44 protein-coding genes and 1 pseudogene (2 of these 45 only partly in view) are annotated in these 57,671 nt (G+C 63.0%); 27 read left to right on the plus strand and 18 right to left on the minus strand.

The annotated features are described in order from the left end of the window. The 4 genes from C3F42_RS19755 to betI all read right to left on the minus strand — a co-directional run. Positions 1 to 475: the 5' end (the start) of a potassium/proton antiporter gene (locus C3F42_RS19755; RefSeq protein WP_104444784.1), read on the minus strand. The gene continues 1,268 nt to the left of window position 1, outside the view; the window shows 475 of its 1,743 coding nt (coding positions 1-475); its start codon is at positions 473 to 475; its stop codon lies off the left edge, out of view. Positions 476 to 715: 240 nt separating this feature from the next. Next, positions 716 to 2,413, minus strand: a complete 1,698-nt coding sequence (gene betA / locus C3F42_RS19760) for a choline dehydrogenase (protein ID WP_023630708.1) — start codon at positions 2,411 to 2,413, stop codon at positions 716 to 718. 75 nt (positions 2,414 to 2,488) lie between these two features. Then, complete coding sequence (gene betB, locus C3F42_RS19765) at positions 2,489 to 3,961, minus strand: betaine-aldehyde dehydrogenase (RefSeq protein WP_038706946.1); 1,473 nt, start codon at positions 3,959 to 3,961, stop codon at positions 2,489 to 2,491. Between the two features lie 38 nt (positions 3,962 to 3,999). Beyond that, complete coding sequence (gene betI, locus C3F42_RS19770; RefSeq protein ID WP_023630707.1) at positions 4,000 to 4,656, minus strand: transcriptional regulator BetI; 657 nt, start codon at positions 4,654 to 4,656, stop codon at positions 4,000 to 4,002. Between the two features lie 557 nt (positions 4,657 to 5,213). On the opposite strand from betI, the gene C3F42_RS19775 reads away from it, so the two are divergent. After that, on the plus strand, positions 5,214 to 7,139 hold the full coding sequence (locus C3F42_RS19775; protein WP_371920597.1) for a BCCT family transporter: 1,926 nt from the start codon (positions 5,214 to 5,216) through the stop codon (positions 7,137 to 7,139). A gap of 106 nt (positions 7,140 to 7,245) precedes the next feature. Here C3F42_RS19775 and C3F42_RS19780 read toward each other — a convergent pair whose 3' ends face one another. The 4 genes from C3F42_RS19780 to gpmI all read right to left on the minus strand — a co-directional run bounded on the left by C3F42_RS19780 (position 7,246) and on the right by gpmI (position 12,431). Then, positions 7,246 to 8,028 carry a divergent polysaccharide deacetylase family protein gene (locus C3F42_RS19780; protein WP_094011039.1) on the minus strand — a complete coding sequence of 261 codons (783 nt, stop codon included), beginning with the start codon at positions 8,026 to 8,028 and terminating at the stop codon, positions 7,246 to 7,248. Positions 8,029 to 8,036: 8 nt separating this feature from the next. After that, positions 8,037 to 9,365 (minus strand): S41 family peptidase, encoded by a 1,329-nt coding sequence (locus C3F42_RS19785; protein ID WP_023628824.1) that lies wholly within the window; start codon positions 9,363 to 9,365, stop codon positions 8,037 to 8,039. 87 nt (positions 9,366 to 9,452) lie between these two features. Next, positions 9,453 to 10,754, minus strand: coding sequence for a murein hydrolase activator EnvC (locus tag C3F42_RS19790; protein ID WP_094011040.1), 1,302 nt, complete (start codon positions 10,752 to 10,754; stop codon positions 9,453 to 9,455). A 141-nt stretch (positions 10,755 to 10,895) separates the two neighbouring features. Further along, entirely contained in the window at positions 10,896 to 12,431 is a 1,536-nt protein-coding gene (gene gpmI, locus C3F42_RS19795; protein ID WP_038706944.1) for a 2,3-bisphosphoglycerate-independent phosphoglycerate mutase, read from the minus strand. A 206-nt stretch (positions 12,432 to 12,637) separates the two neighbouring features. Here gpmI and C3F42_RS19800 point away from each other — a divergent pair, with 206 nt between their 5' ends. Genes C3F42_RS19800 through secB form a run of 3 tightly spaced genes read left to right on the plus strand, consistent with a single transcriptional unit; the run spans position 12,638 to position 13,832 of the window. Beyond that, positions 12,638 to 13,051 (plus strand): rhodanese-like domain-containing protein, encoded by a 414-nt coding sequence (locus C3F42_RS19800; protein WP_023628822.1) that lies wholly within the window; start codon positions 12,638 to 12,640, stop codon positions 13,049 to 13,051. A 1-nt stretch (position 13,052) separates the two neighbouring features. Beyond that, a complete protein-coding gene (gene grxC, locus C3F42_RS19805; RefSeq protein WP_003249204.1) occupies positions 13,053 to 13,307 on the plus strand; it encodes a glutaredoxin 3 in 255 nt (84 codons plus the stop codon). 39 nt (positions 13,308 to 13,346) lie between these two features. Further along, positions 13,347 to 13,832 carry a protein-export chaperone SecB gene (secB, locus tag C3F42_RS19810; RefSeq protein ID WP_023628821.1) on the plus strand — a complete coding sequence of 162 codons (486 nt, stop codon included), beginning with the start codon at positions 13,347 to 13,349 and terminating at the stop codon, positions 13,830 to 13,832. An 82-nt stretch (positions 13,833 to 13,914) separates the two neighbouring features. Here secB and trmL read toward each other — a convergent pair whose 3' ends face one another. Further along, positions 13,915 to 14,376 carry a tRNA (uridine(34)/cytosine(34)/5-carboxymethylaminomethyluridine(34)-2'-O)-methyltransferase TrmL gene (gene trmL, locus C3F42_RS19815; protein ID WP_031314454.1) on the minus strand — a complete coding sequence of 154 codons (462 nt, stop codon included), beginning with the start codon at positions 14,374 to 14,376 and terminating at the stop codon, positions 13,915 to 13,917. Between trmL and C3F42_RS19820 the strand changes: the two genes are divergently transcribed. Next, positions 14,375 to 14,812: a hypothetical protein gene (locus C3F42_RS19820; protein WP_104444785.1), complete on the plus strand. Its 438-nt coding sequence runs from the start codon at positions 14,375 to 14,377 to the stop codon at positions 14,810 to 14,812. The genes trmL and C3F42_RS19820 overlap by 2 nt on opposite strands. A gap of 260 nt (positions 14,813 to 15,072) precedes the next feature. Here the strand turns inward: C3F42_RS19820 and ntrC are convergent, their stop codons facing one another. From ntrC to glnA, 4 genes are all read right to left on the minus strand, one after another. Further along, positions 15,073 to 16,509 (minus strand): nitrogen regulation protein NR(I), encoded by a 1,437-nt coding sequence (gene ntrC / locus C3F42_RS19825; RefSeq protein WP_023628818.1) that lies wholly within the window; start codon positions 16,507 to 16,509, stop codon positions 15,073 to 15,075. After that, complete coding sequence (gene glnL / locus C3F42_RS19830; protein ID WP_023628817.1) at positions 16,506 to 17,591, minus strand: nitrogen regulation protein NR(II); 1,086 nt, start codon at positions 17,589 to 17,591, stop codon at positions 16,506 to 16,508. Before glnL ends, ntrC begins: the two co-directional genes overlap by 4 nt. A gap of 255 nt (positions 17,592 to 17,846) precedes the next feature. Next, positions 17,847 to 18,389, minus strand: coding sequence for a chorismate mutase (locus C3F42_RS19835; protein ID WP_104444786.1), 543 nt, complete (start codon positions 18,387 to 18,389; stop codon positions 17,847 to 17,849). Positions 18,390 to 18,535: 146 nt separating this feature from the next. Continuing rightward, entirely contained in the window at positions 18,536 to 19,942 is a 1,407-nt protein-coding gene (gene glnA / locus C3F42_RS19840; RefSeq protein WP_023628815.1) for a type I glutamate--ammonia ligase, read from the minus strand. A gap of 403 nt (positions 19,943 to 20,345) precedes the next feature. Between glnA and thiI the strand changes: the two genes are divergently transcribed. Both thiI and typA read left to right on the plus strand, forming a co-directional pair. Further along, positions 20,346 to 21,800 carry a tRNA uracil 4-sulfurtransferase ThiI gene (gene thiI / locus C3F42_RS19845; RefSeq protein WP_023628814.1) on the plus strand — a complete coding sequence of 485 codons (1,455 nt, stop codon included), beginning with the start codon at positions 20,346 to 20,348 and terminating at the stop codon, positions 21,798 to 21,800. A 127-nt stretch (positions 21,801 to 21,927) separates the two neighbouring features. Further along, positions 21,928 to 23,748, plus strand: coding sequence for a translational GTPase TypA (typA, locus tag C3F42_RS19850; RefSeq protein WP_023628813.1), 1,821 nt, complete (start codon positions 21,928 to 21,930; stop codon positions 23,746 to 23,748). Positions 23,749 to 23,860: 112 nt separating this feature from the next. On the opposite strand, the gene C3F42_RS19855 is transcribed toward typA, so the two are convergent. Continuing rightward, positions 23,861 to 24,265: a YkgJ family cysteine cluster protein gene (locus C3F42_RS19855; RefSeq protein WP_023628812.1), complete on the minus strand. Its 405-nt coding sequence runs from the start codon at positions 24,263 to 24,265 to the stop codon at positions 23,861 to 23,863. A 198-nt stretch (positions 24,266 to 24,463) separates the two neighbouring features. On the opposite strand from C3F42_RS19855, the gene C3F42_RS19860 reads away from it, so the two are divergent. The 3 genes from C3F42_RS19860 (at position 24,464) to C3F42_RS19870 (ending at position 28,697) form a co-directional block, all read left to right on the plus strand. After that, entirely contained in the window at positions 24,464 to 26,929 is a 2,466-nt protein-coding gene (locus tag C3F42_RS19860) for a glycogen/starch/alpha-glucan phosphorylase (protein ID WP_094011045.1), read from the plus strand. 157 nt (positions 26,930 to 27,086) lie between these two features. Further along, complete coding sequence (locus C3F42_RS19865) at positions 27,087 to 28,097, plus strand: class 1 fructose-bisphosphatase (protein ID WP_038706942.1); 1,011 nt, start codon at positions 27,087 to 27,089, stop codon at positions 28,095 to 28,097. Positions 28,098 to 28,100: 3 nt separating this feature from the next. Beyond that, entirely contained in the window at positions 28,101 to 28,697 is a 597-nt protein-coding gene (locus C3F42_RS19870; RefSeq protein WP_046853890.1) for a DUF924 family protein, read from the plus strand. 33 nt (positions 28,698 to 28,730) lie between these two features. Here C3F42_RS19870 and C3F42_RS30335 read toward each other — a convergent pair whose 3' ends face one another. Beyond that, positions 28,731 to 29,561, minus strand: coding sequence for a methyl-accepting chemotaxis protein (locus tag C3F42_RS30335; RefSeq protein WP_371041497.1), 831 nt, complete (start codon positions 29,559 to 29,561; stop codon positions 28,731 to 28,733). A gap of 72 nt (positions 29,562 to 29,633) precedes the next feature. After that, positions 29,634 to 30,623, minus strand: a pseudogene (locus C3F42_RS30340) (cache domain-containing protein); the annotation flags it as partial. 223 nt (positions 30,624 to 30,846) lie between these two features. Between C3F42_RS30340 and bamE the strand changes: the two are divergent. Next, complete coding sequence (gene bamE / locus C3F42_RS19880) at positions 30,847 to 31,101, plus strand: outer membrane protein assembly factor BamE (RefSeq protein WP_011536093.1); 255 nt, start codon at positions 30,847 to 30,849, stop codon at positions 31,099 to 31,101. Continuing rightward, positions 31,098 to 31,670 (plus strand): lipocalin family protein, encoded by a 573-nt coding sequence (locus tag C3F42_RS19885; RefSeq protein WP_023631132.1) that lies wholly within the window; start codon positions 31,098 to 31,100, stop codon positions 31,668 to 31,670. Before bamE ends, C3F42_RS19885 begins: the two co-directional genes overlap by 4 nt. A 70-nt stretch (positions 31,671 to 31,740) precedes the next feature. Here the strand turns inward: C3F42_RS19885 and C3F42_RS19890 are convergent, their stop codons facing one another. Next, positions 31,741 to 33,105: a formimidoylglutamate deiminase gene (locus tag C3F42_RS19890; protein WP_104444788.1), complete on the minus strand. Its 1,365-nt coding sequence runs from the start codon at positions 33,103 to 33,105 to the stop codon at positions 31,741 to 31,743. A gap of 144 nt (positions 33,106 to 33,249) precedes the next feature. Between C3F42_RS19890 and hutC the strand changes: the two genes are divergently transcribed. The 7 genes from hutC (at position 33,250) to hutG (ending at position 41,645) form a co-directional block, all read left to right on the plus strand. Beyond that, entirely contained in the window at positions 33,250 to 33,960 is a 711-nt protein-coding gene (gene hutC / locus C3F42_RS19895; RefSeq protein ID WP_167335938.1) for a histidine utilization repressor, read from the plus strand. Continuing rightward, complete coding sequence (locus C3F42_RS19900) at positions 33,957 to 34,529, plus strand: HutD family protein (protein WP_094011049.1); 573 nt, start codon at positions 33,957 to 33,959, stop codon at positions 34,527 to 34,529. Before hutC ends, C3F42_RS19900 begins: the two co-directional genes overlap by 4 nt. Before the next feature lie 241 nt (positions 34,530 to 34,770). Beyond that, a complete protein-coding gene (gene hutU, locus C3F42_RS19905; protein ID WP_038706939.1) occupies positions 34,771 to 36,444 on the plus strand; it encodes a urocanate hydratase in 1,674 nt (557 codons plus the stop codon). An 85-nt stretch (positions 36,445 to 36,529) separates the two neighbouring features. Next, the gene (gene hutH / locus C3F42_RS19910; RefSeq protein WP_038706938.1) at positions 36,530 to 38,062 is read left to right on the plus strand and encodes a histidine ammonia-lyase; all 1,533 of its coding nucleotides are present in this window, start codon (positions 36,530 to 36,532) and stop codon (positions 38,060 to 38,062) included. Positions 38,063 to 38,202: 140 nt separating this feature from the next. Beyond that, entirely contained in the window at positions 38,203 to 39,606 is a 1,404-nt protein-coding gene (locus C3F42_RS19915; protein WP_023632099.1) for an amino acid permease, read from the plus strand. 19 nt (positions 39,607 to 39,625) lie between these two features. After that, on the plus strand, positions 39,626 to 40,831 hold the full coding sequence (gene hutI / locus C3F42_RS19920) for an imidazolonepropionase (protein WP_094011050.1): 1,206 nt from the start codon (positions 39,626 to 39,628) through the stop codon (positions 40,829 to 40,831). Between the two features lie 10 nt (positions 40,832 to 40,841). Beyond that, entirely contained in the window at positions 40,842 to 41,645 is an 804-nt protein-coding gene (gene hutG, locus C3F42_RS19925; RefSeq protein ID WP_094011051.1) for an N-formylglutamate deformylase, read from the plus strand. A gap of 36 nt (positions 41,646 to 41,681) precedes the next feature. Here hutG and C3F42_RS19930 read toward each other — a convergent pair whose 3' ends face one another. After that, the gene (locus tag C3F42_RS19930; RefSeq protein WP_232887956.1) at positions 41,682 to 47,195 is read right to left on the minus strand and encodes a dermonecrotic toxin domain-containing protein; all 5,514 of its coding nucleotides are present in this window, start codon (positions 47,193 to 47,195) and stop codon (positions 41,682 to 41,684) included. 220 nt (positions 47,196 to 47,415) lie between these two features. On the opposite strand from C3F42_RS19930, the gene pip reads away from it, so the two are divergent. The 8 genes from pip to C3F42_RS19975 all read left to right on the plus strand — a co-directional run. Continuing rightward, complete coding sequence (pip, locus tag C3F42_RS19935; protein WP_038706936.1) at positions 47,416 to 48,387, plus strand: prolyl aminopeptidase; 972 nt, start codon at positions 47,416 to 47,418, stop codon at positions 48,385 to 48,387. Next, positions 48,384 to 48,821 carry a D-aminoacyl-tRNA deacylase gene (dtd, locus tag C3F42_RS19940; protein ID WP_023629093.1) on the plus strand — a complete coding sequence of 146 codons (438 nt, stop codon included), beginning with the start codon at positions 48,384 to 48,386 and terminating at the stop codon, positions 48,819 to 48,821. Before pip ends, dtd begins: the two co-directional genes overlap by 4 nt. A gap of 262 nt (positions 48,822 to 49,083) precedes the next feature. Then, positions 49,084 to 50,820 (plus strand): glucan biosynthesis protein G, encoded by a 1,737-nt coding sequence (locus C3F42_RS19945; protein ID WP_104444789.1) that lies wholly within the window; start codon positions 49,084 to 49,086, stop codon positions 50,818 to 50,820. Then, complete coding sequence (mdoH, locus tag C3F42_RS19950; protein ID WP_038706934.1) at positions 50,813 to 53,380, plus strand: glucans biosynthesis glucosyltransferase MdoH; 2,568 nt, start codon at positions 50,813 to 50,815, stop codon at positions 53,378 to 53,380. Before C3F42_RS19945 ends, mdoH begins: the two co-directional genes overlap by 8 nt. 267 nt (positions 53,381 to 53,647) lie before the next feature. After that, positions 53,648 to 54,445, plus strand: coding sequence for a transporter substrate-binding domain-containing protein (locus tag C3F42_RS19955; RefSeq protein ID WP_167335937.1), 798 nt, complete (start codon positions 53,648 to 53,650; stop codon positions 54,443 to 54,445). Between the two features lie 78 nt (positions 54,446 to 54,523). Next, the gene (locus tag C3F42_RS19960) at positions 54,524 to 55,486 is read left to right on the plus strand and encodes an amino acid ABC transporter permease (RefSeq protein ID WP_023631233.1); all 963 of its coding nucleotides are present in this window, start codon (positions 54,524 to 54,526) and stop codon (positions 55,484 to 55,486) included. Then, positions 55,479 to 56,213 (plus strand): amino acid ABC transporter ATP-binding protein, encoded by a 735-nt coding sequence (locus C3F42_RS19965; protein WP_094011062.1) that lies wholly within the window; start codon positions 55,479 to 55,481, stop codon positions 56,211 to 56,213. Before C3F42_RS19960 ends, C3F42_RS19965 begins: the two co-directional genes overlap by 8 nt. A gap of 766 nt (positions 56,214 to 56,979) precedes the next feature. Next, on the plus strand, positions 56,980 to 57,671 hold the 5' portion of the coding sequence (locus C3F42_RS19975) for an integrase core domain-containing protein (protein ID WP_104444790.1). The gene runs 487 nt beyond the window's last position; 692 of the gene's 1,179 nt are visible here — the first part of the coding sequence; the start codon lies at positions 56,980 to 56,982; the stop codon falls past the right edge of the window.

Genomic DNA, 57,671 nt, shown 5'->3' on the forward strand with positions numbered 1-57,671 from the left:
TGCCCGATTCGATTTCCAGGGTGGCGGTGACCCGTTCGTTAAGCCCCTTGCCGCCCAGCAGCGAGAACACCGCCGCGGCGTCGGTGGAGCCGACGATGGCGCCGATCAGCAGGCCTTGGATCAGGCTCAGGTCGAACAGCCAGGCGGCGACCATGCCGGTCAGCCCGGTGGTGATCAACACGCCCACCGTGGCCAGCGACAGCGCCGGCCACAGCGCCACGCGGAAGCTCGCCACCCGGGTGCGCAGGCCGCCGTCGAGCAGGATGACCGCAAGCGCCAGGTTGCCCACCAGGTAGGCGGTCGGGTAATTGTTGAAGATGATGCCGCCACCGTCCACGCCCGCGACCATGCCGACGGCGAGGATGATGACCAGGATGGGGATGCCCAGGCGCGAGGACAGCGAGCTGACCAGGATACTTGCGCCCACCAGCAATGCGCCGATCAGGAACAGGCTGTTGATGGTGCTTGCATCCAAAGGCAGGTACTCCGGGACAGCGGGAAAGGAACTTGCAACTGTGAACTAGCAGGTCGCGTGCCAATCGATTCTAACCTGATGAATTGGCAGGCTGTAAAGCGTTTCTGCAGATGTAGAAAAGGCACCTCGAAAGGTGCCTTTTCTTGTGTGGTCAGTGCTGGCCCTTCGCGGATGAATCCGCTCCTACAAGGTGCTACGCGTTTGTAGGAGCGGATTTATCCGCGATTGAGTCGGCGCAGGTCAGGCCTGCTTCACTTCACGCATCGGCTTGCCCTTCACCGGTGCATCACCCGCCACGTAGTACTTGGCGGTGCTGCGCGGCAGCGGCTTGCGGCCACGGATCTTGTCCGAGATCTTCTCGGCGATCATGATCGTGGTCGCGTTGAGGTTGCCGGTGATGATCAGTGGCATGATCGAGGCGTCGACCACTCGCAGGCCCTGCATGCCGTGCACGCGACCCTCGCCGTCGACCACCGCCATCTCGTCGGTGCCCATCTTGCACGAGCAGGACGGGTGGAATGCGGTTTCGGCGTGCTCGCGGATGAATTTGTCCAGCTCTTCATCGGTCTGCACGTGCGCGCCCGGGCTGATCTCGCGGCCGCGGTACGGATCCAGCGCTGGCTGGGCCATGATTTCGCGGGTCAGGCGGATGCCGTCGCGGAATTCCTGCCAGTCCTGCTCGGTGGACATGTAGTTGAACAGGATGCTTGGGTGCTGGCGTGGGTCTTTCGACTTGGCCTGGATCCGACCACGGGCAGGTGAGCGCATGGAGCCCATGTGGGCCTGGAAGCCGTGCTCTTTCACACCGTTCGAGCCGTTGTAGTTAATCGCTACCGGCAGGAAATGGTACTGGATGTTCGGCCACTTGAATTCAGGACGGGTGCGGATGAAGCCGCCGGCCTCGAACTGGTTGCTGGCGCCGATGCCGGTGCCATTGAACAGCCACTCTGCACCGATGGCCGGTTGGTTCCACCACAGCAGCGACGGATACAGCGACACCGGTTGGGTGCAGGCGTACTGCAGGTAAAGTTCAAGGTGGTCCTGCAGGTTCTCGCCGACGCCCGGCAGGTCGTGGACCACCGGGATATCGAGGCTTTCCAGCAGCGCGCGCGGGCCGACGCCGGAACGCTGCAGCAGCTGCGGCGAGGCGATGGCGCCGGAGGATACGATGACTTCCTTGCGCGCGCGGGCTTCGACGCGCTCTTCGCTGTCACCGACCAGGTAGGTCACGCCAATGGCGCGCTTGCCATCGAACAATACACGGTCGCTGAGGGCGTGGGTGACGATGGTCAGGTTCGGACGCTTCTTGGCCTGGTCCAGGTAGCCGCGGGCAGTGCTGGAGCGACGGCCGTTCTTGGTCACCGAACGGTCCATCGGGCCGAAACCTTCCTGCTGGTAGCCGTTGAGGTCTTCGGTGCGCGGGTAGCCGGCCTGCACGCCGGCTTCGACCATGGCGTGGAACAGCGGGTTGTTGCCGGCTTTCGGCGTGGCCACGCTGACCGGGCCTTCGCCGCCGTGGTAGTCGTTCGGGCCGATGTCGCGGGTTTCGGCTTTACGGAAGTACGGCAGGCAGTCCAGGTAGGTCCAGTCCTCGAGGCCCGGCAGTTCAGCCCAGCCGTCGAAGTCCATGGCGTTGCCGCGGATGTAGCACATGCCGTTGATCAGCGAGGAGCCACCCAGGCCCTTGCCGCGGCCACATTCCATGCGGCGGCCGTCCATGTGCGGCTCCGGATCGGTCTCGTAGGCCCAGTTGTAGCGACGGCCCTGCAGGGGGAAGGCCAGGGCGGCTGGCATCTGGGTGCGGAAGTCGAAGCGGTAGTCCGGGCCGCCGGCTTCGAGCAGAAGGACGGTGACGCTGGCGTCTTCGGTCAGGCGGGTGGCCAGGGTGTTACCGGCCGAACCGGCACCGACGATGATGTAATCGAATTCTTGGGACATTGAAGTACCCTCGTTGGCAGTTGTCAGGGAGCGGAAACGCCCGCGCTCAAGGGCGCGGGCGTGGCGGGACCAGGTTTAGAAAACCGAGTTGTAGCCGCCCAGCTCGACCTGAACCGACTTGATGCGAGTGTATTGCGCCAGCGAGCTGACACCGTTTTCACGGCCGACGCCCGACTGCTTGTAACCGCCAACCGGCATTTCGGCCGGCGACTCGCCCCAGGCGTTGATCCAGCAGATACCGGCTTCGAGCTTGTGGATGATGCGGTGGGCGCGGCTGATGTCGTTGGTGCAGACACCGGCGGCCAAGCCGTATTCGGTGTCGTTGGCGCGACGGATGACTTCTTCCTCGGTCTCGTAGCTGAGGATGCTCATCACTGGGCCGAAGATCTCTTCCTTGACGATGGTCATGTCGTCGGTGCAGTCGGTGAACACGGTCGGGGCGACGAACGCGCCCTTGGCGAAGTCGCCGTTCAGTAGGCGCTCACCGCCGCAGAGGACGCGGGCGCCTTCTTCTTTACCCTTGGCGATGTAGGACAGTACGCTTTCCATGTGCTGGAAGCTGACCAGCGGGCCGAAGTTGGTGTTCTCGTCTTCCGGGTTGCCGGCACGGATACGAGCGACGCGCTCGGCGATCTTGGCTTCGAAGGCGGCTTTCATCGCGGCAGGGATGAACACGCGGGTGCCGTTGGTGCAGACCTGACCGGAGCTGTAGAAGTTGGCCATCATGGCGATGTCGGCGGCCTTGTCCAGGTCGGCGTCGTCGCAGATGATCAGCGGCGACTTGCCGCCCAGTTCCATGGTGACTTCCTTGAGCGACGAGCTCGAGGCGCTGGCCATGACTTTCTTGCCGGTGGTGGTGCCACCGGTGAAGGAGACTTTCTCGATGCGCGGGTGCTCGGTCAGCCAGGTGCCGACTTCGCGACCGCTGCCGGTCAGGACGTTGAACACGCCGTTCGGCAGGCCGGCTTCGGTGAAGATCTCGGCCAGTTTCAGGGTGGTCAGCGAGGTGACTTCCGACGGCTTGAAGATCATCGCGTTGCCGGCGGCCAGGGCCGGGGCGGATTTCCACAGGGCGATCTGGATCGGGTAGTTCCAGGCGCCGATACCGACGGTCACGCCCAGCGGCTCGCGGCGGGTGTAGACGAAGGACGATTCGCGCAGGGGGATCTGCTCACCTTCGATGGCCGGTACCAGGCCTGCGTAGTACTCCAGCACGTCGGCGCCGGTGACGATGTCGACGTAGCGGGTTTCGGAGTACGACTTGCCGGTGTCCAGGGTTTCCAGCATGGCCAGCTCGTCGTTGCGCTCGCGCAGGATGTCGACGGCGCGGCGCAGGATGCGCGAACGCTGCATGGCGGTCATGGCGGCCCAGACTTTCTGGCCACGCTCGGCGCTTTCGACGGCCTTCTCGACGTCAGCTTGAGTTGCGCGCTGCACGTGGGCGAGGACTTCGCCGGTAGCTGGGTTGATGGCTTCGAAGGTGGCATCGCTGCCGGCGTCGACGTAAGCGCCATCGATGTAGAGTTTTTGCGTTCCGAAACGGGCCATAGTGTCCTCGCAAGTGCAGTGTGTGGTTGGCTGCCGCGTCACGCTCCTGCCGGCTGGCTGGTCGCTGCGCGCGGCTGTTCAGCGGCCTGGTCGTTCGTGCCCAGGGTCTGCTGCTTAGCCAGTTGTAGATCCATGTATTCGTAAGCGATGCGTATTGCCTGCTCGGTGTCGAATGCGTCACCCGACAGGGCGCCACGCAGCCACAGGCCGTCGATCAACGCTGCCAGGCCGCGGGCAGCCTTGCGCGCATGGTAGAGCGGCAGGGCGCGGCGGAACTGGCAGCACAGGTTGGAATACAGGCGGTGGTCGTTGATCCGCTGCAACCTGTGCAAAGACGGCTGGTGCATGCTGGAGGCCCAGAAGGCCAGCCAGGTTTTCATAGCCGGGCCATTCACCTGGCTCGCATCGAAGTTGCCTTCGATGATCACCTTCAGGTGGGCGCGCGGGCTGTCGTCCGTGAGGGCCTGACGACGCGCGATCACACCCTCGTTGAGCATGTTCATGATGTAGCGCATCGTCGCTGCGATCAGGCCGTTCTTGTCCTGAAAGTAGTGACTGATGATGCCGTTCGACACACCGGCCAAACGGGCAATCAGCGCAATGCTGGCATCTCCCAGTCCGACCTGATCGACCGCCTGCAAGGTGGCTTCGATCAACTGCTGGCGGCGGATGGGTTGCATACCGACCTTGGGCATCTTGCTCTCTCCTCAGGCCTGCGGGCAGACGACAAGCGGCTACCTCGGCGAAGACCAGTCTATTTTGTTTTGATTGAACGTTCAATCAATAAAGAATAAGCTCTGCGACAATTTGTGCCATTGACAGTTTTTCGGACGGTCACAGAAGCACGAATCGACACCCCAGGAAATCGCGTAACCCCCGGAATACAAGGCGTTGCCGGGCATGAGCGATGCGAAAGACAGATTTTGCCGAGCAGTCACGGGCTGCGCGGCCGGCCCTTTGGAGCGGGCCAGGTGGCTGTGGCGAATGCGCGCACCTCCTCAGGGAGAGCAAGATTTGCCACAGGCGACCGGTCTGATTTTTTTGCAACGTTTCTATTCGGGATCACGGTTTCCAGGGTGCTTTTATAACACCTGACGCAGTAGGGCTATTGCACCAATTGCGTGGGAAATAACTGTTTAGCCTCCACTGCCGCACTGCCCGGAGCATTCGTGCAATGAGTTCTGCCTCCCTGACAAAGCCCCCCGCCGAGCGGGTACGGGTCAATCGCGTGGTGTTCTACACCTCGGCGCTGATGATCCTCGTTCTGACTGCCTTGCTGATCGCTGTACCCGAAGCCGCCGGCCAGGTGCTGGGCGTCGCCCAGAAATGGCTGACCCGCACCTTTGGCTGGTACTACATGCTGGTCATCTGTGGTTACCTACTGTTCGTCGTCTACCTGGCCTTCTCCGACTTCGGCAAGCTCAAGCTGGGCGGCAAGGACGACACCCCGGACTTCAGCTACGGCGCCTGGGCCGGCATGCTGTTCTCCTCTGGTATCGGTATCTCGCTGCTGTACTTCGGTGCCTCCGAGCCGCTGGATCACTACTTCAACCCGCCGGAAGGCACGCCTGCCAGCCTCGAGGCCGCGCGCCAAGGCTTGCAACTGACTTTCCTGCACTGGGGCCTGCACGGCTGGGCGATCTACGCCTTGGTCGGCCTTGCCGTGGGTTACTTCGCCTACCGCCATAACCAGCCATTGGCACTGCGCTCGGCGTTGTATCCGCTGGTCGGCGAGCGTTGGGTCAAGGGCGGTGCCGGCCATGCCGTGGACATCTTCGGCATGTTCGTCACCCTGCTGGGCCTCGTGACCAACCTGGGTATCGGCTCGATGCAGGTGGCCTCGGGCCTGGAATACCTGTTCGGCATGGACCACAGCAAGACCAACCTGCTGGTGGTGATCCTGGTCATGGCCGGCGTAGCCACCGTGGCCGCGGTGTCGGGCGTGGAGAATGGCATCCGCCGCCTGTCCAACCTGAACATCCTGCTGTTCAGCGGCCTGCTGATCTTCGTGCTGCTGGCCGGCAATACCCTGCACCTGCTCAACGGCTTCGTGCAGAACATCGGTGACTACCTCAACGGCGTCGTGCTGAAGACCTTCGACCTGTATGTGTATGAAGGCGACAACGACAAGTCCGAGCGCTGGCTGGGCCTGTGGACCGTGTTCTACTGGGCCTGGTGGATCTCCTGGGGCCCGTTCGTCGGCATGTTCATTGCCCGTATCTCCAAGGGCCGGACCGTGCGTCAGCTGGTCAGCGGCGTGCTGCTGATCCCGCTGGGCTTCACCCTGGCCTGGCTGTCGATCTTCGGCAACACCGCGCTGGACCTGGTGATCAACCAAGGCGCGGTGGAACTGGGCAAGACCGCGCTCGAACAGCCATCGATGTCTATCTACCAGCTGCTGGAATTCTTCCCGGCCGCCAAGATCGTCATCGGCCTGGCAGTGTTCGTCGGCTTCGTGCTGTTCCTCACCCCCGCCGACTCCGGCGCGGTGATGATGGCCAACCTGTCGTGCAAAGGCGGCAAGGTCGACGAAGACGCCCCGCACTGGATGGTGGTGTTCTGGTCGGTGGTCATCACCCTGGTCACCATCGGCCTGCTGTTCGCCGGTAACTTCGAAGCCATGCAGACCATGGTGGTACTGGCCGGCCTGCCGTTCTCGGTGGTCCTGGTGCTGTTCATGTTCGGCCTGATGAAGGCGATGAAGCAGGACGTCGCGGTCGAGAGCGAGCGCGCCGAACTGGCCGCCCGTGGTCGCCGCGGTTTCAGCGAGCGTCTCAGCCAGCTGGACCTGCAGCCGACCCAGGCCGTGGTGCAGCGGTTCATGGACAAACAGGTCAGCCCGGCGCTGAAAGAAGCCGCCGAGCAGCTGCGTACCCTGGGCTTCGAGGTCGAGACCCGGGTAGGCCAGTCGCGCAACATGATGGGCCTGCGTGTGATGATGGAAGAGGGCAACCCCTTCGTCTACGAGGCCAGCCTGGATGGCTACCTGGCCGCGCCGAGCGAGGCGCCGGTCGAGGGCGAGCCGGAAGTGCAGCAGCGCTTCTACCGCGCCGAGGTGTACCTGCACGACGGCAGCCAGGAGTACGACCTGATGGGCTTCACCCGCGAGCAGATCGTGCGTGATGTGCTTGATCAGTTCGAAAGCCACCGCCAGTTGCTGGGACGTGTGTACAGCTGATATCGGCTGATATCAGGCAAGGGCCCGGTTCGTGAGAGCCGGGCCCTTTTTGTTTTCGTTGTCAGTGGGTGGCTGCCTCCAGGAGGTTCTCCCGAGGCACAGGGGATCATTGTTTTCTGAGAGGGCTCGCATTCGTGTAGCGGCCTTGCCTGCCGTGGGCGGGCATGGCCTGGTTACCGCGTTCGGCGATCATCTGTCGCAGGCTGATCAACTCGATCCCCTGGCTCTTGAGCCGGGGAATCTCTTGCGCCAGGACGCTCAGTGTCTGCGGATATGGGTGCCCAATCAGTACCGCCGAACCCTGCTTGCGGGCCACCTCGATACCAAGACGCAGTTGCCCGGCAATGGCCTCGTTCGTTCGTACGTCGTCAAGAAAAACATCCCGCGAGAGATGCGCCAACCCTAGCGCCTGGGCCTCTGCCGCCGCCACCGTCGCCGCACTGGTGCGGCTGTCGACGAAGAACAGATGGCGGCGTTGCAGTTCACCCATCAACCACGTCATGGGCTCGCGCTGGGCGGTCATGCGGCTGCCCATGTGGTTGTTGATGCCGGCGGCGTAGGGCACCTTGACCAGGGCGGCATCCAGGCGCCGGGCCAGTTCGTCGAGGGCGATGCCTGGGTGCCAGGCGTAGGGCCCGGTGGCAGGGTCCATGGGCATGTGCAGGATCACCGTGCGCCCAGCCTTGTGGGCCTGGTGGGCGAAGTCGGTGGCGTGCGGGGTGTCGGGCATGATCGCCATGGTCACCGGGCCGGGCAGGGCGAGCGTACGGCTGTCGCGTTCGCTGCTCTGGCCCAGGTCGTCGATGATGATGCTCATGTAGGCCTTGGCCGGGGCCGCTTGTGCAACGCCGGCCAGCAGGCAGAACAGCAGGGACAGCAGATAACGCATGGCGGGTATCAGTCACCCTTGGTGATGTTCAGGCCCTTGAGCAGGCTGAGGGCCTGGCTGAGCTGGAAGTCGTTGTCCTGTGGGCGATCCTTGCGCTTGGTACTGCCGGTCGGTCGGTCGGCGCCGCCGTTGCCGTTGCCCAGGTGACCCTGCAGGTCGGCTTCCTTGAAGTTGTCGTTGTCGGCTTCGGCGGTCAGCTTGGCCGGGCGCACTTCGATGTCCGGGACGATGCCCTGGGCCTGGATCGAGCGGCCATTGGGGGTAAAGTACAGAGCGGTGGTGAGCTTCAGCGCACGGTCGTTGGCCAACGGCAGTACGGTCTGCACCGAGCCCTTGCCGAAACTGTCGGTGCCCATCAGTACGGCGCGCTTCTGGTCCTGCAGGGCGCCGGCGACGATCTCCGAGGCCGAGGCGCTGCCGCCGTTGATCAATACCACCAGTGGCACGCCTTCGCTGGCATCGGCCGGGTCGGCGGAGTAGCGCAGTTCGGAATTGGCGATGCGGCCCTTGGTGTAGACGATCAGGCCTTTGGTGAGGAAGTGGTCGGCCACTTCGACCGCCGACTGCAGCACGCCGCCGGGGTTGTTGCGCAGGTCGAGGACCACGCCGCGCAGCTTCTTGCCGTTGTCCTTGCGCAGCTTGGCCAGGGCCTTGCCCACCTCGTCGCCGGTCTTGACCTGGAACTGGGTGATGCGGATGTAGCCGTAGTCGTTCTCCAGCAACTGGCTCTTGACGCTCTTGACCTGGATCACCGCCCGGGCCAGCGTCACGTCGAACGGCGTGCCGCCGTCGCGCACCAGGGTGAGGGTGATCTTCTCGCCGATCTTGCCGCGCATCTTGTCCACGGCCTCGGTCATGGTCTGGCCACGGGTCGGCGCGCCGTTGATCTTGACGATCAGGTCGCCGGCCTCGATGCCGGCGCGGGAGGCCGGTGTGTCGTCGATGGGCGAGACAACCTTGACGAAGCCGTCCTCCATGCCGACCTCTATGCCCAGTCCGCCGAACTCACCGCTGGTGCTTTCCTGCAGCTCCTGGAAGTCTTCGGGGCCGAGGTAGGCCGAGTGTGGGTCGAGGTTGCTGAGCATGCCCTTGATGGCGTTTTCCAGCAGGGTCTTGTCGTCGACCGGTTCCACATAAGCCGCCTTGATGCGGTCCATGACCTCGGCGAAAGTACGCAGCTCCTCCAGCGGCAAGGGTGCCTTGGCGGTCACCTCGGTGGCCGGCACCGCGGCCTGCTTGGCCCCTGGCTTGGCCGGTTCGGCGGCAATGGCCAACGGCGCGCCGATGACCAGGGCGATGGTCAGGGCCAGCTGGGTGAGACGAGGCGAGTGCAGCATGTCGAACGAACTCCTGATCCTGTTGGTGCTCCCAGCGGGAGCATCGGCGCCGCCGTTTCGTGGATGGCGCCGTAAAAGTAGCACTAACTAACCTCGGCACCATTGCGCGGGGTCGGTGGGCTGGCCCTGCTGGCGAATCGCGAAGTACAGGCCGGCGCTGTCCTGGCCACCACTGTCGCCGACCGTGGAAATGGCCTCGCCGGCCTTGACGATGTCGCCGGCGCTCTTGAGCAGGCTCTGGTTGTGGCCGTACAGGCTCAGGTAGCCATTGCCATGGTCGAGAATGACCAGAAGTCCAGCGCCGCGCAACCAGTCGGCGAACACCACCCGCCCGCCATGCACGGCGCGTACCTGGGTGCCCGCACTGGCGCTGATCATCACCCCGTCCCACTTGGCCCGCGCATCACCGCCGCGGGTGTCACCGAAGCGTGCCAGCAATCGACCATTGACCGGCCATGGAAGTTTTCCCCGTGCCGAAGAAAATGCGCCGCCATAGCTGGCCGTGTCGCTGGAAACCACCGGGCCCAAGGTAGTCCGGGCCTTCTTTGGGGCTTCCTCGGGTTCCTGGCTGCGGCGCGCGGCGGCCAAAGCCTGCGCCTTACGGCGTTTCTCTTCTTCCTGTTTGGCCAGCAGTGCCCGCTGACGTGCCTCTTCGGCCTCGCGTGCCTGGCGGGCGAGGGTTTCCTCAATGGTCTTGAGCACCTTGCTCAGGTCGGCCTGGTCCTGCTCGCGGCTCTGAAGTTTCTGGTCGCGCTCCTTCATGTCGTTGCTGAGCTTGGCCAGCACCTGTTGGCGCTTGTCGCGTTCGGCGACAAGGGCCAGACGCTGAGTGTCGAGCTCGGCACGTTGTGCCAGCAACTGCTGCTGGTGGCCGGCGATGTCCTGCTCGACGTTGGCCAACTGGCGCAAGGTCTCGTTGAAGGTGCGCAACTGGTCCATGCGCGCTTTGCTGAGATAGTCGTAATAGGTGAGGGTACGGGCGAACTTCTCGGGATTCTGCTGGTTCAGCAGCAGCTTGAGGTATTCCTCGCGACCGTTGTTCTGGTAGGCCGAACGGGCCTGGATGGCAATCAGGCGTTGCTGTTCAACGCGGGCGCTCTGGAGTTTTTTTTTCTCGTGGTCAAGGCGCTCCAGCTCGCCCTCGGTCTTTTTTAGTTCTTGCTGCAGAGCCTCCACCTGTTTCTCGAGGTTGCCGATATCGGTCTCGGTGGCCTTGAGGTCTTTCTGCACGCCGGACTTTTCCTCTTGGAGCTTGCCCAGCATCTTTTTCAGCTCGGCGATGTCCTGGCGGGTGGCGTCCAGCTGTTGTTGGGTCTGCGCGCGCTCATCGGCAGCGAAGGCCGGAGCAAGCAGGCATGACAGGGCGAGTAGGAACAGGGCGCGGAGCATGGGGTTGGGCGTACCAGGGATGGAGACTGGCCTAGTATGCCCGCGCAGCCGTGCAAAAAAAACGCCCAGCGGCGTGTGCGGCGGGGCGTTGGTCTGGAATTCAACTGTTTTGGGGGCCGCAAGGCAGCCCCGCTACATCGATCAGGCGTCGATCAGGATCGAGGTGCCGGTCATCTCCGCCGGTTTTTCCAGCCCCAGCAGCTCGAGCATGGTCGGCGCCACGTCTGCCAGTACACCGCCGTCACGGACCTTCACGTGACGCTTGCCGACATAGATGAACGGCACCGGCTCGGTGGTATGGGCGGTGTGCGCCTGGCCGGTGCATTCGTCTTCCATCTGCTCGACGTTGCCGTGGTCGGCGGTGATAAGCGCTTCGCCGCCGACCTTGTCCAGCGCCTCGACGATGCGACCGACGCAACCGTCCAGCGCCTCCACGGCCTTGACCGCGGCATCGAACACGCCGGTGTGGCCGACCATGTCGCCGTTGGCGTAGTTGACCACGATCACGTCATAACGCTGCTGCTCGATGGCCTCGACGATACGATCGGTGACTTCAGGGGCGCTCATTTCCGGCTGCAGGTCGTAGGTGGCGACCTTCGGCGACGGGATCAGGATGCGTTCTTCGCCTTCGAACGGCTCTTCGCGCCCGCCCGAGAAGAAGAAAGTGACATGGGCGTACTTCTCGGTTTCGGCGATGCGCAGCTGGGTCTTGCCGTTCTTCGCCAGGTACTCGCCGAGCACGTTGTTCAGGCTGGCCGGGGCGAAAGCCGCCGGGGCCGGGATCTTCGCCGAGTACTGGGTCAGGCCGATGTAGGCCGCCAGCTTGGGCAGGCGCGCGCGCGGGAATTCGTTGAAATCGGGCTCGACGAACACGCGTGACAGCTCGCGGGCGCGGTCGGCACGGAAGTTCATGAAGATCACGGCGTCGCCGTCTTCGACCTTGACCGCCTCGCCAATGCGCGTGGCCTTGACGAACTCGTCGCTCTCGTCGCGGGCGTAGGCGGCTTCAAGGCCGGCCACGGCGGTCGCTGCGGTGAATTCGGCGGCGCTGTCGACGATCAGATTGTAGGCGGCGCTGACGCGGTCCCAGCGGTTGTCGCGGTCCATCGCATAGTAGCGGCCGATCAGGCTGGCGATGCGGCCCTTGCCGAGCTTGGCGAAGGTGGCGTCGAGCAGCTCGATGGACGATTGCGCGCTGCGCGGCGGCGTGTCGCGGCCGTCAAGGAAGGCATGCAGGTAGATCTTTTCGGCGCCACGTTGCGCGGCCAGTTCGGCCATGGCCACCAGGTGGTCCTGGTGGCTGTGCACGCCACCGTCGGAGAGCAGGCCGAGGATGTGCACGGCCTTGCCGGCACCCACGGCCTTGTCCACTGCGCCGGTGAGCACCGGGTTTTCGAAGAAGTCGCCGTCGCGGATGGCCTTGGTCACCCGGGTGAAGTCCTGGTACACCACGCGGCCGGCGCCGAGGTTCATGTGACCGACTTCCGAGTTGCCCATCTGCCCGTCGGGCAGCCCCACGTCCATGCCGGAGCCGGAGATCAGACCATGCGGCTGGGTGGCGCGCAGGCGGTCGTAGACCGGCGTGTTGGCGGCGAAGATGGCGTTGTATTCGGGGCTTTCGCTGTGACCGAAGCCATCCAGGATGATCAGGACCAGGGGTTTAGGCGTACTCGTCATCAATCAAACTCACGGTTGTTCAAAGATGATAAAGACACGCATTTTAGGGCAAATCCGCCAGCGACGGCGAATATTCCTCCCTTTGCCCGACCAGCGCGGTCAGGCATGCAACATGAAGGCGTGTTTGCCGCCAGCCCGGTGGGCTTTGGCGGTCATGGGGGGCTGTGTATACTGGCCGCCATTTTCAATCGCCTGGAACACCCCTGATGGTTGCTCACCTGATTCAATTCGCGACAGATCACTTCATCCTGGTGGCCATTTTCGTCGTCCTGCTGGTCCTGCTGCTGGTCAATGAAGTCCGCCGTGGCGGCCAGAGCCTGAGCAACGGCCAGCTGACCGCCCTGGTCAACGCCGACAAGGCCGTGGTGATCGATATCCGTACTGCCAAGGAATACTCGGCCGGGCATATCGTCGGTGCACTGAGCATGCCGCAGGACAAAGTGGCCGGCCGCATGACCGAGCTGGAAAAACACAAAGACAAGACCCTGATCGTCGTCGACGCGATGGGCCAGCAGTCCGGTACCCTGTGCCGCGAACTGCTCAAGGCTGGTTACACCGCCGCCAAGCTCAGCGGTGGCGTTTCCAGCTGGAAAGCCGATAACCTGCCCCTGGTGAAGTGATATGAAGCCCGTCATCGTCTATTCCAGCGACTACTGCCCCTACTGCATGCGCGCCAAGTACCTGCTCGAGAGCAAGGGCGTGGCGTTCGAGGAGATCAAGGTCGACGGTAAACCCCAGGTTCGCGCCGAAATGAGCCAGAAGGCCGGCCGTACCTCGGTGCCGCAGATCTGGATCGGCAGCACGCACGTCGGTGGATGCGATGACCTCTATGCCCTGGAGCGCGCGGGCAAGCTCGACGCGCTGCTGGCGGCCTGATTCGCACTGCATTCAAGAACATTAGGAAAAGGATCTGCCATGACTGACCAACAGAACAACGGCGCTGGTGCTGAAGAAACCGCACCACAATTCTCCCTGCAGCGCATCTACGTGCGCGATCTGTCGTTCGAGGCTCCGAAAAGCCCGCAGATCTTCCGCCAGCAGTGGGAGCCGAGCGTATCGCTGGACCTGAACACCCGCCAGAAAGCCCTGGAAGGCGACTTCCACGAAGTGGTGCTGACCCTGTCGGTGACCGTCAAGAACGGTGACGAAGTGGCGTTCATCGCCGAAGTGCAACAGGCCGGCATCTTCCTGATCGCCAACCTCGATGCCGCTTCGATGAGCCACACCCTCGGCGCGTTCTGCCCGAACATCCTGTTCCCGTACGCCCGCGAGACCCTGGACAGCCTGGTGACCCGTGGTTCGTTCCCGGCGCTGATGCTGTCGCCGGTCAACTTCGACGCCCTGTACGCGCAAGAGATGCAGCGCATGCAGGAAGCCGGTGAAGTGCCGACCGTGCAGTAATTTCTGCCGGTAAAGCAAAAGGCGACCTTCGTGGTCGCCTTTTTCATGCCTTGCTGGTGATCGGGCCCGAGCGGCAAGCGCATCAGCTTCCGGCAAACCCCTGCTGGCGCCACGCCTCGTACACCGTCACCGCCACGGTATTGGACAGGTTCAAGCTCCGGCACCCCGGCCGCATCGGCAGGCGCAGGCGTTGTTCGGCAGGCAGGCTGTCCAGCACCTCGGCCGGCAGGCCACGACTTTCAGGCCCGAACAGGAAGGCGTCACCGGGCTGGTACTCGACCTCATGAAACGGGTGCGAGCCTTTGGTGGTGAACGCGAACAGCCGAGGCTGATTCAGGCTTTCCAGGCATTCGGCCAGGCTTTGGTGGCGCTGTAGCGTGGCATACTCGTGGTAGTCCAACCCTGCCCGGCGCAAGCGCTTGTCGTCCAGTTCGAAGCTGATGGGCTCGATCAGGTGCAGGGCGCAGCCGCTGTTGGCGCACAGGCGGATGATGTTGCCGGTATTCGGCGGAATTTCTGGTTGAAAAAGGATGACGTGAAACATGCACGGCTCCAAGCGTGAAGATGACGAGCATTCTACCCCCGAACCCGACCCGCGTTCGAAGGCCTGGCCGCGGGTGCTGCTTTCGCTGGCGATCTTCGGCATGCTCGTGGGCCTGATGATCGGCCGGCTGACGGCGCCCGAGGAGCGGGTGCTGGAGCAGGTCGAGGTGGTCCAGGGCGGGCTGGACCTGTGGTTCAACGAAGAGCCGCAACTGCATGGCGAGAATGTCGAGGGTACCGTGGCCGTGGTGTTCCAGGCCGAGGGCAACGCCGCGCGGGGCCAGTTGATGTTGCAGGACAAGCCGGTGGGCTGGCGTTTGCAGAAGAGCGAGAAAGGCTTGCTGTTGACGCTCGTCGCTGCGCGCCCCCTGCGCGGCGAATGGGCCGGCGCGCAGGAGGCGGGGCGTTGGCGGGTGCAGGTCAGGCTGCACGAATAAAAGAGGGGATATCCCGGCCTGCCTGTACCAGGGTCCCCGAAACTGGAGATGTCTGGGTTAATGCAGGTGTCGTGCCAGTTTTATCGGTATGGAAAAACAGGGGTTAGCCGGTATCTACAGCGGTCTTGGTGGATTATTTGCCTCGTCACGGTGCAAGGGGCACGTAATCGGTGCATGCACCGCTCGTGGGGCCAGCCCGTTCCCACGACATCAATGGCGTGGGAGCGGGCTGGCCTCACGATTCGTTGCAACGTTTGGATTCAGTGCTCTTCCGCCTCGTCCTCATCCCCTCCGGCGATATTCATCCCCAGCTCCTTGATCTTGCGCGTCAGGGTATTGCGTCCCCAGCCCAGCAACAGCGCCGCATCGCGACGTCGCCCAGCGGTGTGCTTGAGCGCGGTTTCGATCATGATCCGCTCGAAGCTGGGCACGGCGCTATCCAGCAGGTTGGTCTGGCCGCGGGCAAGGGCCTGGTCGGCCCACTGGCGCAGGGCCTGTTCCCAGTTGGTCACCGGCGCGGCGTCCTGGGGCAGGTTGAGCAGTTCCGGCGGCAGGTCACCGATCAGCACTTCGCGGCTGGAGGCCATCACGGTGATCCAGCGGCAGGTATTCTCCAGCTGGCGCACGTTGCCCGGCCAGGGCAGGTTGCGGATGAATTCCTCGGTCTCCGGCTTGAGCAGCTTGGGCTCCACCGCCAACTCCTGGGCGGCGCGGCCGAGGAAATGGCGGGCCAGCGCCGGGATGTCCTCGCGCCGGTCGGCCAGGCGCGGGATATGGATGCGGATCACGTTGAGGCGGTGGAACAGGTCCTCACGAAACTTGCCGGCCTGCACCAGGGATTCTAGGTTTTGGTGAGTGGCGGCGATGATGCGCACGTCCACCTTCACCGGCACATGGCCGCCGACCCGGTAGAACTCGCCGTCGGCCAGCACTCGCAGCAGGCGGGTCTGGGTGTCGGCGGGCATGTCGCCGATCTCGTCGAGGAACAGTGTGCCGCCGTCGGCCTGCTCGAAACGCCCGCGACGCAGGTTGGCGGCGCCGGTGAAGGCGCCCTTTTCGTGGCCGAACAGTTCGGACTCCATCAGGTCCTTGGGGATCGCCGCCATGTTCAGGGCAATGAACGGCGATGCCGCACGCGGGCTGTGGCGATGCAGGGCATGGGCCACCAGCTCTTTGCCGGTCCCCGACTCACCATTGATCAGTACGGTGATGTTGGAATGGCTGAGGCGACCGATGGCGCGGAACACCTCCTGCATCGCCGGTGCCTCGCCGATGATCTCGGGGGTGCGGGCCAGCGCCTGGGGCACCTCAAGGGCCTGCTGTTCCTGAGCGTGCTGGTTGGCACGCTTGACCAGCGACACCGCTTCGTCGACATCGAACGGCTTGGGCAGGTACTCGAAAGCACCGCCCTGATACGACGCCACGGCGCTGTCCAGGTCGGAATGGGCAGTCATGATGATCACGGGCAGCCCAGGGTGCTGTTCGCGGATCTGGGCGAGCAGGTCGAGACCGCTGGCGCCGGGCATACGGATATCCGAGATGATCACGTCCGGTTGCTGGCGGGCCAGGCGGCCCATGACACCATCGGCGCTGTCGAAGCTCTGGGTGGTCATGCCTTCCTGCTGCAGGGCCTTTTCCAGGACCCAGCGGATGGAACGATCATCATCGACGATCCAGACGGTTTCACTTCGGCTCATAGGGCGGTGGCTCCTTGTTCCAGGGGCAGGTAGATCGAGAACGTGGTGTGGCCGGCGTGGCTTTCACATTCGATCAGGCCCTGGTGCTGGCTGATGATGTTCTGGGTGATGGCCAGGCCCAGCCCGGTGCCGTCCGGGCGGCCGCTGACCATGGGATAGAAGAGCGTGTCCTGCAGTTCCGCGGGGATGCCGGGGCCGTTGTCGATGATCTCGATCCGCGCCACCAGGCGGTGGCGCACATGGCCGATGGTGAACTGGCGCACGGCGCGGCTGCGCAGGGTGATACGACCCAGGCGCAGTTCGTTCTGCCCGGCGATGGCCTGCATGGCGTTGCGCACGATGTTGAGTACGGCCTGGATCATCTGCTCACGGTCGATAAGTACGTCCGGCAGGCTCGGGTCGTAATCGCGCACCAGGGTGATGCCGCCCTGGCTCTCCGCCTCGACCAGACTGCACACCCGCTCAAGCACTTCGTGGATGTTGGTCATGGATAACGACGGCAGCTTGTTCGAGCCGAGCATGCGGTCGACCAGATTACGCAGGCGGTCGGCCTCTTCGATGATCACATTTGTGTAGTCGCGCAAGCCATCCTCGGGCAGCTCGCGGGCCAGCAACTGCGCCGCGCCGCGAATACCGCCGAGGGGGTTCTTGATTTCGTGGGCAAGGCCGCGCACCAGCATCTTGGTGGTCTCCTGCTTGCTCAGCTGGGCCTCCTCCTTGGTGATGCGCAGCAGGCGGTCACGCGGGTGCACTTCCAGCAGCAGCAGGGTCTGGCCCTGGTGCAGGATGGGCGTGACGGCGTAGTCGACGGTGATGCTCTGGCCGGTCAGCGAGGTCAGCTGGGCTTCGCGCTTGGTGAACGGGTGCGCCTGCTCCACCGCCTGGCGCAGCGAGTTGAGTGCCTCGGCCGATTCGGTGAACAGCTCGCTGATGAACTGGCCATGGCTGCGCTGGCCACTGACGGCCAGAAGCATTTCCGCAGCGGGGTTCATGTACTCCAGGCGCAGTTCGGCATTGAGCAGGAGCGTAGCCGTGGTCAGGTTGTCCAGAAGCAGACGGTGCTGTGCATCGCTGATGGTCATAAGGCGTCGTTGACCTCTGTAGGCACTCTTTTGGCGCCCCGGCCAGACCTGGGGCGCGCACGGATGACGTGCAGGATGCATTGAAAATGCAAGATCCAAACCAAGGCTCCGAAAAGAAGCGGAATTTCCGGATAAAGTCGCGTATGCGCGCAAATTCGGCACACAAAGTCTTGGTTAAACGATTCTTACGACCCAAACTGGGATGCCTGCCGAGGCGCTCGGCCTAGTCATGCACCATTATGGAGCATAGGGTGCTCAGGTGTTTTTGCACAGTTGGCCGGTGGCGCGGATGAGTGCGAGGTGTCGCGTGGCTTCGTGGGTGCGTCGCTGAAGTGCGTCGGCCAGATACCCGGGGCAGTTGATCGAGGCGCTTTGGTCGAAGCGGGCAAGGGCCACCAGGAGTTGCGCCTGAAGGCGGTCCAATGTGGGGCGCACATCTTGGCCAAGATCGCGTCGAGGACGGTCCGGTGCCTGCCGTTTCCGGTGCCAGCTGTCTAGCAGGTAATATTGGAGCAGTTTACTGGCCTCGATCTGGTCAGCGAAGAATGCTTCGGCGCGTGCGGGGTCCAGTTGGTAGGCAGTTGCGGCCTGGCGTGCACTGGTCAGGACCTGTCGCTCGCGTTCAACGGCCTGCACCGGTTGCCCTCGGTCCCATTTGTGCAGGGCGACCGCTTCGGCAAGGTCAAGGCGGCGCTCGATGGCGTCGAGCAAGGTTTCAAGGTTCGCAGTGGACGGCGCCGCGGTGCTGCAACCAGACAGTGCGAGGCAGCAAGTGAAGGCGAGGTGGGTGGTGCGCATGGCGATCTCCTGAATTGGTGGAGAGTCGAGTGTCGCAGTGCTGCCAAATACGGCTGTAAGCCTAGTCCGATGATGCCGATGCAAAAATGGAAACGGCCTCCCGAGGGAGGCCGTCCTGATGTCACCGACGCGAGGCGCCGATCAGATCAGCAGCTGTAGTACAGCTCGTATTCCAGCGGGTGCACGAAGGTGCGGACCTTGATCTCTTCTTCGCTCTTCAGCTCGATGAAGGCATCGATGAAGTCGTCGGAGAACACGCCGCCCTTGGTCAGGAACGCACGGCCTTTGTCCAGCTCTTCCAGGGCTTCCTTCAGGCTGCCACAGACTTGCGGGATTTCCTTGGCCTCTTCAGGCGGCAGGTCGTAAAGGTTCTTGTCGGCGGCATCGCCTGGGTGGATCTTGTTTTGGATGCCATCCAGGCCTGCCATCAGCAGGGCCGCGAAGGCGAGGTACGGGTTGGCCGACGGGTCCGGGAAGCGCGCTTCGATACGACGGGCTTTCGGGCTGCCGACGTAAGGAATACGGATCGAGGCGGAACGGTTGCGCGCCGAGTAGGCCAGCATCACCGGAGCTTCGAAACCTGGGACCAGACGCTTGTAGGAGTTGGTCGACGGGTTGGTGAAGCCGTTCAGGGCCTTGCCGTGCTTGATGATGCCGCCGATGAAGTACAGGGCGGTATCGGACAGGCCGGCATAGCCTTCGCCGGAGAAGGTGTTCTTGCCGTCTTTCCAGATCGACATGTGCACGTGCATGCCCGAGCCGTTGTCGCCGTACAGAGGCTTGGGCATGAAGGTGGCGGTACGGCCATAGGCGTCGGCAACGTTGTGCACGACGTATTTCAGAGCCTGTACTTCGTCAGCTTTCTTCACCAGGGTGTTGAACTTGACGCCGATTTCGTTCTGGCCGGCAGTCGCCACTTCATGGTGGTGAACTTCGACGGTCTGGCCCATTTCTTCCAGTGCGTTGCACATGGCGGTGCGGATTTCGTGGTCGTGGTCGAACGGCGGAACCGGGAAGTAGCCGCCTTTCACGCCCGGGCGGTGGCCTTTGTTGCCGCCTTCCACGTCAGCGCCAGTCATCCACGAGCCTTGCTCGGAGAAGATCTTGAACATCGAGCCGGAGATGTCCGAATGGAACTTCACTTCGTCGAAGATGAAGAACTCAGGCTCTGGGCCTGCGAACACGGTGTCACCGATGCCGGTGCTCTTCAGGTACTCTTCGGCGCGCTTGGCGATGCCGCGCGGGTCACGATCGTAGCCCTGCATGCTCGACGGGTCGACGATGTCGCAGGTGATGATCAGGGTCGGTTCTTCGGTGAATGGGTCCAGCACGGCGGTTTCGTCGACCGGCATCAGGATCATGTCGGAGGCTTCGATGCCTTTCCAGCCAGCGATGGAGGAGCCGTCGAACATCTTGCCGACTTCGAAGAAGTCTTCATCCAGGCCATCGCGCGCTGGCATGGTCACGTGATGCTGAATGCCTTTGGTGTCCGTGAAACGCAGATCAATCCACTTGACGTCATGATCTTTGATGAGTTGAACCGACTTCGACATGTTGTCCTCCGGATGGTCGAGGGCGCAGTTGGCCGCTGCCCTGGAAATAAGGGTGTCGCTGGGCGCGGATAGTCGGCCAAGCTTACCTGCCTCACAAGGGAGCAAATTGCATGCCAGTGCCCGAAAATGGCGAGGGTGGGATAAAAGGGGGCGTTGGCGGGCATTTGTCTAGGTGGCGCTGATGTAGAGCGCACCCATAAGATGCGCTTTTCAGAATTGCTGCACCATTATGGTGCGCGCCCGGGGGCCTCATTGCGGGGCAAGTCGCATCGGCGCTCCGCCGTGCCACGGTACATGCGCGATAAATCCAACCCTCTGTACAAAAGTTGGTCAAAAGCTGAGCAATTTCCGCTATAATTCGCGCCCCTCATTTTCGGTAGGCCCTGGGCGCGCTGTTAAACCAATGAAACTTATCGTCAAAGTCTTCCCAGAAATCACCATCAAGAGCCGGCCGGTGCGCAAGCGCTTCATCCGCCAGCTCGGCAAGAACATTCGCAACGTGCTCAAGGATATCGATCCTGAGCTCGCGGTCGATGGTGTCTGGGACAATCTCGAAGTGGTTACCCGCGTCGAGGACGAGAAGCTCCAGCGCGAGATGATCGAGCGCCTCACCTGTACACCGGGTATCACCCACTTCCTGCAGGTCGAGGAATATCCGCTGGGCGATTTCGACGACATCGTCGCCAAGTGCAAGCACCACTTCGGCCATCTGCTGGCCGGCAAGCGCTTCTCGGTACGCTGCAAGCGCGGCGGTCACCACGACTTCACCTCGATGGACGTCGACCGCTACGTCGGCAGCCAGCTGCGCCAGCAGTGCGGCGCCGCCGGCATCGACCTGAAGACGCCAGAAGTCGTGGTGCGCATGGAAATCCGTGACCAGCGCCTGTACGTGATCCACAACCAGCACAACGGCATCGGCGGCTACCCGTTGGGCGCCCTGGAGCAGACCCTGGTACTTATGTCCGGTGGTTTCGACTCCACCGTGGCGGCTTACCAGATGATGCGCCGCGGCCTGATGACCCATTTCTGCTTCTTCAACCTCGGTGGCCGTGCCCACGAGCTGGGCGTGATGGAAGTGGCCCACTACCTGTGGAAGAAGTACGGCAGCAGCCAGCGCGTGCTGTTCATCAGCGTGCCGTTCGAGGAAGTGGTCGGCGAGATTCTCAACAAGGTCGACAACAGCTACATGGGCGTCACCCTCAAGCGCATGATGCTGCGCGGCGCGGCGCATATGGCCGACCGCCTGCAGATCGACGCGCTGGTCACCGGCGAGGCGATCTCCCAGGTGTCGAGCCAGACCTTGCCCAACCTGTCGATCATCGACTCGGCCACCGACAAGCTGGTGCTGCGCCCGCTGCTGGCCAGCCACAAGCAGGACATCATCGACCAGGCCAGCGAAATCGGTACCGCCGACTTCGCCAAGCACATGCCCGAATATTGCGGTGTGATCTCGGTGAATCCGACCACTCATGCCAAGCGTCACCGCATGGAGCACGAAGAAAAGCAGTTCGACATGGCCGTGCTGGAGCGCGCCCTGGAGCGAGCCAAGTTCATCTCCATCGACCATGTTATCGACGAGCTGGGCAAGGACATCGAAATCGAGGAAGTGGCCGAGGCGCTCCCGGGCCATATCGTCATCGACATTCGTCATCCCGACGCCCAGGAAGACGAACCTCTGGTGCTCGAAGGCATCGAAGTCCAGGCCATGCCGTTCTACGCCATCAACAGCAAGTTCAAGCACCTGGACCCAACGCGCCAGTACTTGCTGTATTGCGACAAGGGTGTGATGAGCCGTCTGCACGCACACCACCTGCTCAGTGAGGGACATGCCAATGTGCGTGTTTATCGTCCGACATAAGACGCCAGGGCTGTATGGCGGCAGCATCCGCCATCGCCCTCCCGACCACCGGGCCCGCTGAGCCGTAAACCGTACATATTGGCCGCCTACACTGGCGGCAACCGAATCCTCTGATCGAGATACAGTTGTGATCGAAAATCTGCGTAACATCGCCATCATCGCCCACGTTGACCATGGTAAAACCACCCTGGTCGACAAACTCCTGCGCCAGTCCGGCACCCTGGAGCGTAACGAGCTCAACGACGAGCGCGTCATGGACTCCAACGACCAGGAAAAAGAGCGCGGCATTACCATTCTGGCGAAGAACACCGCCATCAACTGGAACGGCTACCACATCAACATCGTCGACACCCCCGGCCACGCCGACTTCGGTGGCGAGGTTGAGCGTGTAATGTCGATGGTCGACTCCGTGCTGCTGCTGGTCGACGCCCAGGACGGCCCGATGCCGCAAACCCGCTTCGTGACCAAGAAGGCCTTCGAAGCTGGCCTGAAGCCAATCGTCGTGATCAACAAGGTCGACCGTCCGGGCGCGCGTCCTGACTGGGTTCTGGACCAGATCTTCGACCTGTTCGACAACCTCGGCGCCACCGACGAACAGCTGGACTTCAAAGTCGTCTACGCCTCGGCCCTGAACGGCATCGCCGGTCTGGACCACACCGCCATGGGCGAAGACATGACCGCCCTGTACCAGTCGATCGTCGACAACGTACCGGCGCCGGACGTTGACCGTGAAGGCTCGTTCCAGATGCAGATCTCGGCACTGGACTACAACAGCTTCCTCGGTGTTATCGGTGTTGGCCGTATCGCCCGTGGTCGCGTCAAGCCGAACACCCCCGTTGTCGCCATCGACACCAACGGCAAGAAGCGTAACGGTCGAATCCTCAAGCTGATGGGTCACCACGGCCTGCACCGCGTCGACGTCGAAGAAGCCCAGGCTGGCGACATCGTCTGCATCAGCGGTTTCGACGAGCTGTTCATCTCCGACACCCTGTGCGCCCCGGACGCGGTCGAAGCGATGAAGCCGCTGACCGTCGACGAGCCAACCGTCTCGATGACCTTCCAGGTCAACGACTCGCCGTTCTGCGGCAAGGAAGGCAAGTTCGTCACCAGCCGTAACATCAAGGACCGTCTGGACAAGGAGCTGCTGTACAACGTTGCCCTGCGCGTCCAGGAAACGGACTCCCCAGACAAGTTCAAGGTCTCGGGCCGTGGTGAGCTGCACCTGTCCGTTCTGATCGAAACCATGCGCCGTGAAGGCTTCGAGATGGCCGTAGGCCGTCCTGAAGTGATCATCCGCGAAGTCGACGGCGTCAAGCAGGAGCCGTTCGAGAACGTCACCATCGACATCCCTGAAGAAGCCCAGGGCAAGGTCATGGAAGAAATGGGTCTGCGTAAAGGCGACCTGACCAACATGGTGCCGGATGGCAAGGGCCGTGTTCGCCTGGAATACAACATTCCAGCCCGTGGTCTGATCGGTTTCCGTAACCAGTTCCTGACCCTGACCAACGGTGCAGGCATCCTGACCTCGATCTTCGATCGCTACGACACCATGAAGTCGGGCCAGATGTCCGGCCGCCTGAACGGCGTACTGGTTTCGGTCGAGACCGGCAAGGCACTGACCTACTCGCTCGAAACCCTGCAGGCGCGCGGCAAGCTGTTCGTCGAGCACGGCCAGGAGATCTACAACGGTCAGATCATCGGCCTGAACAGCCGTGACAACGACCTGGGCGTGAACCCGACCAAAGGCAAGAAGCTCGACAACATGCGTGCTTCGGGCAAGGACGAAGTCATCGCCCTGGTACCGCCGGTTCGCCACACCCTGGAACAGGCCCTGGAGTTCATCCAGGACGACGAGCTGTGCGAAGTCACGCCGAAGTCGATCCGTCTGCGCAAGAAGATCCTGGACGAAGGCGAGCGTACCCGCGCTGCCAAGAAAGCCAAGAACTGAGTTAGCTCAGGCTGAATGAAAACGCCCCCGGTCGAAAGGCCGGGGGCGTTTTTGTTTGCCTTCAGAAATACGGGCTGCTTTGCAGTCCCGACATTTCAGGCGTGGCGCAGTCTCAGCGCCCGACCACCTTGGGCTTGTACGCGCAATACCCCGGCCGCGGTCCGACCTTGGGATGGTTGCGGCAGGTATCCGGGCGCTTGTCGTAGATGGTGCACAGACGGCTCTTGCGGTCCAGATAGAGGCAGTCATCGTTACTCATCCGGGTCAGGGTGAAGATTCCCGACTTCTGGTTGAAGCGTTCGATGATGCCGTCCTTCTGCAGGCGCTTGGCGATGTTCTTCGGTGGCTCGTCCTTCTCGAACTCGTCCACCACGCCAATGCGGATCAGATCCTTGATCTTCACCTCCACCGGCAGGGTGCAGCAGGTCGAGTGGCAGCCACCACACATGTGGCTGGCATAGCGCTGCCAAGTCTCCAGGCGGTCGACTTCAGCGGCGGCGATCAGGGTCGGTTTCATGGTTGCGGTTTTATTCTTGCAAGGAAAATCACGGTTTTGGGGCGCGCGATGATACCGGAGTTGTTCAAATTGTGAACAACCTTTTGCCGGTTTCGCAAACGGTGGATGAAAACCGCGAACCGTCGCTGTCGCTGTGTGTCAGAGCGTCTAGGCTGAACACTCTCCCTGCGCTTTCGCCTACTTGCCCGAGGATGCCGCATGTCCCAGGAAAACAAGGCCCGTGAGGCCAAAGCTCATCATGAAGAAGTGGCCGAGTTTCGCGCCGCCGTGCTGGCCAAGCTGACCTATGCGGTCGGCAAGGACCCGGAACACGCCTTCGACCACGACTGGTTCGAGGCCATCGCCCTGGCGGCTCGCGACCATATGGTCGACCACTGGATGGATCACACTCGCCAGGCCTACCGACGTAGCCAGAAACGGGTGTATTACCTCTCCCTGGAGTTCCTCATCGGCCGCCTGCTGTACGACAGCCTGAGCAACCTCGGCTACCTGGAGATCGCCCGCGAGGCCCTCGAGGGGCTGGACGTCGACCTGGAGCGCATCCGCCTGCTCGAGCCTGACGCGGCGCTGGGCAACGGTGGCCTCGGGCGCCTGGCGGCGTGCTTCATGGAAAGCATGTCGACCCTCGGTATCGCGGCCCATGGCTATGGCATTCGCTACGAGCATGGGTTGTTCCGTCAGGCGGTGGTCGATGGCTGGCAGCAGGAGCAAACTGAGAACTGGCTGGACTTCGGCAACCCATGGGAGTTCGAGCGGGCCGAGGTGATCTACCCGATCAGTTTCGGCGGCAGTGTCGAGACCGTGAACGAAGGTAACGGCCAGCAGCGTCAGGTCTGGTGGCCGGGCGAGACGGTTCGTGCGGTGGCCTACGACACCCCAGTGGTCGGCTGGCGCGGCTCCAGCGTCAACACCTTGCGCCTGTGGCGTGCCCGGGCGCTGGAGGAGCTGCACCTGGAGCGCTTCAATGCAGGTGACCACCTGGGCGCGGTGGCCGAAGTGGCCCGCGCCGAAAGCATCTCGCGAGTGTTGTATCCGGCCGACAGCACCGAGGCGGGTCAGGAACTGCGCCTGCGCCAGGAGTACTTCTTTGTATCGGCTTCCCTGCAGGACCTGCTGCGGCGCCACCTGAACATGCACAAGGACCTGCTCAACCTGCCGGACGCCGCTGCCATTCAGCTCAATGACACTCATCCGTCGATCGCCGTGGCCGAACTGATGCGCCTACTGGTGGACCAGCACGAAATCCCCTGGGAAAAAGCCTGGGAGCTGACCGTAGGGACTCTGGCCTACACCAACCACACGCTGCTGCCCGAGGCTCTGGAAACCTGGCCGGTGGCGCTGATGGAGCGCATGCTGCCGCGGCACATGCAGATCATCTACCTGATCAACGCCTACCATATCGATGCCCTGCGGGCCAAAGGTCTGCACGACTTCGACGTGCTGCGTGCCGTGTCGTTGATCGAGGAAGACAATGGCCGGCGTGTGCGCATGGGCAACTTGGCGTTCCTTGGTTCGCACAGCGTCAATGGTGTCTCTGCGCTGCACAGTAAACTGATGAAAAGCACGGTATTCGCCGAGCTGCACAAGCTCTATCCACAACGGATCAACAACAAGACCAACGGCATCACTTTCCGCCGATGGCTGTATCAGGCCAACCCGCTGCTCACCGCGATGTTGATCGAGGCGTTGGGTCCCGAGCTGCTCGACGATCCTGAAGGCAAGTTGAAGGGGCTGGCGCCGCATGCCGACAAAGCTACCTTCCGCAAGCAGTTCGCCGCCCAGCGCCTGCACAGCAAGCGCGCCCTGGCTAGCATCATCCAGGACAGGTTGGGGGTGACGGTGAATCCGGAGGCGTTGTTCGACGTACAGGTCAAGCGCATTCACGAGTACAAGCGGCAATTGCTCAACCTGCTGCACACCGTGGCGCTGTACCAGGCCATCCGCAATGACCCCAGCACCGACTGGGTGCCCAGGGTGAAGATTTTTGCCGGCAAGGCGGCGGCCAGCTACCACCAGGCCAAACTGATCATCAAGCTGGCCAACGACATCGCCCGGGTGGTCAATAACGACCCCACGGTACGAGGCCTGCTCAAAGTGGTGTTCCTGCCTAACTACAACGTCAGCCTGGCCGAGAGCATCATCCCGGCGGCGGACCTGTCCGAGCAGATTTCCACGGCGGGTTACGAGGCCTCCGGCACCAGCAACATGAAGTTTGGCCTCAATGGCGCCTTGACAATCGGCACGCTCGACGGCGCCAACGTCGAGATGTGCGAGCAGGTGGGGGCGGAGAACATGTTCATCTTCGGCCTGACCGCGCAGCAGGTGGAGGCGCGCAAACGCAGCGGCGACTTTGGCGCCGCGTCGGCGATCGCCGCCTCCCATCGTCTGGGCGACGTGCTGCAGGCGATTCGCAGCGGGGTGTTCTCGCCTGATGATCCAGCGCGCTATGCCGGGTTGGTGGACGGGCTGATCGCCTACGACCGCTTCCTGGTGTGCGCCGACTTCGATGCCTACTGGGACGCCCAGCGGCGGGTCGAGGAGTTGTGGCACGCGCCGCAGGACTGGTGGCGCGTGGCGGTGCTGAATACGGCGCGGATGGGCTGGTTCTCGTCGGACCGGACCATTCGCGAGTATGCGACCGAGATCTGGAAGGCCTTGGATTGAAGCGTGGGGCTGCCCGGCAGCCCCAATCGACCAGCTGCATGAACTCAATGGTCAAAGCGCCGTCTGATCCGCCAGTCGAGTCTCTTTGCTCGCTAGCCCGTCACTCTCCCTGTAAACTGCGGGGGTTTTTCTCCCCCTTTCCTTTTCGGAGCCATACATGTCCCGCGTTACCCTGAGTCGCTATCTGATTGAGCAGACCCGCAGCAACAATACCCCTGCCGATCTGCGCTTCCTGATCGAAGTGGTGGCGCGTGCGTGCAAGGAGATCAGCCACCACGTGTCCAAGGGCGCCCTGGGCGGCGTGCTGGGCAGCATGGGCACCGAGAACGTGCAGGGCGAGGTGCAGAAGAAGCTCGACGTGATTTCCAACGACATCCTGCTCGAAGCCAACGAGTGGGGCGGTCACCTGGCCGGCATGGCTTCCGAAGAGATGGACAATGCCTACCAGATCCCGGGCAAGTACCCCAAAGGCGCCTACCTGCTGGTCTTCGACCCACTGGACGGCTCGTCGAACATCGACGTCAACGTCTCGGTCGGCACCATCTTCTCGGTGCTGCGTTGCCCGAACGAATACCTGAGCCAGAACGAAACCCTGAACGAGAACGCATTCCTGCAGCCAGGCACCCAGCAGGTCGCCGCCGGCTACGCCATCTACGGCCCGCAGACCATGCTGATCCTGACCCTGGGCAACGGCGTCAAGGGCTTCACCCTGGACCGCGAGCTGGGCAGCTTCGTCCTGACCCACGAAAACATCCAGGTACCGGCCACCACTGCCGAGTTCGCCATCAACATGTCCAACCAGCGCCACTGGGAAGCCCCGGTGCAACGCTACGTGGGCGAGCTGCTGGCCGGCGAGACCGGGCCACTGAAAAAGAACTACAACATGCGCTGGATCGCCTCGATGGTGGCCGATGTGCACCGCATCCTGACCCGTGGCGGCCTGTTCATGTACCCACGCGATGCCCGTGAGCCGAGCAAGCCGGGCAAGCTGCGCCTGATGTACGAAGCCAACCCGATGTCGTTCATCATCGAGCAGGCCGGCGGCGCTTCCACCAACGGTTACGAGCGTATCCTCGACATCAAGCCGGAGAGCCTGCACCAGCGCGTGTCGGTGATCCTCGGCTCGAAGGAAGAGGTCGAGCGCGTCACCGCCTACCACAAGGAGTAAGTCATGCTCGCACCTTGGCAGCCGTTGCTGGAGTGGTGGTTCGGTTGGGGCACAAGTGCCCAGGCCGTGGCTGACGAGAAGAACACGCTGTGGTTCGGCAAGCATCACGACGCCGATGCCCAGGCGCTGTTCGGCGACCTGGTCGAGCAAGCCCTGGCGGGCGGGCTCGACGAGTGGCAGCAGAGCCCCCAGGGCTGGCTCGGTCTGGTGCTGCTGCTGGATCAGCTGCCGCGCATGATCTATCGCGACACGCCGCGTGCCTTCGAGGGTGACCGGCGTGCCCAGGTAGTGGCCATGCAGGGGTTGCAGAAGGGCTGGGACTACCAGCTGCTGCCGATCCAGCGGGTGTTCGTGCTGCTTGTGCTGGAGCATGCCGAGGTGCTGGACTGGCAAAACCTGTGCGTCGAGCGTTACCAGACCTTGCTGGACGAGCAGCCCGAGGCCAACCGTCGGTTGTTCGAAGGCTTCCTCGACTATGCCGAGCAGCACCAGCGGGTGATCGCCCGCTTCGGGCGCTTCCCGCACCGCAACCTGGTGCTGAACCGCCCGAGCACCAGTGAAGAGATGGACTTCTTGCTGGAGCCTGGGTCCAGGTTCTAGTGCCAGTGGGGCCGCGAAGCGGCCCCAGCCATCTCAGATCCTGAAGCTACCCACCAGATGCTTCAACCGCTCGACCTGATGCTCCAGGTCGGTGCAGGCACGCAAGGTGCTCTGCAGGTTCTGCACCCCTTCCTGATTCAGCGTATTGATCTCGGTGATGTCGACATTGATCGACTCGACCACGGCCGTCTGCTCTTCGGTGGCGGTGGCCACCGACTGGTTCATGCCGTCAATCTCGCCGATGCGCTGGGTGACGCTGCACAGGCGTTCGCCGGCCTGGTTGGCGATGCCGACGCTGCGGTCGCTGTGCTGCTGGCTCTGGTTCATGGTGCTCACGGCCACCTGGGCGCCGGCCTGCAGCTCCTCGATCAGGCGCTGCACCTGCTGTGCCGAGTCCTGGGTGCGGTGTGCCAGGTTGCGCACCTCGTCGGCCACTACCGCGAAACCGCGTCCGGCTTCGCCGGCACGGGCCGCCTCGATGGCCGCGTTGAGCGCCAGCAGGTTGGTCTGCTGCGAAATGCCGCTGATTACATCGAGGATCTGACCAATGTTCGCCGTGTGATTATTCAGCGTCTCGATGTTGCCGCTGGCATCGCTGATGCGCGCCGATAGCTGGTTCATCACATCGATGGTCTCGCCGACCACTTGCTGGCCTTCCTCGGCCAGGCCGCGGGCGGCGCTGGAATGCTGCGAGGCGAGGGCGGCGTTCTGGGCGATTTCCTGGGCGGCGGCGCCGAGCTGGTTGATCGCCGCGGCGACACTGCTGGTGCGGCTGGACTGCTGGTCGGCGTTGTGGATCGAGGCGTTCGAGGCGCTGACCACCTGACCGGCCACGGCATTCACCTGGCCGGTGGCCGAGGCCACTTCGCGGATCGATTCGTGGATCCGCTCGACGAAGCGGTTGAACGACTGCGCCAGGCTGCCGAACTCGTCCTGGGCGTGGATGGCCAGGCGCCGGGTCAGGTCGCCTTCGCCCTCGGCGATGTCGCGCATGGCGCGGCCCATGACGTGCAGCGGTTTCATCAGCACGCGGATCAGCAAGCCGAGCAGGGCGATGATCACCACCACCGCGATCAGTGTCGCCACCACGGCCGAAGTGCGCAGTTCGCCGAGCATGGCGAAGGCTGCGTCCTGGTCCAGTACCAGCGCCACGTACCAGTCCGCCGACGGCACGCCATCGACGTGGGTGAAGCTGATGAACTGTTTGCGACCCTCGACTTCCACTTCCTTCAGGCCGCTGCCGATGCGCAGGTTGCTGCCAGGGTAGACATCCGCCAGGGGCTTGAGCGCCAGTTCGCCCTTGGGGTGGATGAGCACCTTGCCCTCGCCGTTGACGATGAAGGCGTGCCCGTGGCCGCCGAAGTCCAGGGTGTTGACCAGGTTGCTGATGGTCTGCAGATCGGTGTCGACACCGCTGACGCCGATCATGCGCCCGCCCTGTTGCACCGGAGTGGCCAGGGTAATTACCAGCTTGCCGGCCGATACCGAGATGTACGGTTCGGTGACGATGGTCTGGCCCGCGGCGCTGGCCGCCTTGTACCAGCCGCGCACGCGCGGGTCGTAGTCGGCGGCGCGGTTGCCCACCGGCACCGACTGCATGCTGCCATCCTGGCCGCCGAAGTAGGTGAGGATGAAGTTGCTGCCGTACACCGGCAGCGCCAGGATGCGCTCGAGGCTGCTCTTGGCGGGGCCGTCGACGGCAATCTGCTGGGCCACCGAGTTCACCAGCTGGATACGGCTGTCGAGCCAGGTGCGGATGTTGCCGGCGGTGAGGTTCCCCAGCGATTGCAGCGTCGAGTCGGTGTCGCTACGCAGCGACTGACGCTGTCGGTAGTCGTTGAACAGGACGAAGCAAGTGAAGGCGACGGCCACCACCAGAGCGGCGGCCAGCAGGATCTTGTGGCTGAACTTGAGGTTCTTGGTCATTTTTCTTGGAATCTGCGCACGGGCACGAAGGGGAGGGGTGCGGCAAAAGGCCACACCACCGCTCTATGTCGACGCGCAGAGATAAAACATTAATCGTTTGCGCGCCAGGCGACCAACGGTGCACAACGAAACCTCGTCGGCCAGGGAACCGAGGAGCCTTTTTCCCTTCTAAGCTCCCTGCAGGCCCTCGCGCCTGTGTATCCATCTCCAGGAGTGTCCCTTCATGTCGTTGCGTTCCCTCGCCCTGTTGTCCTTGTGCGTCGTCCTGACCGCCTGCAGCAAGATCAACCAGGAAAACTATTCCAAGCTCAAGGCCGGCATGAACAAGGCCGAGGTCGAGCAGTTGCTCGGCACGCCCAAGGAGTGTTCCGGCGCGCTGGGCATGAGCAGCTGCACCTGGGGTGACGAGAAGAGCTTCATCAGCGTGCAGTACGCGGCGGACAAGGTCCTGATGTATTCCGGGCAGGGCCTCAAATGAGGCACCTGCACCTGCTGCTGGGCGTGTGCCTGGTGATGCTGCTGGGTGGCTGCGCCACCTCGGCCACCGACCCGCTGGCGCCGAAGACCGCAGGTGCGGTCGACCTCAAGCGTTACCAGGGCAAATGGTTCGAGCTGGCGCGCCTGCCAATGAAGTACCAGGACGGTTGCGCCCAGTCCGAGGCCCATTACAACCTCAAGCCCGATGGCACGGTCGGCGTGCTGAACCGTTGCCGTACCCTGGGTGATGAATGGCTGCGGGCCGAGGGCCATGCCACGCCGCAGCAGGCGGGGCACACCGACAAGCTGTGGGTGGAGTTCGACAATTGGTTCACCCGCCTGGTGCCCGGGGTGGCCAAGGGGGACTACTGGATCTTGTTCGTCGACGAGCGCTATCGCACGGCGATCGTCGGTAGCCCGGACCGCAAGTACCTGTGGATACTTTCGCGTACGCCCTCGTTGCCGGCGTGGGAGCGTGAGAACCTGCTGGCCAAGGCGCGGCAGCAGGGCTTTGATACCAGCCGCCTGATCTGGCGCACGCCCGACAAGAGCATCGTCGCCCGGCATTGAGGACGCCATCGCGCGTCAAACCCGCTCCCCACACGTACTCGTGGGAGCGGGCCCCGCGATGTTTCGACTGTCAGTCCAGCAACTGTCGCAGCACTTGTACAAACGCTGCCGCGCTTTGCTCCTCCTGTTCATGCCGCCCTTGGCGCACCACCCACTGCCCGTTGACCATCACATCGCGCACCTGGCGATCAGAACCCGCGAACAACCAGCGGTTGAGAATGGCATCGCCGTCGGCCACGGCCAGATACGGATCCTGCCCGTCGAGAACCAACCAGTCCGCCCGCTTGCCCACGGCCAGCTCGCCGATCGGCTGCCCCAGCGCCTGGGCACCGCCCAGCAGCGCGGCGTCGTACAAGGTTCGCCCAACCATCGGTTGATCGGCGCGATACAGGCGATTGCGCCGCTGGTCACGCAGGCGCTGGCCGTACTCAAGCCAGCGCAGTTCCTCGACCACGCTCAAGGACACATGGCTGTCCGAGCCGATACCCATCCGCCCGCCCTGGGCCAGGTAGTCCAACGCCGGGAAGATGCCGTCACCCAGGTTCGCCTCGGTGGTCAGGCACAGGCCTGCCACCGCGCCACTGCGGGCCATGGCGGCGACTTCGTCGCCTTCGGCGTGGGTGGCATGGACCAGGCACCAGCGCTGATCGACATCGACATGCTCGTACAGCCATTGCAGCGGACGGCGGCCGCTCCAGGCCAGGCAGTCATCGACTTCCTTCTGTTGCTCGGCAACGTGGATATGGATCGGGCAGGTTTTGTCGCTGGCACCGAGCACATCGGCGATCTGCTCCGGTGTCACGGCGCGCAGCGAGTGGAAGCACAGTCCCAGTGCCTGCGCCGGCTGTAGTGCCAGCAATGGCGCTAGCTGCTGTTGCAGGCGAAGGTATTGTTCGGTTGAGTTGATGAAGCGCCGTTGCCCGTCATTGGGCGCCTGGCCGCCGAAGCCGGCATGGCTGTACAAGACCGGCAGCAGCGTCAGGCCGATGCCGCTGGCGCCGGCGGCGGCGCTGATGCGGCGTGACAGCTCGGCGGGGTCGGCGTAGGCCTGGCCGTTCTGGTCATGGTGCACATAGTGGAACTCGGCCACCGAGGTGTAGCCGGCCTTGAGCATCTCGATATACAGCTGGCGCGCGATCACTTGCAGTTGTTCCGGCGTGATCCGGCCGACCAGGCGGTACATCAGCTCGCGCCAGGTCCAGAAGCTGTCGTTGGGATTGCCGGCCACTTCCGCCAGCCCCGCCATGGCCCGCTGGAATGCGTGCGAGTGCAGGTTGGGCATGCCCGGCAGCAGCGGCCCGGCCAGGCGCTCGGCGCCCTCGGCGTCGGCATCGGCCATGATCGCGGCCAGCCGACCGTCGGCGGCGACCTCCAGGCGGACATTGCGGGCCCAGCCCGAAGGGAGCAGGGCGCGTTCGGCGAAGTAGGCGGGCATCGGTGAAATCCTGTTATTGTTAACTTGTATATACATATACAGCCGTTTGCCTGCCGGGTAAACTCCGGCAAGCTACCGTTCACTCCAACCGCACAAGGATTCAACGCCGTGCCGACACTTCCTGTCTCCGCGCTGGTTGCCCAGATGGGCGAAGGGCCGGCGCCGCTCTACGCCCGGGTGAAACACATGATCATCCAGCAGATCGAGAGCGGCAGCTGGCCGCCTCATCACCGGGTGCCATCGGAAAGCGAACTGGTCAGCGAGCTGGGCTTCAGCCGCATGACCATCAACCGCGCCCTGCGCGAACTCACCGCCGAAGGCCTGCTGGTGCGCATGCAGGGCGTCGGCACCTTCGTCGCCGAACCCAAGAGCCGCTCGGCGCTGTTCGAGGTCAACAACATCGCCGACGAGATCGCCGGACGTGGCCACCAGCATAGCTGCCAGGTGATAAAGCTTGCCGAGGAAGCCGCCGGTTCCGAACGCGCCCTGGCCCTGGACATGCGCGAAGGCCAGCGGGTCTTCCACTCGCTGATCGTGCATTACGAAAATGGCGTGCCGGTGCAGATCGAGGATCGCTACGTCAACGCCGCCATCGCTCCGGACTACCTCAAGCAGGATTTCACCCGGCAGACGCCCTACGCCTACCTGTCGCAGGTGGCGCCGCTCACTGAAGGCGAGCACGTGGTCGAGGCGATCCTTGCCGAACCTGAAGAATGCAAGCTGCTGCAGATCGAGCGGGGCGAGCCGTGCCTGTTGATCCGTCGTCGCACCTGGTCGGGACGCCAGCCAGTCACCGCTGCGCGCCTGATCCACCCCGGTTCCCGTCACCGTCTGGAAGGACGATTCAGCAAATGACCCAGTTGCAGCTGTTGCGTGCCCAGGATTATCCGCGCATGCCCTGGAAAAACGGTGGCGGTTTCACCGAAGAAATCACCCGCGACGCAGGCGACAGCCTGGACGGTTTCGGCTGGCGCCTGTCGATCGCCGATATCGAGGAGTCCGGTGGTTTTTCCAGCTTCACCGGGTACCAGCGGATCATCACCGTGTTGCAGGGCGATGGCATGCGCCTGCTGGTCGATGGCCAAGCCAGCCGGCCGTTGCTGCCGTTCGACGCCTTCGCCTTCAATGGTGAAAGCCAGGTGAGCTGCAAGTTGTTGGGTGGGGCGATACGCGACTTCAACCTGATCTATGCGCCGCAGCGGTATCGGGCGCGGTTGCAGTGGTTCGATGGTTCGAATCGGTTGTTCAGCTCGGCTTCGACGCTATTGCTGTTTGCCGCCAGCACTCATGTCGAGGTGGGGCTGGCTGGGGAGGAGACGCAGCAGCTTGGGCGGTATGACTGCCTGCGTGTCGATGGCAATGAAGGGTTGCTGGAAGTGGATGTACAGGGGCGGTTCTGCCTGATCGAGCTGATTTCACACTGACCTGTCATCGTTGAAAGGGGCTGCTGTGCAGCCCATCGCTGGTAAGCCAGCTCCCACATGGGCCAAGTGAACCCTGTGGCAGCTGGCTTGCCAGCGATGGGACGCACAGCGGCCCCTTTTTCGTTTCTCCGAGGAATGGGCACTCTTTTTAGTTGCCTATGCTTGTACATACAAGTAAAGATGTGTTTGTATAGTCGCCACGACACACACATGCCGTCGGACGACCGCAGAGGACATCCCCGTGACTGACAACAACAAGTACCGTGACGTAGAAATCCGTGCCCCGCGTGGCAACAAGCTGACCGCCAAGAGCTGGCTCACCGAAGCTCCGCTGCGCATGCTGATGAACAACCTCGACCCACAGGTCGCCGAAAACCCGAAAGAGCTGGTGGTATACGGTGGCATCGGCCGCGCCGCGCGCAACTGGGAGTGCTACGACAAGATCGTCGAAACCCTGACCCGCCTGGAAGACGACGAAACCCTGCTGGTGCAGTCGGGCAAGCCGGTCGGCGTGTTCAAGACCCACAGCAACGCCCCGCGCGTGCTGATCGCCAACTCCAACCTGGTACCGCACTGGGCCAACTGGGAACACTTCAACGAACTGGACGCGAAAGGCCTGGCCATGTACGGCCAGATGACCGCTGGCAGCTGGATCTACATCGGTAGCCAGGGCATCGTCCAGGGCACCTATGAAACCTTCGTCGAGGCCGGCCGCCAGCACTACAACGGCAGCCTCAAAGGCAAGTGGGTATTGACCGCGGGCCTGGGCGGCATGGGCGGCGCCCAGCCACTGGCGGCAACACTTGCCGGCGCCTGCTCGCTGAACATCGAGTGCCAGCAAAGCCGCATCGACTTCCGCCTAGAGACCCGCTACGTCGACGAGCAGGCCACTGACCTGGACGACGCCCTGGCGCGCATCGCCAAGTACACCGCCGAAGGCAAGGCCATCTCCATCGCCCTGCACGGCAACGCCGCCGAGATTCTGCCTGAGCTGGTCAAGCGTGGCGTGCGCCCGGACATGGTCACCGACCAGACCAGCGCCCACGACCCGCTCAACGGCTACCTGCCGGCCGGCTGGACCTGGGAGCAGTACCGCGACCGCGCGGTGACCGACCCGGCAGGCGTGGTCAAGGCCGCGAAACAGTCGATGGCCGTACATGTACAAGCCATGCTCGACTTCCAGAAGCAGGGCATCCCGACCTTCGACTACGGCAACAACATCCGCCAGATGGCCAAGGAAGAGGGCGTGGCCAACGCCTTCGACTTCCCGGGCTTCGTCCCGGCGTACATCCGCCCGCTGTTCTGCCGCGGCGTCGGCCCGTTCCGCTGGGCCGCGCTCTCGGGCGATGCCGAAGACATCTACAAGACCGACGCCAAGGTCAAGGAACTGATCCCCGACGACGCCCACCTGCACCGCTGGCTGGACATGGCCCGCGAGCGCATCAGCTTCCAGGGCCTGCCGGCGCGCATCTGCTGGGTTGGCCTGGGCCTGCGCGCCAAGCTGGGCCTGGCGTTCAACGAGATGGTGCGCAGCGGTGAGCTGTCGGCGCCCGTCGTCATCGGCCGTGACCACCTGGACTCGGGCTCGGTATCCAGCCCCAACCGCGAAACCGAAGCCATGCGCGACGGCTCCGACGCGGTCTCCGATTGGCCGCTGCTCAACGCCCTGCTCAACACCGCAGGCGGCGCCACCTGGGTTTCGCTGCACCACGGCGGTGGCGTGGGCATGGGCTTCTCCCAGCATTCGGGCATGGTCATCGTCTGCGACGGTACCGATGAGGCCGCCGAGCGTATCGCCCGCGTACTGACCAACGACCCGGGCACCGGCGTGATGCGCCACGCCGACGCCGGCTACCAGATCGCCATCGACTGCGCCAAGGAGCAGGGCCTGGACCTGCCGATGATCACCGGCTGATCGCCGCGCTTTGGATCGCACCCTCCACGGGTGATACTGAACAATAAGAAGGGGGCCATGGCCCCCATGCGATTGGAGTAGCGAAGTGACCGAATTGACCCTCAAGCCCGGCACCCTGACCCTGGCCCAGCTGCGCGCCATCCACGCCGCGCCCGTGCGCCTGCAGCTCGATGCCAGCGCCGCGCCCGCCATCGACGCCAGCGTCGCCTGCGTCGAGCAGATCATCGCCGAAGACCGTACCGCCTACGGCATCAACACCGGTTTCGGCCTGCTGGCCTCGACCCGCATCGCCAGCCACGACCTGGAAAACCTGCAGCGCTCGCTGGTGCTGTCCCACGCCGCCGGTATCGGCGCGCCGCTGGACGACGACCTGGTGCGGCTGATCATGGTGCTCAAGATCAACAGCCTCAGCCGTGGCTTCTCTGGCATCCGCCGCAAAGTCATCGATGCGCTGATCGGCCTGGTCAACGCCGAAGTCTATCCGCACATCCCGCTGAAAGGTTCGGTCGGCGCCTCCGGCGACCTGGCGCCGCTGGCGCACATGTCGCTGGTGCTGCTGGGCGAAGGCAAGGCCCGTTACAAGGGCCAATGGTTGCCGGCCACCGAAGCCCTGGCCGTCGCCGGCCTGGAGCCACTGACCCTGGCCGCGAAAGAGGGCCTGGCCCTGCTCAACGGCACCCAGGCCTCCACCGCCTATGCCCTGCGTGGCCTGTTCCAGGCCGAAGACCTGTACGCCGCGGCCATCGCCTGTGGCGGTCTGAGCGTCGAGGCGGCGCTGGGTTCGCGCTCGCCGTTCGATGCGCGCATCCATGAAGTGCGCGGCCAGCGTGGCCAGATCGATACCGCCGCCTGCTTCCGCGACCTGCTGGGCGATTCCAGCGAAGTCTCGCTGTCGCACAAGAACTGCGACAAGGTGCAGGATCCGTACTCCCTGCGCTGCCAGCCGCAAGTCATGGGCGCCTGCCTGACCCAGATCCGCCAGGCCGCCGAGGTGCTGGGCATCGAAGCCAACGCCGTGTCGGACAACCCTCTGGTGTTCGCCGCCGAGGGCGACGTGATCTCCGGTGGCAACTTCCACGCAGAACCCGTGGCCATGGCTGCCGACAACCTGGCCCTGGCCATCGCCGAGATCGGCTCGCTGAGCGAGCGCCGCATCTCGCTGATGATGGACAAGCACATGTCCCAGCTGCCGCCGTTCCTGGTGGAAAACGGTGGTGTGAACTCCGGCTTCATGATCGCCCAGGTCACCGCTGCCGCCCTGGCCAGCGAGAACAAGGCACTGTCGCACCCGCACAGCGTCGACAGCCTGCCGACTTCGGCCAACCAGGAAGACCATGTGTCGATGGCCCCGGCCGCCGGCAAGCGCCTGTGGGAAATGGCCGAGAACACCCGTGGCGTGCTGGCCATCGAATGGCTGGGCGCCTGCCAGGGCCTGGACCTGCGCAAGGGCCTGAAGACCTCGGTCAAGCTGGAACTGGCGCGCCAGGCGCTGCGTCGCGAAGTGCCGCACTATGACCGCGACCGTTTCTTCTCGCCGGATATCGAGGCGGCTGCCGCGTTGCTGGCCAAAGGCACGCTGACCGGGCTGCTGCCGGTGGGCGTCCTGCCAAGCCTGTAACGCCCTCGGGGCCGCTTTGCGGCCCATCGCCGGCAAGCCGGCTCCCACAACTGCTTGTGTGGGAGCCGGCTTGCCGGCGATTGGGCTGCGCAGCAGACCCCATCCCGATATCACGACCAGAACAACAATAAGGACGTGACATGCAACAAGCTCAAGGTCTCAAGCGCGGGCTATCGGCCCGGCACATCCGTTTCATGGCGCTCGGTTCGGCAATCGGTACCGGGCTTTTCTACGGTTCGGCCTCGGCCATCCAGATGGCTGGCCCGGCCGTGCTGCTGGCCTACCTGATCGGCGGCGCCGCGGTGTTCATGGTCATGCGTGCCCTCGGCGAAATGGCCGTGCACAATCCGGTGTCCGGCTCCTTCGGCCACTACGCCAGCACCTACCTCGGCCCCATGGCCGGCTTCATCCTCGGCTGGACCTACGCCTTCGAGATGGTCATCGTCGCCATCGCCGATGTCACGGCCTTCGGGATCTACATGGGTTTCTGGTTCCCCGAAGTGGCACGCTGGATCTGGGTGCTGGGTATTGTCTTCCTGATCGGTGGCCTGAACCTGTGCAACGTGCGGGTGTTCGGCGAGATGGAGTTCTGGCTGTCGCTGCTCAAGGTCGGGGCCATCGTCGCGATGATCCTCGCAGGTCTCGGCATCATGGCCTTCGGCTTCAGCCAGGTGGGCAGCGGGCACGCCGTCGGGGTGAGCAACCTGTTCGAACATGGCGGCTTCATGCCCAATGGCGTCAGTGGCCTGATCGCCTCATTCGCGGTGGTGATGTTCGCCTTCGGCGGCATCGAGATCATCGGCGTCACCGCAGGTGAAGCGAAAGACCCGCAACGGGTGATCCCGAAAGCGATCAACGCCGTGCCGCTGCGCATCCTGCTGTTCTACGTGCTGACCCTGTTCGTGCTGATGTGCCTGTACCCCTGGCCGCAGATCGGCAGCCAGGGCAGCCCGTTTGTGCAGATATTCAGCAACCTGGGGATTGGCTCGGCGGCGGCGGTGCTTAACATCGTGGTGATTTCGGCAGCCATTTCCGCGATCAACAGCGACATCTTCGGCGCTGGCCGGATGATGTACGGCCTGTCCCAGCACGGCCAGGCGCCGCGTGGCTTTGGCAAGCTGTCCAGGCACGGCGTGCCGTGGATGACCGTGGTGGTGATGGGCGCGGCGTTGCTGGTGGGCGTGCTGCTCAACTACCTGATTCCGGAGAACGTGTTCCTGCTGATCGCTTCGATCGCCACCTTCGCCACTGTGTGGGTGTGGCTGATGATCCTGGTCACCCAGGTGGCCATGCGTCGCAGCATGAGCCGCGAAGAAGTCGCCCAGCTCAAGTTCCCCGTGCCGTTCTGGCCCTATGGTCCGGCGATGGCCATTGCTTTCATGCTGTTCATCTTCGGTGTGCTGGGTTACTTCCCGGATACCCAGGCGGCATTGATCGTCGGCGTTATCTGGGTCGTGTTCCTGGTCGCTTCCTACCTGCTGTGGTGCAAGCCGCGCGCAGGTGACGGCGAGCCGGTCCGTGAACCTGCCGAGCTGCACCGTTGAGTCTTACAAGGAGATCCTGATGAGAACCCTCTGGCAGCACTGCCATGCGGCAACCATGGCCGAGGGCCGCTACTCGATCATCGAGGATGCGGCGATCGTCACCAGCGCCGGCCTGATCGAATGGATCGGCCCACGTGACGAGGTGCCGCCAGTGGCGGCCGATCGCATCGTCGACCTCGGCGGTGCCTGGGTTACCCCGGGGTTGATCGACTGCCACACCCACGCGGTGTTCGGCGGCAACCGCAGCGGCGAGTTCGAGCAGCGCCTGCAAGGCGTCAGCTATGCCGAGATCGCCGCTCAGGGCGGCGGCATCGCCAGCACCGTGCGAGCTACCCGTGCCGCCAGCGAGGACGAACTGCTGGTGAGTGCCCGTCAGCGCGTCCAGACGCTGATGCGCGACGGTGTGACCACGATCGAGATCAAGTCCGGTTACGGCCTGGACCTCGAGAGCGAGCGCAAGATGTTGCGTGTCGCCCGGCGCCTGGGTGAGGAACTGCCCGTGACCGTGCGCAGCACCTGCCTGGCGGCCCATGCCCTGCCGCCGGAATTTGCGGGGCGGGCCGACGACTACATCGCCCATATCTGCGACGTCATGCTCCCGGCATTGGCTGCCGAGGGCCTGGTGGACGCGGTGGATGCGTTCTGTGAACACCTGGCGTTCTCCCCAGCCCAGGTCGAGCGGGTATTCATCAAGGCTCGTGAGTTGGGACTGCCGGTGAAACTGCACGCCGAGCAACTGTCGTCGCTGCACGGTTCGAGCCTGGCGGCGCGTTACCACGCTCTGTCGGCCGATCACCTGGAGTTCATGACCGAAGAAGACGCCATCGCTATGGCCGAGGCCGGCACGGTGGCGGTGCTGCTGCCGGGGGCGTTCTACTTCCTGCGCGAAACCCAGCTTCCGCCGATGGATGCCCTGCGCCAGCACGGCGTGAAGATCGCCCTGGCCAGCGACCTCAATCCCGGTACCTCGCCGGGGCTGTCGCTGCGCCTGATGTTGAACATGGGCTGCACCTGTTTCCGCATGACCCCCGAGGAAGCTTTGGCCGGTGTCACCGTGCACGCCGCCACGGCGCTGGGCCTGGGCGATAGCCATGGTTCGCTGGAAGAGGGCAAGGTCGCGGACTTCATCGCCTGGCAGATCGAACGCCCCGCCGACCTCAGCTACTGGCTCGGCGGCGACCTGCCCAAGCGCGTGGTGCGCCTGGGCCATGAGATATCCAATTGAGCGAGGGCATATGGACAAAGTATTGAGTTTTCATCAGGGCCGTCTGCCGCTGCTGATCAGCATGCCCCACGCCGGGCTGGGCCTGACCGATGCGGTGCGCGACGGCCTGGTGGACCAGGCGCGCAGCCTGCCGGACACCGACTGGCACATCCCGCGCCTGTATGACTTCGCCCGCGACTTGGGCGCCAGCGTGGTGACGGCGGAGTATTCGCGTTTCGTCATCGACCTCAACCGGCCGGATGACGACAAGCCACTGTATGCCGGTGCCACCACCGGTCTGTACCCGGCCACGCTGTTCGAGGGAGAGCCGCTGTTCAAGGACGGGCTGGAACCGACTGGCGAGCAGCGCAAACAGTACCTGGAGCAGATCTGGCGCCCTTACCACGACACCATTCGCAACGAGTTGGAGCGTCTGCGCGAGCACTTCGGCTACGCCCTGTTGTGGGATGCCCACTCGATCCGCTCGCTGATCCCGCACCTGTTCGACGGCAAGCTGCCGGACTTCAACCTGGGCACCTTCAACGGTGCAAGTTGCGACCCGGAGCTGGCTCAACGGCTGGAGGGGGTATGCGCTGCGGCGCAGGGCTATAGCCATGTGCTCAATGGTCGCTTCAAGGGTGGGCACATCACCCGCCACTATGGCGACCCGTCCAACCACATTCACGCGGTGCAGCTGGAACTGGCGCAGAGTACCTACATGGAGGAACACGCGCCGTACCTTTATCGACAGGACTTGGCGCAGCCCACGCAGGCTGTCCTGCGCGCATTGCTGCAGGCCTTGTTGGACTGGGGCCGCGCGCGCTACGTCCAATAGGCTGAAAGTGCCCCTGCCTGGGGCACTGAACATTGGTCAGTCGTGCGTGAAGTAAGGCCGCGTCAGTGTCTGAAGCAACTCCCGCTCTTCCTGTTCTTTGTCCTCCATCAGCCCCTGTTGCAGCGCCAGCTCTTCCTGCAACGGCAGGTCCAAAGCGCTCAGCTCCTGCACGCGCCTACCGAAACGTTGGTTGATCCTCCCGAACCGGTCGGTGTACTCGGCGCGCAGGCGCTCGGTCCAATAGCGGTTTGCCAGCAGATACTGCATGAACGAATCGCCGCTTTCTCTTCCCCTGACCTGCTCCAGCACGCTTGCCAGTTCACCTTGCGCAAGCTGGGCAGCGCTTCGAAAGCGCATGCTGTCAGCGATTGGCAAGTCCAGTTCGGCGGCGAGCTCGCGGCGGTATGCCAGGCGTACCGAAACATGGTCGCCAGGAGTGGTGCGTTGGCTGGCAAGTACTTCGAGCTGCCCCATGCGGTACAACTGGCGCAGGCGTCGGAACAGCGTCTGCAATGTGTCACCAGCATCGGTCAGCACTCGGCTGTTCATGACATAGATTTCGATGTTGTTGAACGCCTGGAGCGCACCGTCGTGGCAGGTCTGAGAGTCGTTTATCGGGTCGGGCAATGCTTCTGCGGCAATCACGCTCATGGTGGGCCTCAACTCGTCGTGAGTCGCCGCAGTCACCAACATCAGACGCACGCGCTCGCAGAAGTCGGCTTGCGAGCTCATGTCCACATAGGGCGCGGCGTTGCGCAAACGCCCAGCCAGGCGCAGCAGGTTGTTACCGTCCTCCAACCGTTGCAGCGTCTCCCAGCAATTGTGCAGGGCTTCGTTCTGCGCTTCGGTGCCAAGCGCCCATAGTTCGACTCTTGGGGTGTCGTCACCGGCGAGGGGAAAGTGCGGGTGGTCGGTCAGCGACCCTTCACTCGTGCTATCGGTAAGCATCAGGTTGTCAGGGTCAAGGGCAAAGGTGAAGCTGTGCTGGCTCTCCGAGTAAGCGCGCAGGCGCGTCAGGGTATCGAGTGCCAACGGGTTGTCAAACAACGCAATCGATGAGATAGGCATCCGGTTTTCGAGGTTGTTAAGCACGAAATCCGGTAATTGCGAAATGTTGTTGTTGCTCAAGTCCAGCAGTTCCAATGGCAACAAGCGTTCACACCAGGCTGGCCAGGTTTGCAATCCCATGTTGCTCAGCGTCAACGAAGTGAGGCTCGTGGCCAGGCGTGCAGGTACCTCGGTGATGGCCCCCATTCGATTACCGGAGAGGTCCAGGGAAGTGAGGTTGTGCAGTCGACCGAATGCCTGGAGCATATTCTGGTCAATTTCCAGCCCCATGCCACGAAATTCCAAATGAACCAATCGCGGCAGGTGCGCAAGGGCCGAGGCGAGCGTCTGCGTGGCGGCCACGTGTGCGTCGATGGTCAGGCGGGTTATGTGGGGGAAGTGCCTGAGTAGCTCGCCGAGCTGCTCACTGGAGCCGCTTACCCGGCTGAGCGTCAACGCGTTCACGTGTTCGCTGAAAAATGACGGCAGCCTGCGCGGAAAATTTTCAATGGCCACATCCGCGAGCTGTAATCGCAGATAGCGCAAGCCCCGTTCCTGGTTTTCCCAGAACTGGCGGATCGCGCTGGCGATGCGCTGGCGGTCTTCCAGCATGGCCTGTGTCAAAGGCTGGTTCGAGCTTGACGCTTGCGCCCAGCCATCGATGGCGTCGCGCAGTTGGTCCCGCTCCCGACGGACTCGATCCAGCCGTTGGGTGAGTTCAGGCGATCGGTCGACATGGATGCGCGACGTCATCCCGCTTTCATTCAGCAGCAAGCGCTGCAGGTGGTCTTCGTTTATATCATTGCCCTCCAGCGAGAGCATTGTACCGCCGAGGGCGAGCTCGGGTTGGTCGAGGAGGAATGTCGGAAGCGACCTCAGGTTGTTGTTGCGTAGCGAAACATGCGCAATTCGCCCCAGCGCGTCGCCGCCCAGCCCGATGGGCCATTGGCTGATTTGCATGTCATCCAGGCCGAGATAATCCAGCGATAGCTGATGTAGGCTTGGGCTGTCGCGCTGGGCAAACCGGTTGCCACTCAGATCCAGACGGCGCAGCTCGGGCAGACTGGACAGTTCTGCCATGTGCATCGCACTGAGCGGGATGTTCTGATTGGTGAAAGTCAGCACTCGCAAGCCAGGCAGGTGCTGGCTGATCGTGCCGATACTGTAGAGGAAGGACGAGGGTGCCGCCCGCAATTCGAAGGGCCGGGTGATCACCAGTTCCTCGAGCTGCGGCATCTGCCGCAGCAGGCGTTGCAGCAGACGCTCATGCTGAGCCCAGCCTGAATTGTTGTCTGCTGCCGAACCGATCAAGCGCAGCCGGCGCACACGCGAGGTGAAGTGTGCGGGCAAATTCATCGGAATGTCGGCCAGGCGCACGTGGTTCAGGCTTAGCTGCGCAGCGTGTTGGTTGCTCTCCTCAAGCGCGCTGTCGTACCAGTGCTGGATGATTTCGGTGCGCACATTGGCGTGCTCCAAGGCTTCCTGATCTGAGCCTGAAAAGATCCCCTCGTACCATTCGTCCAGCCTGCTCTGGAGTTCAAGGCGCTGTTCCAGCAACTGTTGAAGGTGATCGAGGACTTGCACTTGAGTGCGGCCGGTACTGGTAATCATCATCAATATCTGCTCTGTGGACCTGCGCGTGTGTTCAGGCAGGCCGGTCGCCGCGATCGCATCGAGCAGCGCCTGGCGGCTGACACCCGTGGCCGCGGCACCGCCACTCAGCGGGTAACCAACGCGGCCATCGGCGAGGCGCATGGGGGAGCGATAGCCTGGCTTCACGGGGCGCATGCCGAGCACCTGGCGTAGTGGCGCGCGGGGCAGGGCATTTTGTTGCAGCAACCGGCGCAACGCGGCTTCGTCGCTGACAGCCAGCTGCACCATGACCTGGGGCAGAGCCTCGAACAGGGCACCGTATAGGTTGGTCAGGGGCCTCATCGGTCTACCCGCCAGCGGCGCGGCATGGACGATGTAACCCGCATGCGCGCACGTGACGGTAGCACGCAATGAGGCGTCCATCGGGCCGACGCTCGCGTGTTGGCTTGGCCAGAATCGGTATTGGCGCAGTTCCAGGTAGGTATCTGCAGGCCATTGGGGCAGTTGTTGCAAGGTGTGGATGATCAGCCGGTCTATGTCCCAGCTCCGCACGCAGTTCAGGTACAGACCTTCGTAGGCGCGTGTCAGGCGAATCTGTTGCTGGTATGCGCGAACTTCCTCGGCCAGACGCAGGGGGACCTTGCCAGCATTGAGCAGTTGCCGCTCCTCGACGCTGGCGTTGCGAACCAGTTCCTCGCCGACTGCGGGCGGCAGTTGCGGGAATACCCGCCGGATGACCTCGGTGCCTGGCTGCCGAGTAGTCGGAAGACCATCATAGGCTCTGGTGAATTCGCCAAATCGGGCGCTGCTGATGGCGCGGTGACCAACTGTCTCGTCCAGCCTGAAGCGCTGCATCGTGTCTTCCAGCAAGGCAGGAAGCCGTTGATTCTTGACCAGGGTCCGGCGCAGTTCGCCTTCGTCAATGTCAGTGATGGCAAGCATGCTGCGTAACGTCGACTCGTCGAAATGCGCGTTCAAGTGGCCAATCCGGCGCAGCAAGGTGGTCCCACTCCAAGTCGTGGGTTGATCGACGACATGCAGCCAGGCGCCAGCACCGTTATGTAGAACCGGCGGCGCGTAGCGCTGGGGCCCGAGCGGGTGTTGTACACGGTAGTCAGCGGTTGCCGATGCGTGTTCGACGATGTAGCGATCGCCCATCGTATCCAGCCAGAGCTTGCCCTGGTGATGCCTGAGGCCCAATGCATCTGGTTCCAGATGGTCGGGCAGGGCATCGCTGCGCCGATAGGGTGTTAGGTCTGGTTTCCAGAGGCGTACCTGGCCATCGGGCATTTCCACGTCCTGCAGTTCCTCGATGAAGGACGGTGTCAGCACAGCAATACGTTCTCGCTCGGGCGCGTGTCTCTCTACACCCTCTGAAGCAGCGGGCGCCCCGGCGCCTGAACTGTTCAGTGCCTTGGTTGCTGTGGCAAGGGCGGCCATCAATGCCACATTTTCGATGACATCGACCAGATAGCCGTAGGCAATGTCGCGTTCGTCGTTCTTCCAGGCGTCGATACCGTCGTACACCTCGAAGGCCAACTGGGTCAGGCTAAGGAGAAGCATCGCCTCCCCAAGCCCTGGTACGAAGAAACCGGCGATGTTCAAGCCGGTCAGCACGCGTCCGAAGACCAGCTTGCGATGGGCCAGGGCGGTGCGCCGGTCGACAATTTCGGTGGGAACGGCGTGGTACAGCGCATCCATCTCGTGACGCTCGGCCTTCTGGAGCGCCATCATCTCCTGAAACCCATGTTTGAACGGTCGGGTGTATGGGTATAGTGCCGCCTGTGGGGCAGACACGCGTTCGTAGAGGCCACGGCTGCTCCATCCGAACGGGGTCAGGCGGCCTGCGAGGCGGCTTTGTACCGAGGCTTTGTCGCGTTCGGCGATGTGTTTGTCCAGGTAGCCGGCGTTGGCCCGCAGTCGTTCGCCCAGCTCGCTGAACAGCGCGTCCAGGGTGGCGAACGCCTTGAGCGGCGTCTCATCATCTTCGGGAATATACAGCGCTTGGCACTTCTGCCCATTTGTTTGCCGAGTGATGAGCAGGACGCCGGTCAGTTCGGCTTCCCAGAGGGACATCGTACTGAAGGTGATGCTTGCAGTTGCCTTCGCAGCGGTGTCCAGGCACTGCGCAAGCGCGCTCTCATAAAAGTCACGGTCGATATCGCCCTTGAGGCGAGCAAAGTGCAGAGACTGTCTGAATGCGGAGACTTCGGCGTTGCCCAAGGTTCGATACACATCCAGTGCCTGCTCATCGGCGCTGCGCCTGGGCGTGGCGGCGGGGTAGTAGATGGCATGCACCAGGTCATGGTATCTGGCGCCGATATCCAAGGTGCGGCACAGGTCGGCGAAGGCTTCGGCGGTGAAGTCTATCTGGTTGGTGATGGGTACGGTGCCCATGAAGCGGCGGTGATCGACGATGACGGACTTTTTCAACGGGGCAGCGGGCGCGTCCATGCCATGCTCTTGCGCAGCGCCAGCGTCGAAATTGTGCAATGCGCAGTGCAGCAGCGAGCGGGTTGCCCTGTCGACTGCCTGGCGACCATCAATGGCTGAGGACGTGTCGATCAGGCGGGCGTCGATCAGATAGGTCTTGTCGACGTCGAGCTCCAGGCCGAAGCGATTTTTGATCCCGTCTGCCAGTATCTTCCTGGCGTAGGTTTCCAGTTCGGGAAGTCCTTCGAACAATCTCTGGACGCCGGCCTGGTGTCGTCGATGGCGAGCATGTTCATCCTGCCACGCCTTGGCAGCATCTGGTTGTTGCCGGACGGCAGCGGCCAGCCAGTCGGGCCCTCGCTGCCAGTTTTGCAGACCTGCGCGCGTCGCTGGCGTGCTCTCCTTGAGCCAGGTGGGTATTGCCTGCTCGATTGTCGTGTAGTGACGGCCGGGTGAGGTGCTTGCGGTTGCTGGCATGTCTTGCTCCTTTGCCGGGTAGGTGGGAGCAACGGACTATGGGCAGGATGCCTGGCGCGCAAGCTGTAGGTATGTAGGCCGCAGATACCTTACCTGGCCCAGCGGCTTGTGGGCACCGGTCCATGCAGTCGGAGTGCCGATTTGCCATAGATACATGCTCAAAGCGTCATTCAGGTTTATGATGGCCCACGGCTGAACCAAACCTCACACGGAGTGCGCGATGCAGACCCTCTACCCGCAGATCAAACCCTACGCCCGGCACGATCTGGCCGTGGAAGCGCCGCATGTGCTGTACGTCGATGAAAGCGGCTCGCCGGAAGGTCTGCCCGTGGTGTTCATCCACGGCGGCCCGGGCGCCGGTTGCGATGCCCAGAGCCGTTGCTACTTCGACCCCAATCTGTATCGGATCATCACCTTCGACCAACGCGGCTGTGGCCGCTCCACGCCGCATGCGAGCCTGGAGAACAACACCACCTGGCACCTTGTCGAGGACTTGGAGCGCATCCGTGAACACCTTGGCATCGACAAGTGGGTACTGTTCGGCGGATCGTGGGGCTCCACCCTGGCCCTGGCCTATGCCCAGACCCATCCCGAGCGCGTGCATGGGCTGATCCTGCGCGGGATTTTCCTGTGCCGCCCGCAGGAGATCAGCTGGTTCTACCAGGAAGGCGCCAGCCGTCTCTTCCCCGATTACTGGCAGGATTACATCGCACCGATACCACCGGAAGAGCGTGGCGACCTGGTCAAGGCTTTCCACAAGCGCCTGACCGGCAACGACCAGATCGCCCAGATGCACGCCGCCAAGGCCTGGTCCACCTGGGAAGGCCGCACGGCCACCCTGCGGCCGAACCCCTTGGTGGTCGACCGCTTCTCTGAACCCCAGCGTGCTCTGTCCATCGCTCGTATCGAATGTCATTACTTCACCCACAACGCGTTCCTCGAACCTGACCAGCTGATCCGCGACATGCCGAAGATCGCTCATCTGCCGGCAGTAATCGTGCATGGCCGATACGATGTGATCTGCCCGCTGGACAACGCCTGGGCGCTGCACCAGGCCTGGCCGAACAGTGAACTGAAGGTGATCCGCGACGCCGGTCACGCCGCCTCCGAGCCGGGCATCACCGACGCCTTGGTGCGCGCCGCCGACCAGATGGCGCGACGCCTGCTCGACCTGCCCCTGGAAGAGGCATGAAAGGGCTGATCCAGCGTGTGCGCGGCGCACGGGTGGAGGTGGCGGGCGAGATCGTCGGGGCCATCGACCAAGGGTTGCTGGCGCTGGTGGCGGTCGAGCCAGGCGATTCGCCCGAGCATGCCGACAAACTGCTGCACAAGCTGCTGAACTACCGAGTGTTCAGCGACGAGCAGGGCAAGATGAACCGCTCGCTCAAGGATGTCGGCGGTGGCCTGTTGCTGGTGTCACAGTTCACCCTGGCCGCCGACACCCGCAACGGCATGCGCCCGAGCTTCTCGACAGCAGCGCCACCGGCCCTTGGCGCTGCGCTTTTCGACTATCTTTTGAATCAGGCACAAGCTCAGCACCCGCAGGTGGCCAGTGGTCGCTTCGGCGCTGACATGCAGGTGCATTTGGTCAATGATGGCCCGGTAACATTTATGTTACAAATATGAGGTCAAAAAACCCCTTGTTTGGCGAAAACAAGGGGTTTTGTACGATAAATAGTTTGTTCAGCCTGATGCGTTGTAACGCGACCTGCTGGATAATCGCGCGCTGCATGAACCTGCGTTCGCAGGTTCGTTTCACTTTGACTCGAGCATTGTCAGGATCCGTTTGGGGAATCATTACGCCCTCACGGGGTCCGAACAGTGCTCGCCAACCCGGCATTTGTCGCTGGCCGTTGGTTTCATGATCTGTTTTCGGCGAGGATTGCTCGTGATTGTAAGCCCCTGTATTGCACCTAGAATCCCCGGTACCCGGCTGCGCAAGGCACTGTTGGCCGGCGTGGCGCTGGTCGGCCTGATGAGCGCGGGCCAGCTGTGGGCATTCAATCTGGACGATGTTGCAGCCAAGGCAAAGGATCTGGCCGGTCAGAAGTTCGAGGCGCCGAAGAGCAACCTGCCGCCGGTGTTCCGCGACATGAAGTACGCCGACTACCAGAAGATCCGCTTCCTGCAGGAAAAGGCCGAGTGGGCCAAGGACAAGACGCCGTTCAAGCTGTCCTTCTATCACCAGGGCATGCATTTCGACACGCCGGTGACCATCAACGAGATCACCGCCAACAAGGTCAGGGAAATCAAGTACGATCCGAGCCGCTTCGAGTTCGGTGACGTGCCCCATGACGCCGACGCCACCAAGAACCTCGGCTATGCCGGTTTCCGTGTGCTCTACCCGATCAACAAGGCCAACAAGCAGGACGAGATCATGACCCTGCTTGGCGCCAGCTATTTCCGCGTGGTCGGCAAGGGCCACCGCTATGGCCTGTCAGCCCGTGGCCTGGCCATCGACACCGCACTGCCGTCGGGCGAGGAATTCCCGCGCTTCCGCGAATTCTGGATCGAGAAGCCCAAGCCGAACGACAAGCACCTGGTGATCTATGCACTGCTCGACTCGCCGCGCTCCACTGGTGCCTACAAGCTGACCCTGCGTCCGGGCGAGGACACCCTGGTCGACGTCAAGTCGCGCGTCTACCTGCGTGAAAACGTCAGCCGCCTGGGCATCGCCCCGCTGACCAGCATGTACCTGTTCGGCCCCAACCAGCCGTCGAAGATCATGAACTACCGCCCAGCGCTGCATGATTCCGAAGGTCTGGCCATCCACGCCGCCAACGGCGAGTGGCTGTGGCGCCCGTTGAACAACCCGAAACACCTGGCTGTCAGCAACTTCAGCGTAGAGAATCCCCGTGGTTTCGGCCTTCTGCAGCGCCAGCGCGCCTTCAGTGACTATGAAGATCTCGACGACGAGTACGAGAAGCGTCCGAGTGCCTGGATCGAGCCGAAAGGCGACTGGGGCAAGGGCACTGTAGATCTGGTCGAGATTCCGACCGCCGATGAGACCAACGACAACATCGTGGCCTTCTGGAGCCCTGAAAAGCTGCCTGAGCCAGGCAAGCCGTTCGAATACGACTACCGCCTGCGCTGGACCATCAAGGAAGACCAACTGCACTCGCAGGAGCTGGGCTGGGTGAAGCAGACCTTGCGCTCGGCTGGTGACGTCAAGCAGTCCAACCTGATCCGCCAGACTGACGGCAGCGTTGCCCTGCTGGTCGATTTCATCGGCCCGAACCTCGCGGCATTGCCGGCGGACACCGCCGTGCGCAGCCAGGTCAGCGTCGGCGACAACGCCGAAGTGGTCGAGAACAATCTGCGTTACAACCCGGAAACCAAAGGCTGGCGCCTGACCCTGCGCCTGAAGGTGCAGGATCCGAAGAAGTCCACCGAGATGCGCGCCGCGCTGCTGCGTGACGTGCCGGTCGAGCAACCGAAGCCCGCCAAGGAAACCAAGCAGGACAAGGCCGCGGCCAAGCACGCCCACGCCAAGGCTGAGAAAGCCAAGGCCGAGCAGGCTGCCGAGCAACCCGCCGCCGACGCGGCATCCACCAACGGGGCCCCGGCCACCACCGAGAAGGTGCTGACCGAGACCTGGAGCTATCAGTTGCCTGCCGATGAGTAACTCAAGCGCAAGGCCGGAATCGCTTGGCGAATACCTGGCCCACCTCCCCCTGAGCGACGAGCAACGCGCGGAACTCGCCCGTTGCACTTCGTTCAGCGAGCTGCACCAACGCCTGGCGGCCAACCCGGCCGCCGCCACCGCCGAGGCCGTCCAGGCTTCGGTGGGGGCCCGTCTTACCGTAGGCAGCGCCGCCGAACTGGAAGAGGCCGAGATGCTCGGCGTCGATGGCAGCGGCCGCCTGTGCCTGAAGATCGCCCCTCCGATCAAACGCACCAAGGTCGTGCCCGAGCCGTGGCGCACCAACGTGCTGATCCGCATGTGGCGGCGCATGACCGGCCGCACCAACGCCCCACAGCCGCCCAAGCGCGAACTGCCGCCGGCACGCTGGCGCACGGTCGGCTCGATTCGCCGCTATATCCTGCTCACCCTGATGATCGGCCAGACCATCGTTGCCGGCTGGTACATGAAGGGCATCCTGCCGTACCAGGGCTGGTCGTTCGTCGACCTCGACGAAGTCATCCACCAGCCGTTGTGGGACACCGTGGTGCAGGTCTGGCCATATGCGCTGCAGACGTCCATTCTGATCCTTTTCGGTATCCTGTTCTGCTGGGTGTCGGCGGGCTTCTGGACCGCACTGATGGGCTTCCTCGAGCTGCTCACCGGGCGTGACAAGTACCGCATCTCCGGCAGCAGCGCCGGCAACGAGCCGATTCCCGCCGAGGCGCGTACCGCGCTGGTGATGCCGATCTGCAACGAAGACGTGCCACGGGTGTTCGCAGGCCTGCGGGCGACCTTCGAGTCGGTGGCCGCCAGCGGCAACCTTGATCGTTTCGACTTCTTCGTGCTCAGCGATACCAACGACACCGATATCGCCGTGGCCGAACAACAGGCCTGGCTGGACGTGTGTCGCGAGACCAAGGGCTTTGGCCGCATCTTCTATCGTCGTCGCCGGCGCCGGGTGAAGCGCAAGAGCGGCAACCTCGACGACTTCTGCCGTCGCTGGGGGGGCGATTACAAGTACATGGTCGTGCTCGACGCCGACAGCGTCATGAGCGGCGAGTGCCTGAGCAGCCTGGTGCGCCTGATGGAGGCCAACCCGGATGCCGGCATCATCCAGACCGGGCCGAAAGCCTCGGGCATGGATACCCTCTATGCGCGCATGCAGCAGTTCGCCACCCGCGTGTACGGCCCGCTGTTCACCGCCGGCCTGCACTTCTGGCAGCTGGGCGAGTCGCACTATTGGGGCCATAACGCGATCATCCGCATGAAGCCGTTCATCGAGCACTGCGCCTTGGCGCCGTTGCCGGGCAAGGGCGCGTTTGCTGGTGCTATCCTTTCCCACGACTTCGTCGAAGCCGCGTTGATGCGCCGTGCCGGCTGGGGCGTGTGGATCGCCTATGACCTGCCGGGCAGCTACGAAGAGCTGCCGCCAAACCTGCTCGACGAGCTCAAGCGCGACCGTCGCTGGTGCCACGGCAACCTGATGAACTTCCGCCTGTTCCTGGTCAAGGGCATGCACCCGGTGCACCGCGCGGTGTTCCTCACCGGGGTGATGTCGTACCTGTCGGCGCCGTTGTGGTTCCTGTTCCTGGTGCTGTCGACCGCGCTGCTGGCGACCAACACCTTGATGGAGCCGCAATACTTCATCGAGCCGTTCCAGCTCTACCCGCTGTGGCCGCAGTGGCACCCGGAGAAGGCCATCGCGCTGTTCTCCACCACCATCGTGCTGCTGTTCCTGCCCAAGCTGCTCAGCGTCATCCTGATCTGGGCCAAGGGCGCGACCGAGTTCGGCGGGCGTATCAAGGTCACCTTGTCGATGCTGATGGAGATGCTGTTCTCCATGTTGCTGGCACCGGTGCGGATGATCTTCCACACCCGTTTCGTGCTGGCCGCGTTCCTCGGTTGGGCCGCGACCTGGAACTCGCCGCAGCGTGACGATGACTCGACTCCGTGGAGCGAGGCGGTACGTCGCCATGGTCCGCAGACCCTGCTGGGCATCGCCTGGGCCGGCCTGGTGGCCTGGTTGAACCCGAGCTTCCTGTGGTGGCTGGCGCCGATCGTCGGCTCGCTGGTGCTGTCGATCCCGGTCTCGGTGATCTCCAGCCGCACCCGCCTGGGCCTGGCGGCCAAGGACGAGAAGCTGTTCCTCATCCCCGAGGAATATGCGACGCCGCAGGAGCTGCTGGCCACCGACCAGTACACCCACGAGAACCGCTGGCATGCCCTGCACGACGGCTTCGTCCGGGCCGTGGTCGATCCGCGCCAGAACGCCCTGGCCTGTGCCATGGCCACGGCACGTCATGGCCAGGCGGCGCCGATCGAGGCGCTGCGCGTTGAGCGTGTGGCCAAGGCGCTGGAGGTTGGGCCGCAGGGCCTGGACCTGAACACCCGTCTGGCGCTGCTCAGCGACCCGGTGGCGCTGTCGCGCCTGCACGAGCAGGTATGGGCCGGGCACAACACGGCGTGGATCGATGTATGGCGCGCTTCCATCGCCAACGACCCGCACTCGCCGCTGCTGCCGTTGCATCCGGAGAACGTGGTCCAGCCAGCACTGGCATGATCGCGTCGCACCGATAATCGCGGGGCAGGCCGGGCCGCCGCATCGCCGCTCCCACGCCGTATCAGCGCTGCGTGGGAGCGGCGATGCGGCGGCCTGACTTGCCCCGCGATTGTTTTACCCTCATCGATTTTTGGCCAACAAAGTCCCCACCGGCTCTAGGTCCCGGCCTTCGCATGCGTTAGCATCCGTCCCGACATTACGCATCGGTCTGTAGGACCGTGCTTACAAAAAAAATCTGCGTACTTCTTGCTAGGGGACTTGGTGATGATGAAGAAATACCTGTCGCGGCTGCTGGTAGGTGCGACCGCCCTGATCGCGGTAGCCACCGCCCAGGCCGGCGCCATCGATGACGCGGTCAAGCGCGGCACCCTGCGTGTGGGCATGGACCCGACCTACATGCCGTTTGAAATGACCAACAAGCGTGGCGAGATCATCGGCTTCGAGGTCGACATCCTCAAGGCCATGGCCAAGTCCATGGGCGTAAAGCTGGAGATGGTCTCCACCGCCTACGACGGCATCATTCCGGCACTGATGACCGACAAGTTCGACTTCATCGGCAGTGGCATGACCCTGACCCAGGAGCGCAACCTGCGCCTGAACTTCAGCGAGCCCTTCATCGTCGTCGGCCAGACCCTGCTGATCCGCAAGGAGCTGGCGGGCGAGATCAAGTCGTACAAGGACCTGAATAACGAGAAGTACCGTCTCACTTCCAAGCTCGGCACCACTGGCGAGATGGTCGCTAAGAAGCTGATCGGCAAGGCCAAGTACCACGGCTACGACAACGAGCAGGAAGGGGTGATGGATGTAGTCAACGGCAAGGCCGACGCCTTCGTCTACGACTCGCCCTACAACGTGGTGGCCGTGGAGAAGGCCGGCGCTGGCAAGCTGGTGTTCCTGGAAGAGCCCTTCACCTACGAGCCGCTGGCCTTCGGCCTGAAGAAGGGCGACTACGACAGCATCAACTACATCAACAACTTCCTGCACCAGATCAAGCATGACGGGACCTACGATCGTATCCACGACAAGTGGTTCAAGAACAAGGACTGGCTGAAGGAAATGGAATAAGGCCTGGGCCAAAAAACCAAGCGCTGACCTCGACGCGCAGGCGAACCCTGCGCGTTCGCATTTACGGAAGTACCCCACGTGATCAAACACAAGAAAGCACAGTGGCCGTGGCACGGGCTGACCGCGCTGGTCCTGGTGGGCCTGGCGATCAGCTTGTACCTGGCCACCTCGATGATTTCCTACGAGTGGCGCTGGAACCGCGTTCCGCAATACTTCGCCTACAAGGCCGAGGAAACCCAGCGTGCCGCCAACCCTGGCACGGTCGAGGAAATCGTGGTCTCCGGCGACAACGCCCGGGTCACCCTGAAGAGCGAGAGCGGCGACACCCAGTTCGTCGAAGTGGCCAAGGACAGCATGCTGCTGGCCCGTGGCGACGACGTCGCCGAGGGCGATGCCATCGGCGTCACCCGCCACTGGGCCGCTGGGCCTTTGGCCTGGGGCCTTTGGACCACGCTGTGGATCTCGGTCATATCCGGCGCCCTGGGCCTGGTTATCGGCCTGTTCGCCGGGCTCTGCCGGCTGTCGAGCAACCCCACCCTGCGTGACCTGTCCACGGTCTATGTCGAACTGGTGCGCGGCACGCCGCTGCTGGTACAGATCTTCATCTTCTACTTCTTCATCGGCACCGTGCTCAATCTGTCCCGGGAGTTTGCCGGGGTAGCGGCGTTGGCACTGTTCACTGGCGCCTACGTGGCCGAGATCGTCCGTGCCGGGGTGCAGTCGATCGCCAAGGGCCAGAACGAGGCGGCTCGCTCGCTCGGCCTGAATGGCGCGCAGTCCATGCGCCACGTGATCCTGCCCCAGGCGTTCAAACGCGTACTGCCGCCGCTGGCGGGGCAGTTCATCAGCCTGGTCAAGGACACTTCGCTGGTGTCGGTGATCGCCATCACCGAGCTGACCAAGAGCGGTCGCGAGGCCATCACCACCTCGTTCTCTACCTTCGAGATCTGGTTCTGCGTGGCGGGGCTGTACTTGCTGATCAACCTGCCGCTGTCGCACATTGCCAGCCGGCTCGAGCGGAGGCTTGCGCAAAGTGATTGAAGTCCGTGACCTGCTTAAAGTCTTCGACACCCGCGGCCAAGTGGTGCGTGCGGTGGACAACGTCACCACCCAGGTCGCCAAGGGCGAAGTGGTGGTGGTGCTGGGCCCGTCCGGTTCGGGCAAGTCCACCTTCCTGCGTTGCTTGAACGGCCTGGAGCATTTCGACCAGGGCCATGTGTCCATCAATGGCGTGCAGCTGGACGACCCTAAGACCGATATCAACGCCTACCGCCGTGAAGTCGGCATGGTGTTCCAACACTTCAACCTGTTCCCGCACATGACCGTGCTGGAGAACCTGTGCTTGGCGCAGAAAGTGGTACGCAAGCGCAACAAGGCCGATCGTGAAGCCAAGGCCCGGGCGTTGCTGGAAAAGGTCGGTATCGCGCAGAAGGCCAACGAGTACCCGTCGCGCCTCTCAGGTGGCCAGCAGCAGCGGGTAGCCATCGCCCGCGCCCTGGCGATGGATCCGAAGGTGATGTTGTTCGACGAACCGACCTCGGCGCTCGACCCGGAGATGGTCGGGGAGGTGCTGGATGTGATGAAGACCCTGGCCCAGGAAGGCATGACCATGGTCTGCGTGACGCACGAGATGGGCTTTGCCCGGGAAGTGGCGGATCGGGTGTTGTTCTTCGATCACGGCAAGCTGTTGGAAGATTCGCCGCCAAAGGCGTTCTTCGATGCGCCGAAGGACCCTCGGGCCCAGGCGTTCTTGCGGCAAGTTTTGTGAGGATGTTGAGGCCTGCGTAATTCGTGGGTGAAATATATCTGATCAAACTGTTCAGGCCTCTTGCCATATATTGGTGAGAGGCCTGGTTGTCGAAATACCTCTAGCCTCCAATCAAAGAACGCTCTCTCTTGATCTTGATCTTGATCTTGATCTTGATCTTGATCTTGATCTGCTTTTGCTTCTAGGTGCGCGATAGTTCAGGCGACACAAATTGCGACTTCAGGAGGCCGAACGGAGGTCTTGCGGAGGGAGGTGACGGGCATGGATGCCCGTCAAGCGCTGCGCCCCAGGATGGGGCGTTCAGCGCGGTCCTCCCGGGAGCAAGGCCGGAGTGAGGGGACCCCGGAGCGAAGCGTAGGGGCCGGATGAATGGAGCGAGGATTTTTTGGTTCCTTTTTGATCCTTCAAAAAGGGACCCGCCGTAAGGGCGGAAAGGTGATTATGCGTCACCATCGCAAATGAATGCGCATATAACTTTCGAGGCGCACGCTGTGTAAGTCAAAGTCAAAGTCAAAGTCAAAGTCAAAGTCAAAGTCAAATTCAAAGTCAAAGTCAATCGGCATCGGTTTTTATAGTTGTAAGCGCATTCATTTACGATGTCGACGCATAGTCACCTTTTCGCCTTTACGGCGAGTTCCTTTTTGTCGTGGCAAAAAGGAACCAAAAACCGTGCGCGGGGTATGACTCACCCACATGGGTTACAAATCAGTTCACGCACATAGGTAACAGTCTTTAACTGGCAGGGTCGGTTTTCGAGGATCTGACCATGCCTTGGCGAGAGCTGAAACCTATGGACCTTAAAATGCTTTTCATCGCGGATTACCTGCAGGGGCCGCCCAGCTTCAGCGCCCTGTGCCAGGCCTACGAGATCAGCCGAAAGACCGGCTACAAATGGGTCGAGCGATATGAGAAAGAGGGGCCTTCGGGGCTGGAAGAACGCAGCCGCCGCCGGTTGAACCAGGATTGGGTCGTACCCGCCGCAGTTCGCGAAGCCATCATCGAATTGCGCAGCCGAGGCGAAACGGAACCGGGGCCGAAAAAGATCCAGGCTGCGCTGCAGGAGCGTTTCCCTGATCAGGCGCCGCCCTCGAAGACAGCGATCTACAACATCCTCAAGAAAGCCCAATTGGTCAAACCACGCCGCTTACGTCAGCGTGTAGCGGTCTATCCCAAGCCTCTGGAGAAGGCCGAGTCGCCTAACCAGCTGTTCAGTGCGGACTACAAAGGTCAATTTCTGACAGGTGCAGGCGTCTGGTGCTATCCGCTGACGATCATGGATCACGCCAGTCGTTTCCTGCTCGCCTGCCACAGCATGCCCAATACCAACCTGCTGGAAACCCAGGCCGTTTTCACCCAAGTGTTCCGAGAGAATGGTTTGCCTGAGCGGATTCGTACCGATAACGGTGTGCCGTTTGCCAGTAAGGGGCGTGCGGGACTTTCTCAGCTGTCGATCTGGTG

Origin of the sequence: Pseudomonas sp. PONIH3 (assembly GCF_002934345.1) — a bacterium.
GTDB classification, from domain to species: domain Bacteria; phylum Pseudomonadota; class Gammaproteobacteria; order Pseudomonadales; family Pseudomonadaceae; genus Aquipseudomonas; species Aquipseudomonas soli.

Bases quoted from the DNA above. Each gene is read 5' to 3' on its own strand.
- betA (WP_023630708.1), bottom strand. From the start codon at position 2,413: ATGTCCCAAGAATTCGATTACATCATCGTCGGTGCCGGTTCGGCCGGT.
- betB (WP_038706946.1), bottom strand. From the start codon at position 3,961: ATGGCCCGTTTCGGAACGCAAAAACTCTACATCGATGGCGCTTACGTC.
- betI (WP_023630707.1), bottom strand. From the start codon at position 4,656: ATGCCCAAGGTCGGTATGCAACCCATCCGCCGCCAGCAGTTGATCGAA.
- C3F42_RS19775 (WP_371920597.1), top strand. From the start codon at position 5,214: ATGATCCTCGTTCTGACTGCCTTGCTGATCGCTGTACCCGAAGCCGCC.
- C3F42_RS19780 (WP_094011039.1), bottom strand. From the start codon at position 8,028: ATGCGTTATCTGCTGTCCCTGCTGTTCTGCCTGCTGGCCGGCGTTGCA.
- C3F42_RS19785 (WP_023628824.1), bottom strand. From the start codon at position 9,365: ATGCTGCACTCGCCTCGTCTCACCCAGCTGGCCCTGACCATCGCCCTG.
- C3F42_RS19790 (WP_094011040.1), bottom strand. From the start codon at position 10,754: ATGCTCCGCGCCCTGTTCCTACTCGCCCTGTCATGCCTGCTTGCTCCG.
- gpmI (WP_038706944.1), bottom strand. From the start codon at position 12,431: ATGACGAGTACGCCTAAACCCCTGGTCCTGATCATCCTGGATGGCTTC.
- C3F42_RS19800 (WP_023628822.1), top strand. From the start codon at position 12,638: ATGGTTGCTCACCTGATTCAATTCGCGACAGATCACTTCATCCTGGTG.
- grxC (WP_003249204.1), top strand. From the start codon at position 13,053: ATGAAGCCCGTCATCGTCTATTCCAGCGACTACTGCCCCTACTGCATG.
- secB (WP_023628821.1), top strand. From the start codon at position 13,347: ATGACTGACCAACAGAACAACGGCGCTGGTGCTGAAGAAACCGCACCA.
- C3F42_RS19820 (WP_104444785.1), top strand. From the start codon at position 14,375: ATGCACGGCTCCAAGCGTGAAGATGACGAGCATTCTACCCCCGAACCC.
- trmL (WP_031314454.1), bottom strand. From the start codon at position 14,376: ATGTTTCACGTCATCCTTTTTCAACCAGAAATTCCGCCGAATACCGGC.
- ntrC (WP_023628818.1), bottom strand. From the start codon at position 16,509: ATGAGCCGAAGTGAAACCGTCTGGATCGTCGATGATGATCGTTCCATC.
- glnL (WP_023628817.1), bottom strand. From the start codon at position 17,591: ATGACCATCAGCGATGCACAGCACCGTCTGCTTCTGGACAACCTGACC.
- C3F42_RS19835 (WP_104444786.1), bottom strand. From the start codon at position 18,389: ATGCGCACCACCCACCTCGCCTTCACTTGCTGCCTCGCACTGTCTGGT.
- glnA (WP_023628815.1), bottom strand. From the start codon at position 19,942: ATGTCGAAGTCGGTTCAACTCATCAAAGATCATGACGTCAAGTGGATT.
- thiI (WP_023628814.1), top strand. From the start codon at position 20,346: ATGAAACTTATCGTCAAAGTCTTCCCAGAAATCACCATCAAGAGCCGG.
- C3F42_RS19855 (WP_023628812.1), bottom strand. From the start codon at position 24,265: ATGAAACCGACCCTGATCGCCGCCGCTGAAGTCGACCGCCTGGAGACT.
- C3F42_RS19860 (WP_094011045.1), top strand. From the start codon at position 24,464: ATGTCCCAGGAAAACAAGGCCCGTGAGGCCAAAGCTCATCATGAAGAA.
- C3F42_RS19865 (WP_038706942.1), top strand. From the start codon at position 27,087: ATGTCCCGCGTTACCCTGAGTCGCTATCTGATTGAGCAGACCCGCAGC.
- C3F42_RS19870 (WP_046853890.1), top strand. From the start codon at position 28,101: ATGCTCGCACCTTGGCAGCCGTTGCTGGAGTGGTGGTTCGGTTGGGGC.
- bamE (WP_011536093.1), top strand. From the start codon at position 30,847: ATGTCGTTGCGTTCCCTCGCCCTGTTGTCCTTGTGCGTCGTCCTGACC.
- C3F42_RS19885 (WP_023631132.1), top strand. From the start codon at position 31,098: ATGAGGCACCTGCACCTGCTGCTGGGCGTGTGCCTGGTGATGCTGCTG.
- C3F42_RS19890 (WP_104444788.1), bottom strand. From the start codon at position 33,105: ATGCCCGCCTACTTCGCCGAACGCGCCCTGCTCCCTTCGGGCTGGGCC.
- hutC (WP_167335938.1), top strand. From the start codon at position 33,250: ATGGGCGAAGGGCCGGCGCCGCTCTACGCCCGGGTGAAACACATGATC.
- C3F42_RS19900 (WP_094011049.1), top strand. From the start codon at position 33,957: ATGACCCAGTTGCAGCTGTTGCGTGCCCAGGATTATCCGCGCATGCCC.
- C3F42_RS19915 (WP_023632099.1), top strand. From the start codon at position 38,203: ATGCAACAAGCTCAAGGTCTCAAGCGCGGGCTATCGGCCCGGCACATC.
- hutI (WP_094011050.1), top strand. From the start codon at position 39,626: ATGAGAACCCTCTGGCAGCACTGCCATGCGGCAACCATGGCCGAGGGC.
- hutG (WP_094011051.1), top strand. From the start codon at position 40,842: ATGGACAAAGTATTGAGTTTTCATCAGGGCCGTCTGCCGCTGCTGATC.
- C3F42_RS19930 (WP_232887956.1), bottom strand. From the start codon at position 47,195: ATGCCAGCAACCGCAAGCACCTCACCCGGCCGTCACTACACGACAATC.
- pip (WP_038706936.1), top strand. From the start codon at position 47,416: ATGCAGACCCTCTACCCGCAGATCAAACCCTACGCCCGGCACGATCTG.
- dtd (WP_023629093.1), top strand. From the start codon at position 48,384: ATGAAAGGGCTGATCCAGCGTGTGCGCGGCGCACGGGTGGAGGTGGCG.
- mdoH (WP_038706934.1), top strand. From the start codon at position 50,813: ATGAGTAACTCAAGCGCAAGGCCGGAATCGCTTGGCGAATACCTGGCC.
- C3F42_RS19955 (WP_167335937.1), top strand. From the start codon at position 53,648: ATGAAGAAATACCTGTCGCGGCTGCTGGTAGGTGCGACCGCCCTGATC.